The 57671-nt window shown below is 67.9% G+C and carries 54 protein-coding genes and 1 pseudogene (1 of these 55 running past the window's edge); 24 read left to right on the top strand and 31 right to left on the bottom strand.

Annotated elements, in window-relative coordinates:
• The 3 genes from NX1_RS24810 to NX1_RS24800 form a co-directional block, all read left to right on the top strand.
• Positions 1–128, top strand: partial view of a DUF2505 domain-containing protein gene (locus NX1_RS24810; RefSeq protein WP_068063923.1) — the 3' portion only. 358 nt of this gene lie to the left of the window's left edge; only the last 128 of its 486 coding nucleotides appear in the window; the start codon falls outside the window, past its left edge; the stop codon is at positions 126–128.
• Between the two features lie 385 nt (positions 129–513).
• Entirely contained in the window at positions 514–1035 is a 522-nt protein-coding gene (locus tag NX1_RS24805; protein ID WP_068063922.1) for a DUF2505 domain-containing protein, read from the top strand.
• A complete protein-coding gene (locus NX1_RS24800) occupies positions 1005–1805 on the top strand; it encodes a methylase (RefSeq protein ID WP_068063920.1) in 801 nt (266 codons plus the stop codon). The genes NX1_RS24805 and NX1_RS24800 overlap by 31 nt, the downstream gene beginning before the upstream one ends.
• Here the strand turns inward: NX1_RS24800 and NX1_RS24795 are convergent.
• Positions 1799–3289, bottom strand: coding sequence for a hypothetical protein (locus NX1_RS24795; RefSeq protein ID WP_068063918.1), 1491 nt, complete (start codon positions 3287–3289; stop codon positions 1799–1801). The two genes, NX1_RS24800 and NX1_RS24795, sit on opposite strands and share 7 nt — an antisense overlap.
• Before the next feature lie 85 nt (positions 3290–3374).
• The gene (locus NX1_RS24790; protein WP_068063916.1) at positions 3375–3983 is read right to left on the bottom strand and encodes a hypothetical protein; all 609 of its coding nucleotides are present in this window, start codon (positions 3981–3983) and stop codon (positions 3375–3377) included.
• A gap of 99 nt (positions 3984–4082) precedes the next feature.
• Here NX1_RS24790 and NX1_RS24785 point away from each other — a divergent pair, with 99 nt between their 5' ends.
• A complete protein-coding gene (locus tag NX1_RS24785; RefSeq protein ID WP_068063914.1) occupies positions 4083–4811 on the top strand; it encodes an LmeA family phospholipid-binding protein in 729 nt (242 codons plus the stop codon).
• A gap of 64 nt (positions 4812–4875) precedes the next feature.
• Here the strand turns inward: NX1_RS24785 and deoC are convergent, their stop codons facing one another.
• Complete coding sequence (gene deoC, locus NX1_RS24780) at positions 4876–5544, bottom strand: deoxyribose-phosphate aldolase (protein ID WP_068063913.1); 669 nt, start codon at positions 5542–5544, stop codon at positions 4876–4878.
• A 158-nt stretch (positions 5545–5702) separates the two neighbouring features.
• Here deoC and NX1_RS24775 point away from each other — a divergent pair, with 158 nt between their 5' ends.
• A complete protein-coding gene (locus NX1_RS24775) occupies positions 5703–6299 on the top strand; it encodes a GNAT family N-acetyltransferase (RefSeq protein WP_068063911.1) in 597 nt (198 codons plus the stop codon).
• Between the two features lie 122 nt (positions 6300–6421).
• Positions 6422–7312 carry a formyltetrahydrofolate deformylase gene (purU, locus tag NX1_RS24770; protein ID WP_068063909.1) on the top strand — a complete coding sequence of 297 codons (891 nt, stop codon included), beginning with the start codon at positions 6422–6424 and terminating at the stop codon, positions 7310–7312.
• A 79-nt stretch (positions 7313–7391) separates the two neighbouring features.
• Here the strand turns inward: purU and NX1_RS24765 are convergent, their stop codons facing one another.
• The 5 genes from NX1_RS24765 to NX1_RS24745 all read right to left on the bottom strand — a co-directional run bounded on the left by NX1_RS24765 (position 7392) and on the right by NX1_RS24745 (position 11613).
• The gene (locus tag NX1_RS24765) at positions 7392–8435 is read right to left on the bottom strand and encodes an alpha/beta fold hydrolase (RefSeq protein WP_068063907.1); all 1044 of its coding nucleotides are present in this window, start codon (positions 8433–8435) and stop codon (positions 7392–7394) included.
• Between the two features lie 213 nt (positions 8436–8648).
• Entirely contained in the window at positions 8649–8954 is a 306-nt protein-coding gene (locus tag NX1_RS24760) for a DUF2516 family protein (protein WP_068063905.1), read from the bottom strand.
• Between the two features lie 64 nt (positions 8955–9018).
• Positions 9019–9684, bottom strand: a complete 666-nt coding sequence (locus tag NX1_RS24755; RefSeq protein WP_068063903.1) for a heparin-binding hemagglutinin — start codon at positions 9682–9684, stop codon at positions 9019–9021.
• Positions 9681–10184 carry a helix-turn-helix domain-containing protein gene (locus tag NX1_RS24750; protein WP_068063902.1) on the bottom strand — a complete coding sequence of 168 codons (504 nt, stop codon included), beginning with the start codon at positions 10182–10184 and terminating at the stop codon, positions 9681–9683. Before NX1_RS24750 ends, NX1_RS24755 begins: the two co-directional genes overlap by 4 nt.
• A 106-nt stretch (positions 10185–10290) precedes the next feature.
• On the bottom strand, positions 10291–11613 hold the full coding sequence (locus NX1_RS24745) for a DUF445 domain-containing protein (RefSeq protein ID WP_373864910.1): 1323 nt from the start codon (positions 11611–11613) through the stop codon (positions 10291–10293).
• Between the two features lie 208 nt (positions 11614–11821).
• Here NX1_RS24745 and NX1_RS24740 point away from each other — a divergent pair, with 208 nt between their 5' ends.
• From NX1_RS24740 to NX1_RS24725, 4 genes are all read left to right on the top strand, one after another.
• A complete protein-coding gene (locus tag NX1_RS24740) occupies positions 11822–12502 on the top strand; it encodes a TetR/AcrR family transcriptional regulator (protein ID WP_084501731.1) in 681 nt (226 codons plus the stop codon).
• A gap of 241 nt (positions 12503–12743) precedes the next feature.
• Entirely contained in the window at positions 12744–14207 is a 1464-nt protein-coding gene (locus tag NX1_RS24735; protein WP_068063900.1) for an ABC1 kinase family protein, read from the top strand.
• A gap of 36 nt (positions 14208–14243) precedes the next feature.
• Positions 14244–15494 carry a saccharopine dehydrogenase family protein gene (locus NX1_RS24730; RefSeq protein ID WP_068063899.1) on the top strand — a complete coding sequence of 417 codons (1251 nt, stop codon included), beginning with the start codon at positions 14244–14246 and terminating at the stop codon, positions 15492–15494.
• A 72-nt stretch (positions 15495–15566) separates the two neighbouring features.
• Complete coding sequence (locus NX1_RS24725) at positions 15567–16199, top strand: class I SAM-dependent methyltransferase (RefSeq protein ID WP_068063898.1); 633 nt, start codon at positions 15567–15569, stop codon at positions 16197–16199.
• Positions 16200–16297: 98 nt separating this feature from the next.
• On the opposite strand, the gene NX1_RS24720 is transcribed toward NX1_RS24725, so the two are convergent.
• Both NX1_RS24720 and NX1_RS24715 read right to left on the bottom strand, forming a co-directional pair.
• On the bottom strand, positions 16298–16504 hold the full coding sequence (locus tag NX1_RS24720; protein WP_068063896.1) for a hypothetical protein: 207 nt from the start codon (positions 16502–16504) through the stop codon (positions 16298–16300).
• A 103-nt stretch (positions 16505–16607) separates the two neighbouring features.
• Positions 16608–17354, bottom strand: a complete 747-nt coding sequence (locus tag NX1_RS24715; RefSeq protein WP_068063895.1) for a GntR family transcriptional regulator — start codon at positions 17352–17354, stop codon at positions 16608–16610.
• A gap of 165 nt (positions 17355–17519) precedes the next feature.
• Here NX1_RS24715 and NX1_RS24710 point away from each other — a divergent pair, with 165 nt between their 5' ends.
• The 4 genes from NX1_RS24710 to NX1_RS24695 are packed head-to-tail and all read left to right on the top strand — an operon-like array spanning position 17520 to position 20241.
• Positions 17520–17942, top strand: coding sequence for a hypothetical protein (locus tag NX1_RS24710; RefSeq protein ID WP_245668665.1), 423 nt, complete (start codon positions 17520–17522; stop codon positions 17940–17942).
• A gap of 34 nt (positions 17943–17976) precedes the next feature.
• Positions 17977–18624, top strand: coding sequence for a hypothetical protein (locus NX1_RS24705; RefSeq protein WP_084501734.1), 648 nt, complete (start codon positions 17977–17979; stop codon positions 18622–18624).
• Complete coding sequence (locus NX1_RS24700; RefSeq protein WP_068063893.1) at positions 18621–19349, top strand: ESX secretion-associated protein EspG; 729 nt, start codon at positions 18621–18623, stop codon at positions 19347–19349. The genes NX1_RS24705 and NX1_RS24700 overlap by 4 nt, the downstream gene beginning before the upstream one ends.
• 46 nt (positions 19350–19395) lie before the next feature.
• Entirely contained in the window at positions 19396–20241 is an 846-nt protein-coding gene (locus NX1_RS24695) for a polyphosphate kinase 2 family protein (RefSeq protein WP_068063959.1), read from the top strand.
• Between the two features lie 150 nt (positions 20242–20391).
• Here NX1_RS24695 and lexA read toward each other — a convergent pair whose 3' ends face one another.
• Both lexA and NX1_RS24685 read right to left on the bottom strand, forming a co-directional pair.
• On the bottom strand, positions 20392–21042 hold the full coding sequence (lexA, locus tag NX1_RS24690) for a transcriptional repressor LexA (RefSeq protein WP_068063891.1): 651 nt from the start codon (positions 21040–21042) through the stop codon (positions 20392–20394).
• A 146-nt stretch (positions 21043–21188) separates the two neighbouring features.
• Positions 21189–21968, bottom strand: a complete 780-nt coding sequence (locus NX1_RS24685) for a class I SAM-dependent methyltransferase (RefSeq protein WP_068063889.1) — start codon at positions 21966–21968, stop codon at positions 21189–21191.
• Between the two features lie 140 nt (positions 21969–22108).
• Here NX1_RS24685 and NX1_RS24680 point away from each other — a divergent pair, with 140 nt between their 5' ends.
• The 4 genes from NX1_RS24680 to NX1_RS24665 all read left to right on the top strand — a co-directional run bounded on the left by NX1_RS24680 (position 22109) and on the right by NX1_RS24665 (position 24308).
• On the top strand, positions 22109–22339 hold the full coding sequence (locus tag NX1_RS24680; RefSeq protein WP_068063887.1) for a ribbon-helix-helix domain-containing protein: 231 nt from the start codon (positions 22109–22111) through the stop codon (positions 22337–22339).
• Positions 22336–22779: a PIN domain-containing protein gene (locus tag NX1_RS24675; protein WP_068063885.1), complete on the top strand. Its 444-nt coding sequence runs from the start codon at positions 22336–22338 to the stop codon at positions 22777–22779. The genes NX1_RS24680 and NX1_RS24675 overlap by 4 nt, the downstream gene beginning before the upstream one ends.
• Positions 22780–22995: 216 nt before the next feature.
• The gene (locus NX1_RS24670; protein WP_068063883.1) at positions 22996–23745 is read left to right on the top strand and encodes a thioredoxin domain-containing protein; all 750 of its coding nucleotides are present in this window, start codon (positions 22996–22998) and stop codon (positions 23743–23745) included.
• Positions 23742–24308 (top strand): vitamin K epoxide reductase family protein, encoded by a 567-nt coding sequence (locus NX1_RS24665; RefSeq protein ID WP_068063881.1) that lies wholly within the window; start codon positions 23742–23744, stop codon positions 24306–24308. The genes NX1_RS24670 and NX1_RS24665 overlap by 4 nt, the downstream gene beginning before the upstream one ends.
• Before the next feature lie 6 nt (positions 24309–24314).
• On the opposite strand, the gene NX1_RS24660 is transcribed toward NX1_RS24665, so the two are convergent.
• The gene (locus tag NX1_RS24660; protein WP_068063879.1) at positions 24315–25415 is read right to left on the bottom strand and encodes a S1C family serine protease; all 1101 of its coding nucleotides are present in this window, start codon (positions 25413–25415) and stop codon (positions 24315–24317) included.
• 216 nt (positions 25416–25631) lie between these two features.
• Between NX1_RS24660 and NX1_RS24655 the strand changes: the two genes are divergently transcribed.
• Both NX1_RS24655 and NX1_RS24650 read left to right on the top strand, forming a co-directional pair.
• Positions 25632–26687 carry an NAD(P)-dependent alcohol dehydrogenase gene (locus NX1_RS24655; RefSeq protein ID WP_068063877.1) on the top strand — a complete coding sequence of 352 codons (1056 nt, stop codon included), beginning with the start codon at positions 25632–25634 and terminating at the stop codon, positions 26685–26687.
• 186 nt (positions 26688–26873) lie between these two features.
• A complete protein-coding gene (locus tag NX1_RS24650) occupies positions 26874–28112 on the top strand; it encodes an AI-2E family transporter (protein ID WP_245668664.1) in 1239 nt (412 codons plus the stop codon).
• Between the two features lie 273 nt (positions 28113–28385).
• Here NX1_RS24650 and metE read toward each other — a convergent pair whose 3' ends face one another.
• From metE to aceA, 3 genes are all read right to left on the bottom strand, one after another.
• Complete coding sequence (gene metE / locus NX1_RS24645; RefSeq protein ID WP_068063875.1) at positions 28386–30689, bottom strand: 5-methyltetrahydropteroyltriglutamate--homocysteine S-methyltransferase; 2304 nt, start codon at positions 30687–30689, stop codon at positions 28386–28388.
• Between the two features lie 418 nt (positions 30690–31107).
• Positions 31108–31995: a 3-hydroxybutyryl-CoA dehydrogenase gene (locus NX1_RS24640; RefSeq protein WP_068063873.1), complete on the bottom strand. Its 888-nt coding sequence runs from the start codon at positions 31993–31995 to the stop codon at positions 31108–31110.
• A 170-nt stretch (positions 31996–32165) separates the two neighbouring features.
• The gene (gene aceA, locus NX1_RS24635; RefSeq protein WP_068063871.1) at positions 32166–33455 is read right to left on the bottom strand and encodes an isocitrate lyase; all 1290 of its coding nucleotides are present in this window, start codon (positions 33453–33455) and stop codon (positions 32166–32168) included.
• Between the two features lie 487 nt (positions 33456–33942).
• Here aceA and NX1_RS24630 point away from each other — a divergent pair, with 487 nt between their 5' ends.
• Positions 33943–35076 (top strand): alpha/beta hydrolase, encoded by a 1134-nt coding sequence (locus tag NX1_RS24630; protein WP_068063869.1) that lies wholly within the window; start codon positions 33943–33945, stop codon positions 35074–35076.
• A 357-nt stretch (positions 35077–35433) separates the two neighbouring features.
• Here the strand turns inward: NX1_RS24630 and NX1_RS24625 are convergent, their stop codons facing one another.
• The 11 genes from NX1_RS24625 to NX1_RS24580 form a co-directional block, all read right to left on the bottom strand.
• Entirely contained in the window at positions 35434–35748 is a 315-nt protein-coding gene (locus tag NX1_RS24625; RefSeq protein WP_218024178.1) for a type II toxin-antitoxin system Phd/YefM family antitoxin, read from the bottom strand.
• Positions 35745–36131, bottom strand: a complete 387-nt coding sequence (locus NX1_RS24620; RefSeq protein ID WP_068063867.1) for an ADP-ribosylation/crystallin J1 — start codon at positions 36129–36131, stop codon at positions 35745–35747. The genes NX1_RS24625 and NX1_RS24620 overlap by 4 nt, the downstream gene beginning before the upstream one ends.
• Positions 36132–36269: 138 nt before the next feature.
• Positions 36270–37712 (bottom strand): AAA family ATPase, encoded by a 1443-nt coding sequence (locus NX1_RS24615; protein WP_157120030.1) that lies wholly within the window; start codon positions 37710–37712, stop codon positions 36270–36272.
• 410 nt (positions 37713–38122) lie between these two features.
• Entirely contained in the window at positions 38123–38617 is a 495-nt protein-coding gene (locus NX1_RS36520; protein WP_169812278.1) for a HEAT repeat domain-containing protein, read from the bottom strand.
• A gap of 16 nt (positions 38618–38633) precedes the next feature.
• A complete protein-coding gene (locus tag NX1_RS24610; RefSeq protein WP_068063863.1) occupies positions 38634–43259 on the bottom strand; it encodes a DUF6531 domain-containing protein in 4626 nt (1541 codons plus the stop codon).
• A complete protein-coding gene (locus NX1_RS24605) occupies positions 43256–43582 on the bottom strand; it encodes a type VII secretion target (protein ID WP_068063861.1) in 327 nt (108 codons plus the stop codon). Before NX1_RS24605 ends, NX1_RS24610 begins: the two co-directional genes overlap by 4 nt.
• A gap of 265 nt (positions 43583–43847) precedes the next feature.
• Entirely contained in the window at positions 43848–44762 is a 915-nt protein-coding gene (gene puuE, locus NX1_RS24600; protein WP_068063859.1) for an allantoinase PuuE, read from the bottom strand.
• Positions 44759–45730, bottom strand: a complete 972-nt coding sequence (gene alc / locus NX1_RS24595) for an allantoicase (RefSeq protein ID WP_068063857.1) — start codon at positions 45728–45730, stop codon at positions 44759–44761. Before alc ends, puuE begins: the two co-directional genes overlap by 4 nt.
• Entirely contained in the window at positions 45727–46968 is a 1242-nt protein-coding gene (locus NX1_RS24590) for a DUF6986 family protein (protein ID WP_068063855.1), read from the bottom strand. Before NX1_RS24590 ends, alc begins: the two co-directional genes overlap by 4 nt.
• Before the next feature lie 2 nt (positions 46969–46970).
• Positions 46971–49772, bottom strand: a complete 2802-nt coding sequence (locus tag NX1_RS24585) for a molybdopterin-dependent oxidoreductase (RefSeq protein WP_068063853.1) — start codon at positions 49770–49772, stop codon at positions 46971–46973.
• Positions 49769–50626 (bottom strand): FAD binding domain-containing protein, encoded by an 858-nt coding sequence (locus NX1_RS24580; protein ID WP_068063851.1) that lies wholly within the window; start codon positions 50624–50626, stop codon positions 49769–49771. Before NX1_RS24580 ends, NX1_RS24585 begins: the two co-directional genes overlap by 4 nt.
• Before the next feature lie 274 nt (positions 50627–50900).
• Here NX1_RS24580 and NX1_RS24575 point away from each other — a divergent pair, with 274 nt between their 5' ends.
• Together NX1_RS24575 and NX1_RS24570 are read left to right on the top strand one after the other, a co-directional pair.
• Positions 50901–53537: a tetratricopeptide repeat protein gene (locus NX1_RS24575; RefSeq protein WP_157120026.1), complete on the top strand. Its 2637-nt coding sequence runs from the start codon at positions 50901–50903 to the stop codon at positions 53535–53537.
• A gap of 253 nt (positions 53538–53790) precedes the next feature.
• A complete protein-coding gene (locus NX1_RS24570; protein WP_068063846.1) occupies positions 53791–54168 on the top strand; it encodes a hypothetical protein in 378 nt (125 codons plus the stop codon).
• Positions 54169–54195: 27 nt separating this feature from the next.
• Here the strand turns inward: NX1_RS24570 and NX1_RS24565 are convergent, their stop codons facing one another.
• From NX1_RS24565 to uraD, 4 genes are read right to left on the bottom strand one after another with little or no spacing between them, the layout of a single operon-like run.
• A complete protein-coding gene (locus NX1_RS24565) occupies positions 54196–55557 on the bottom strand; it encodes an 8-oxoguanine deaminase (RefSeq protein WP_068063844.1) in 1362 nt (453 codons plus the stop codon).
• Positions 55554–56459 carry a factor-independent urate hydroxylase gene (gene pucL, locus NX1_RS24560; RefSeq protein ID WP_068063841.1) on the bottom strand — a complete coding sequence of 302 codons (906 nt, stop codon included), beginning with the start codon at positions 56457–56459 and terminating at the stop codon, positions 55554–55556. Before pucL ends, NX1_RS24565 begins: the two co-directional genes overlap by 4 nt.
• Positions 56460–56461: 2 nt before the next feature.
• Positions 56462–56779, bottom strand: coding sequence for a hydroxyisourate hydrolase (gene uraH / locus NX1_RS24555; RefSeq protein WP_068063838.1), 318 nt, complete (start codon positions 56777–56779; stop codon positions 56462–56464).
• 37 nt (positions 56780–56816) lie between these two features.
• Complete coding sequence (uraD, locus tag NX1_RS24550) at positions 56817–57320, bottom strand: 2-oxo-4-hydroxy-4-carboxy-5-ureidoimidazoline decarboxylase (protein WP_068063836.1); 504 nt, start codon at positions 57318–57320, stop codon at positions 56817–56819.
• Between the two features lie 201 nt (positions 57321–57521).
• Between uraD and NX1_RS38135 the strand changes: the two are divergent.
• Positions 57522–57671, top strand: a pseudogene (locus NX1_RS38135) (nucleotidyltransferase family protein); the annotation flags it as partial.

Below are 57671 nucleotides of genomic sequence, written 5' to 3'. Positions count from 1 at the left end.
TCGAAGGCACCATCGAGGTGAAGGTCCCCCTCTTCGGCGGCAAGATCGAATCGGCTATCAAAGAGCGCCTCACCGAACTCCTCCAGTCGGAAGAAGAGTTCACCAACACCTGGCTGAACCAGCACTGAGGTCCCCTGCCGAACGCCTCGATCGGCCCTGTCGACGCTCGGGGCGTCGCGCTGCCAGCCGATCGATCAGAACTGCCGCGGCGGGTGCCGGTCGCTCCCGCCCTCGACCTGGCCACCCGCCAAGCTGACGCATGGCGGTGGCGGCAGCCGAAATACCACTGGTGAGCAGGCGAGATGCCATGGAACACGTCGAACCGGGACGTAGCATCCTCGCACTGTCGACCACCCGGGCGCGAGCTTTACGAGCCCGTTCGCGGCCGTTTCGCTTCCGAGCGGTCGAAGCGCATGCGACGCAGTCGCATGTCTCGACCCCTCGGAAGCGAGACGGAAGGGCCGCGAACCCCGGGCGCGCCGGCGCGCGGATGAGCCCAGTAACCTTTGCCGAATGGCACGTCGACTGGACTACTCCGCCCGTTACCCGCTGCACACCACCAAGGAGCTGTACGAGGCGCTGTCGACCCCCGCGTACTGGGAGGCTCGGGTCGCCGAGATGCGGAAGTACACGCCGGGCAACGAGGTGAGCAGTCTCGAGGTAAGCGATTCGGGGATCGAAGTGGTCCTGCACCACACCTTGCCGCGCGAGATGCTGCCGGAGATCGCGCAGACGGTCATGCGCAAGGACATGCTCATCACCCGCAAGGAGAGCTGGGGCCCGTACGACGGCGAGGAGACCGTCGGCAAGTTCTCGGCGTCCATTCCGGCCGGGCCGGGCAGCCTGGGCGGCACCATCAAGCTGTTCCCCACCGAGACGGGGTGCACCATGCGCTTCTCTTCGGAGGCGAAGGTGTTCATTCCGATGGTGGGTCCGCGCCTCGAGCAGTTGATGCTGGTGAACCTCGTCGATCTGTTCCGCGGCGAGGCCGAGGAAACGGTGAAGTGGCTGGAAGAGCGAAACCCGACCAGCTGAGCAAACCGATAGGCACGATCACCAGGGGGACCACCGGCGTCAACCGGCTGCGGCGCAGCGACCGCTGGCTGATGAACGACGAGCTGGTCACCGCGCGCCTGTCGGCGGCGCCCGATCCCTTGGTGGTGGATCTCGGGTACGGCGCGAGCCCGTGGACCACTTTCGAGCTGGCGGCCAGGCTGCGCACGGTGCGCCCGGACGTGCGGATGGTGGGTCTGGAGATCGATCCGGACCGGGTGGTTCCCGGCCGTGACGGCGTGAGGTTCGCCAGGGGCGGTTTCGAGCTGGCCGGTCTGCGTCCCGTGCTGGTGCGCGCGTTCAACGTGCTGCGCCAGTATCCGGAGTCGGCGGTGCCGGACGCTTGGTCCACCATCCTGTCGGCGATGGCACCCGACGGACTGCTCGTCGACGGCACGTGTGACGAACTGGGCCGCCGCTGCGCCTGGGTGCTGCTCGACCGCACCGGCCCGCTGTCACTGACGCTGGCTTGGGATCCGTTCACCGTGGAGCGCCCCTCCGATATCGCCGAGCGCCTGCCGAAGGCGCTCATTCACCGCAACGTGCCCGGCGAGCCGATCCACGCCCTGCTCCACGCCGCCGACCGCGCGTACTCGCACGCCGCGCCGCTCGCGCCGTTCGGCCCACGCGTTCGCTGGCGGGCCGCCGCGGAACACCTACGCGCGCAGGGCTTTCCAGTGCGCGAGTACCGCCGCCGGATGCGCGACTGCGTGCTGTCGGTTCCGTGGTCGGTCGTCGCGCCTCGTCAGTGATCGCGTTCGTCCGGGTGCAACAGCCCGCGTAGGTGTCCGGTGACGATCGCGACGGGCAGGAGCGAACGCGGCTCGAACGGCAACCGCCAGAGCCCGCCGTGCGCCGCGCCCGCCGCGAAGAGGGATTCCGGGTTCGGATCGGCCGGGGTCGGGTCGTTGAGATCGGCGACCAGCTTGGCGGCGAGCAGCGTGCGGGCGGTCTCGGGTTCGAAGATCTCGACGCCGAAGCGGTGCGCGCCCCGGTAGGCGGCGGCCAGCTGGGCCGGCACGCCCCGGGACCACGTCGGCGGCGAGACGGTGTAGGAGACGGGGTGGCCCGCAGCGCGTGCGGAGAGCGCGCGCCAGCGCAGGATCCGCTGGGCGAGAGCGTGATTCGGCCCTTGGAAGGGCAACAGCGCGTCGGCGACCGACCAGCTCGTACCCTTGGCGTCAGCGACAACGTTCCGATAGTTCGGCTGGTAGAGGGCGGATCGGGTCAGCACACGCAGTACATCTCGGCCGAGGCCGCGCACGCCCCGCTCACGCAGGCACGAATGCGCTTGCGCAAAGACGGATTCCGGCACGGCGTAGCAGTCCGTCGGCGATCCCGTCCCGGCCAGCGCGGTGTCGGGCCGCGCGGCGAGCAGGTCGGCGGTCAGCAGGTCGAGCGCGGCGGCGAGCCGGACACCACCGGGGCCGCGCCGCGCGACGTACCGGCCGAACACCGGAAAGACCTCGCTGCCCAGCTGTTCTCGGATCCAGTGCACCAGGGCGGGGAACTGAGTGGTGATGTCGGCGCCGGGCTCCCCCTCGATCAACGGATAGCGCAGCACGCCCGCGCCTGTCTCGGCCTCAGCCGCCAGTTCGCGCCAGCGCGCGGGTCCCGGCCGCGCCACAGCGAGCACGTCCGCGCCCCAGCGCAGCAGCGGGCGCACCGGCGTGAGCTCACCCGCGCCCGCGATCACGACCCGAAATCCCGGCAGCGCCAGCCACTCCGGATGGTCGATCACCCGGTCCACCGCCGCCGCGAAGCCGGGCTCGACGATGCCGCGCTGGCGCCAGTCGGTGAGCTTGCGTTGCAGCGACCCCTCGGCCAGCACGGCGCCGCGGAACGGAACCTCCAGGCGGCGAGCGGTTTTCCCCTTGCCACGGGCGGTCCCGGTGTCGAGCCCGTCAGCCGCGGCCAGCGATCCGATGTCCACGCCGCACAGCGGTTCCACGGTGTATCCGGTGACGAATCTCAGCAGACCCCTTGTGGCGCACAGTCCTTCATTCGCGATGCCCACCGATGCCTCGGGCGCGCTGGCCGCCAGCGCGGTCATTCCGCGAAACACCGAGCGGTACTGGCGAGACCAGTCGCGGCAGGTCTCCACCCATTGCGCTAGATCGGCGTCGTAGCGGCGCACGGCGTCGGCGATCACGGCGGTGGCGAACATGTCGCCGACCCGGTCGGGCGCTCCGGACGGAAAGACCAGATCCCACCTGCCCGCACCTACCGACCCCATGATCAGTCACCCTGCCACGATCGCGCGCCCGGCAAAACCGGACGAACCCGAAATTCATAGCAGGACCGGATCACGGCCGCGCGTCTCACAACCCCGTCAGCGCGCGGTGCACCCTGGCCGCGGCCCTCGGTGGCAGACGCCCACTGGCCGAACGAATTTCCGAGCCCGCGCACCGGCGGATGGCGACCGCGTCGCCCACCACCTCGTCCAGCGCCGCCTGCCCGATATCGGCCTCGGCGAGATCCAGCACGGTGCGCACCGGCGTCGTCACCAGGAACGCGCCCGCCGACTCGAGATCCGAGCCGATCAGCGGACGGCGCAGCACCACGAGTCTCGGGGTCACCGGCGGGCGGCCCGCACCCACCGACAGGTGCAAGAAGCGCGGGCGCAACCGCCCGATACCGTGCAATTCGGCGGCGCTCTGGTGTGAAACGGCGGCGGCTCCGTCGAACCAGGCCGCCCACATCGCGTATTCGTCCAGCGGTCCTTCCGGCCATTCGGTCAGCCGCAGCATCCCGACACCGGCCCTGGTCACCGAACCGTCCCCCAGTCCCGCCCGCACCCTGGCCTCACATCCAGTGCGCAATACCTGGCGAGTGGTGAAGAATCCGGCGTGCCGACCGGCCAACCTGCGCAGCACACGCCACCCTTGGTCCACTGATTCGGGTGCGCGGCCCGCCGCATCGCCAGCCATGCAAACCAGGCTACGCCCGAATTCTGTGTCACATGTCACATTCGAGACCCTCAACGCGTCCACAGAGCGCACACAGAAACGTCGTGAAGAATCGTCCGCATGAGTACGAAGCCGTCCACCGCGCTGAACGTCAGCAGGCGCACGCTGGTGATCGCCCTGGTCGTGGTCGCCACGTTGCTCGTCACGATCCTGGTCGGCGGCGAGGCGTACGCGCGCCACGCCGTCTCACGTTGCATCAGTAGCCAGTTCGAGAAAGAGATGGGCTCACAGATCGATGTGGGCTTCGGCGCCAAGCCGATGCTGATCACCTGGTTCGACGGAAAGGTCTCGTCGGTCACCGTCGACAGCAAGGACAACAAGTTCGGTCCGGCCGTCGGCATGGTGGTGCACGCCAAGTTCAACGACCTCGAGGGCGTGAACAACGCCCAAGGCGGCGGCAGCGTCGGCAGCTCCTCGGCCAACGTCACCTGGAGCAACGAGGGCATCGAGGAGACGCTGGGCGGCATGGTCAGCGGAGTTCGCTCGTCCTCGTCCACCGGCATGATCACGCTGGACGTGCTCGGCGGACTCGCCCAGCTCCAGGTGCATCCCGAGGTGCGTAACGGTGTCGTCGAGGTGCAGACCACGTCGGCCGAGCTGCTCGGTATCGGTCTGCCGACCGATCTGGTCGAGGGCATCGTCGACCTGATGACCCAGAGCCTGCAGAGCTACCCGATGGGCTTGAAGGCCACCGAGATCGAGGTGACCGACAACGGCGTCGCGGTGCAGCTCGCGGGCGGCCACACCCAGCTACCCGCCGCGGACAACAACGCCGATATGCGCTGCTGACCTCCGCCGACCGAACCGCCTCTGCCCCGGCCGTTTCCGCGCACCAGAGGGTGGCGGCCGGGGTTCAGGCTGGGAAACCCTCCAGCACCGCACGGGATTTCGACAGACCGAGCCGGGTCGCGCCCGCGGCGATCAGCTCGGCCGCCGCCTCGGCCGTGCGGATACCGCCGCTGGCCTTGATCCCGAGCCTGCCGCCGACCGTCTCGGCCATCAGGCGCACCGCGTGCGCGCTGGCGCCGCCCGCGGGATGGAACCCGGTGGAGGTCTTCACGAAATCGGCGCCCGCGCGCTCGGCGACGCGGCACACCTCGACGATCGCGTCGTCCGGGAGTGCGGCCGATTCGATGATGACCTTGAGCACCGCGCGATCGGCGATGGCCTCGCGCACCGTGACGATGTCGGCGAGCACGGCGTTGTACTCGCCTGCCAGCGCCGCACCGACGTCGATGACCATGTCGACCTCGGCCGCGCCCTGATCCACCGCGAGCCTGGCTTCGGCGCCTTTCACCAGCGAATGATGTTTGCCCGAGGGAAAACCGGCGACGGTGGCGAGCACCAGTCCCGGCGCGCGCACCGGAAGCATGGACGGCGACACGCAGATCGCGTAGACCCCCAGTGCGCGCGCCTCCTCCACCAGCGCAGCGACATCGGCGAGCGTCGCCTCCGGCGCCAGTAAGGTGTGATCGATGACGGCGGCCACTTCGGCCCTGCTCAGCGACGCGGAATCAGCCATGTTTCGAGAGTCTGGCACACGCGAGGCGAATTCCGTTGCGGGCCTGGCTCGCCGTAACGCACACTCGTATGTGTCGGTGGATCCGCGGGCTTCGGGAAGCTCGCCCACGTGACGAGCGTTGTGCGGAAAGCCCAACTCGTTCGGGAGGAGACGACACCGTGCTGATCCGACGCGAACGCGCCGAGGACGCCCCCGCCGTCGCGTCGGTGCACCGCAGCGCCTTCGCTGCGCTGTACGCACGCGAGAACGCGGAACGCGCCGCCGGGGAGTCGCCCGCAGAAACCACCGGGCGGTCGCCCGCCGATGACACAGCGCCGCCACCCACCGAACCGCCCGAGGTCGATCTCGTCGCGCGGTTACGCAGCGACGCGGGCTGGATCCCGACCCTGTCGCTGGTCGCGGTCGAGTTCGACACGGTGATCGGGCACGTCTGCCTGACCCGCGCCGCCGTCGGCCCGTTCCCCGCGCTCGGTCTCGGCCCGTTGGGTGTGCATCCGGAGCATCAGGGCGTCGGCGTCGGCTCGGCGCTCATGCACGCGGCCCTCGGCGCCGCCGACGCGCTCGACGAGCCGCTGATCGGCCTGCTCGGCAGCCTCGACTACTACCCGCGGTTCGGGTTCGTGCCCGCCGCCCGCCTCGGCATCGCCCCGGACGAGCCCGACTGGGTCTCGCACTTCCAGGTCCGCCCGCTCACCACCTACGAGGCCCAGATCACCGGCGAATTCCATTACGCCGAACCGTTTTACGAGCTGTGACCGAATAGCTCGGCATCCGGCGACCGCAGGCCTTCCGGCGAACGCCGGGCATCCGGCGGCAGGCCGCGTGGAACAACCGGTCCTGGTGCGCCGGGCGAAGCGTCACCTGCGAGGATGGGCCGATGAGTTCCGCTCCATCCGCCCCGGACGATCGCCGTTTCGTGCTGACGCTGGGCTGCCCGGACCGACCCGGCATCATCGCAGAGATCACCTCGTTCATCGCCGAGTTCGGCGGGTCGATCGTGGAGGCCGGTTACCACTCGGACACCGAAACGGGCTGGTTCTTCACCCGGCAGGCGATCAAGGCCGCGACGGTGCCCTTCGGCATCGCGGAACTGCGCGACCGATTCACCGCGGTCGCCGACCGGCTCGGCCCCGACACGGAGTGGCAGCTGCACGACGCAGGTGAACGCCGCCGCGCGGTACTGCTGGTCAGCAAGGAGGGCCACTGCCTGCACGACCTGCTCGGCCGCGCCGCCGCGGGCGAACTACCCGCCACCATCGAGGCCGTCATCGGCAACCATCCGGATCTGGCCGCGATGACCGAGGCGCACGGCGTGAAATTCCATTACGTGCCGTTCCCGAAAGACCCGGCCGAGCGCGGCCCCGCCTTCGAGCAGGTTCGCGAACTGGTCGACTCGCACGATCCGCACGCGGTGGTGCTGGCCCGCTTCATGCAGGTTCTGCCCGCCGAACTGTGCGAGCACTGGGCGGGCAAGGCGATCAACATCCACCACAGCTTCCTGCCCTCGTTCGTCGGCGCCCGCCCGTACCACCAGGCGTTCGCCCGCGGCGTCAAGCTGATCGGCGCCACCTGCCACTACGTGACCGCCGAACTCGACGCGGGCCCGATCATCGAACAGGACGTGATCCGCATCGATCACGCCGACGAGGTGCGCGACATGGTGCGCCAGGGCCGCGATATCGAACGCGTGGTGCTGGCCCGTGGCCTGCGCTGGCACCTGGAGGGCCGGGTGCTGGTGCACGGCCGCCGCACCGTCGTGTTCAACTGAACCGTCTCCCCCGAAGCGCCGCGACGCCCCCGATCGGAGACGGCATCGGCTCCGGTCGGGGACAGCGCGCGATCGGTGATCAGCCGACCGCTTCGGTGCGCACGGGTGCGTACACCGAGTCGAGCACTCGGGCGAGTTCCTCGTTGAACCGCTCGTACAGCTCGACATTGCCGAGGTGGCCGGTCCTCAGCACCTCGTAGCGAACCAAGCTGCCCACCGAATCGAGCATCTCGGCGATGATCTCGGAGTGCAGCGGCGGCGTCATGTCGTCGGCCGACCCGGCCAGGATCGTGGTCGGCACCACCAGGTTCTTGGCCGATTCGCCGAGATCCATGATCGCGAGCAGCTTCCCGAATTCGGCGCGCACCACCGCTGGACACGAACGCACCACGGCCATGCTGAAGTCCACCAGATCACCGGTGGACTCCAGGCTCATGATCTGGCGGGCGAACGCCCATTTGACCGGATCGAGCGGCGGGAAGACGATCGGCGTCCCGAGCCCGAGCTTGCCGACGGCGTGCGGCAGCGAGACGCCGGTGCGGTTCCACGGCAGCGGCCGGTTGAAGAACGGCACCACGGTGGTGGTGGCGACCAGGCCGTGCGGCGCGGTGTTGGTCAGCAGCACCGCCTCCGCGCGCCGGGTGACCTCGTCGGGATAGCGCCCGGCCCAGGCCTGCAACGTCATGCCGCCGAGGCTGTGCCCGACCAGCACGGCCTTGCGGCCCGCGGGAAGGGCGGCCCTGAGCACCGCGGCGAGGTCGGCGGCCAGCAGATCCATGGTCAGCGGAGACGAGCCGCGCTCACTTTCACCGTGTCCGCGCTGGTCGTAGGCGATCACACGGTATTCGCCCGCGAAGGCGTTGATCTGCGCGTTCCAGTATTCGATGGCGCAGGTCCAGCCGTGAACCAGCACGATGGCGGGAGCGTCGACCGGACCGTACGCGTGGGCCCGCAGCTTCGTGCCGTCCGGCGCCGTCACCGGGATGACGTCACGGGAGACGGTGGGCGGGTTCAGCGCGGCGATCGAGTAGGTCCGCGCCCTGAGGTTGGCGCGATGTACGTCGAGCAGGCTCCGGACCTTCTCCGGAAGCTCCGCCAACGCGGTCGGCAACTGTGCACGCATTCGGACACTCCTTTGTGTTACTGATAATTACAGTAACCCGAAGTAGCGCCTGCTAGCTAGTGCAAGCACACGAAAAATCGCCACCGCCCAGTCGGGGCAGCGGCGATCGGAGCGTCTACCAGCGGAGACGTGGAGTCCGCTTGCTGATGCAAGCATGAGAATTCGACTATCGGCGCGGCGGACGCACCGGGCGCGGGCGCACCGACGAGCGAGTTACCAGCGCGGTCCGCGCTGGATCTCGTCCACCTTCGGCCGCACGTCGGCCAGGTAGATGCCCGTGGCGATGATCGCGACGAAGGCCAGCAGACCGAGCCCCGCGGGCGAGAGCAGCAGAAGCAGCAGCGACACGCCGAGAATCGCCAGCCAGATCGGCTTGCTCTGCTTGTCCACCGCGGTGAAGGCGTCCGGACGCTGCCGAATGGCGTGAATCAGCGCGAAGATCGTCGCGCCGAGCGCGACGAGCCACAGCGCGAGCATGATCAGCGTGGTCAACCCATGCACGGTATTCACCTGACCCATGATACGAGCGACGCCCCCGCACAGCAGGCTGCGCGGGGGCGTCGAGGCGTGTTCAATCGGCGCGTTACGCCTTCTTCGGCGCGGCCTTCTTGGCCGGAGCCTTCTTCGCGGCGGCGGGCGCCTTCTTGGCCGGAGCCTTCTTCGGCGCGCCGTTGGCGTCGGCCGGAGCGGTCTCGGTGGTGACCTCGACGACCTCGGCCTCGACGACCGGTTCGGCGGCCTCGACCTCGGCCTCGACCTCGGCGGCCTTGCGCCCGATCAGGCCGTTGACCCGGTCGAGCACCTCTTCGGCGCGGCCTGCCGCGTCCTTGTAGAGGGTCTCGACGCGGTCGATCTGGTCCTCGACCCGCTGGTTGGCGCGCAGCCGCTCGACGGTCTCCTCGCCGCGCACGGCCAGGTCGGCGTACAGGTCGAGCGCCTTGTTGTAGTACTCCTCGGCAAGCCTGCGCAGCTCCTCGGAGGTGAACTTCTCGCGCAGCTCGGCAAGGTCGTCCGGCAGCTCGGAAGGCAGGCCTGCGAGCCGCTCGCGCAGCGTCTCGAACTGCGCCTGCACGTCGGCGGGCACGTTCGCGAAGCGCTCACGCGCCTCTTCCACCCGGCCGGGCACATCGGCGGAGGCCGCGCGCTCACGCACCTGGGTGACGACATCCAGGGCGGCAGTGTAGACGGCATCCCCGGCGCCGACGGCGGCGAGCAGAGGCTTGGTGACGGTTACGGTCTTGTCGGTCATGGTGTTTCGTTCTCCTGGCGTGGCGGAGTGTCGGTTGTCGTGCGCGGAACGTCGCTGTCCCATTCCCCCCCTGGCTCGTTCCCTCCGTTTTCCCGGCGAAACGATTCATAGATCTCCAGGAGCACTTGCTTCTGCCGTTCACTGATCTCCGTGTCGGCAAGCAGAGCGTCCCGGACCGGACTGTGCGGCCGCTGCTCGAGATAGCCAGCCCGTACGTACAGCACCTCCGAGGAAACCCGCAGCGCCTTCGCGATCTGCGCGAGTACCTCGGCGGAGGGATTGCGCAATCCGCGCTCGATTTGACTGAGGTACGGATTGCTCACCCCCGCCAGCGCGGCGAGCTGACGCAGCGAGACTTGCGCCGCCTCGCGCTGCGCCCTGATGAAACCTCCGATGTCGTGCGCCGCGTTCGCGACGCGACCCCCTCGTTCCCCGACGCCGGCCGATCGCTCGGCCGAACTGTCGGTGTACTCGGCGGAAACCTCGGGATGGTCTGCCATCACTCACCTTCTGGCGGTTGTACGGGTTCGATTCTAGGGCAGGGTGCTAACTCTTGCAAGCACACTGTTAGCACGCCTTCGGCACGCCGCAGGCGTGCCGCTGTTCTCAGCCGTGGAACAACAGCTGGGAAACGGTGTAGATCACCAGCCCGGCCAGCGAACCGACGACCGTTCCGTTGATCCTGATGAATTGCAGGTCACGCCCGACTTGCAATTCGATCTTCTTGCTCGCCTCTTCGGCATCCCATCGGGCGACCGTGTCGGTGACCAATGTGGTGATTTCGCTGGCGTAATTGGATACGAGGTAGCGCGCTCCCCGGTCGATCCAGCCGTCCACTTTCGCTCGCATCTCGGCGTCGTCGCGCAGCCGCTCACCGAGTTGCTGCACATTCTCCCCCACCTTGCGCCGCAGCGTGCTGTTCGGATCGTCGGCCGACTCGAGGATGAGCCGCTTGGCCGCGCGCCAGGTCGCCTCGGCCATGCCGGTGATTTCCTCGCGGCCCATGATCTGCGATTTGATCCGCTCGGCCTTCTTGATCATCGCGTCGTCGTACTGGAGATCGTGCGCGAATTCCTCGAGGAAGCGATTGGCGGCCAATCGCACCTCGTGCTCGGGATTCGAGCGTACCTTCCAGGTGAATTCGACCAGCTCACGGTAGATCTTTTCGGAAAGCAGAATGTTGACGAATTTGGGAGCCCACTGCGGCGCATCGCGAAGAACGATCCGGTCGATGGTCTCCTGGCTGCCGAGCGCCCACTGGTGCGCGCGCTCGGCGAGCATGTCGAGCAGCGGCAACTGCCTGTTGTCGGCCAGCAACTCCGCGAGCACCCGGCCGATCGGCGGCCCCCACAGCGGTTCGGCGATGCGCTTGACGATGGTGTTGTCGATGACCTGCTCGACGTCCTCGTCGCGCAGCACGCCGACCACCGCGCGCAGGATCGTCGAACTCTCCTCCGCCACCCGGGCGGCGTGCTGCGGGTCGGCCATCCAGCGGCCGACCCGCAGCGAGATCTGCGCCGAATTCACCTTGGCCGAGACCACTTCGGGCGCGAGGAAATTGGTGCCGACGAAACTGCCGAGGCTGGCGCCGAGCTGGTCCTTCTTCTTGCGGATGATCGCCGTGTGCGGAATCGGCAGGCCGAGAGGGTGCCGGAACAGCGCCGTCACCGCGAACCAGTCGGCGAGCGCGCCGACCATGCCCGCCTCCGACGCGGCGCGCACATACCCGACCCACTCGCCGCCCGCGCCGCGCGATTCCAGCCAGCGGCAGAACAGATAGATCGCCGTCGCGAATGCCAGCAGACCGGTGGCGACCGCCTTCATCTTCCACAGGTCGCGCCGCTTGGCGGCCTCGTCGACGAAGAACCCGGTCGGCGCCGCCGGAGTCGGCGCGTCGATGACCGCGATAGTGCCGGGGGCTTTCTCCATGTCTCCATTCTGCTGTGCGCCGGACGGGAGCCAGGACGGCGCGTGCCGCGTCGATTCTGTGGTTCCTGCCGCATCCGGCCCCCATTTGCGCCTCTTGCGGCTGGCCTGGACTTAAGCTGGTGGTCCACGACCATTACGAACGAGGGAGCCAACGCTGTCCACCGAAGACCTTGTCGACATCGGTGAGCGCGCCGAGCGACCGGCTGCGGTGCGCACCGGCCGGATGGACGGCCGCAAGCGCCGGTGGCGTCAGCACAAGATCGACCGCCGCGAAGAGCTCGTCGACGGCACCCTCGCCGCTGTCCGCGCCAGGGGCAGCAATGCGGGCATGGACGAGATCGCCGCGGAGATCGGCGTCTCCAAGACCGTCCTCTACCGGTACTTCTCCGACAAGAACGACCTGGTCCACGCGACCATGCAGCGGTTCATCGAGACCACGCTGATGCCGCGGGTGTACGGCGCGATCAGCCTGGACGCCGACGAGTTCGAGCTGGTGCGCTCCGCCCTCGCGGCCTACGTCGGCACGGTCGACGAGGATCCCGAGGTATACCGCTTCATCATGGGCAGCGGCTCGGACGCGTCCTCGCTCGCCGAGTTCGAGAAGCTCTTCGCCGAGGTGGTCTCCACGGTCATCATCGACAAGGCGGGCGCGCTCGGCCTCGACACCACGGGCTCCATGCTCTGGTCCTACGTGCTGGTCGGCGGCATACAGCTGGCAACCCACTGGTGGACCACCGACAAGTCGATGTCCCGCGAGGAAGTCATCGACTACCTGACGATGATGGCCTGGAGCGCCATCGAGGGCATGGCGCGCGCGGGCGGCTCCCGCGAGACCTTCAACAAGCAGCCGCATGTGCTGCCGATCCGGGAGAACGACGCCTCCGAGTAGGAGACGTGCCGCACGACCGGGGCTGAGGTATGCCCGGTCGGCGCGCCGGACGACGTCCATCCGCGGCCTCGCACGGCCCGAGGTACACCTGTCTGTGACGGCCGGTTCGACAATGCCGCGCGGTTGGTTAGTCTGAACGCGAGCGGTGCCACAGTGGGGTTGGTCACCGCCCCACGTGGTCCCGCGGGCTCGCGCCTGCGCGTCCCGTCGGCCCGACCGCGGCACCAATGGAGGTACCTCGATGGCGAAGCAAGTGCCGACTTCCCGGCTTGCTCGTGGCACCAAGCTGGGTGCGGTGGCCGCCAGTTCAGTGTTGCGGACGCAGCGCACGCGGCTTTCCATGCGAGGCAGATCCGAGGCCGTGCGCGCCAAGATGGCCGAGGAATCGATGATCCGCACCACCGAGCAGGTGGTCATGGTGCTCGGCACCATGAAGGGCGTCGCCATGAAACTGGGACAGATGATGTCGGTGCTCGATCTGGACCTGGTGCCCGAGAATCATCGCGAACGTTTTCAGAAGCGACTTGCCGTGCTGCGCAACGCCGCGCCGACCGTCTCCTTCGACGCCATGCGCCAGGTGATCGAGGAAGACTGCGGGCAGCCGCTCATGGCGATCTTCGCCGAGTTCGAACCGGAGCCGATCGCGGCCGCCTCGATCGGCCAGGTGTACCGGGCCACGCTGCACGACGGCCGCGCGGTGGCGGTGAAGGTGCAGTACCCCGGCATCGACGCCGCGGTGCGCGCGGATCTGAAGAATCTCAACATGTTTCGCAAGGTGCTCACCTCGGCCATGCCGTGGGTCACCCCCGCCGTCCTCGACGAGCTGCGGCTGAACATGGAGGGTGAGCTCGACTACCGGACCGAGGCCGTCACCCAGTCGCAGATCGCCGAGCTCTACGCGGGGCACCCGTTCATCGCGGTGCCGCGTTCGCTGCCCGAGCTCAGCACCACGCGGGTGCTGGTCAGCGAGTACCTGCCAGGCAAGGGCTTCGAGGAGCTACGCCAGTTCCCCGAGGCCGAGCGCAACAGGATCGGGGAGATCATCTACCGGTTCTATGTCGGTTCGCTGTTCAGCTTCAACGAGTTCTGCGGCGACCCGCATCCGGGCAATGTGCTGCTCGCCGAGGACGGCCGCGTCGGCTTTCTCGACTTCGGCCTGTTCAACCGGATGGACCCAGAGCATGTGCGCTTCGAGACCATCTGTTTGCGCGCGGCCGCCGAGGATCGCGCGGAAGACCTGCGCGACTTGATGATTCAGCGCGGCGTGATCGACTCGCCGGAGGAGATCGGCGCCGAGGAATGCCTCGAATACGTGCTGGCGGCGTCGGAGTGGTGCCTGGTCGACGAGGACCTCACCATCACGCCGGAACTGGCCAGCGGCGCGTTCCTGCTCGCCGTCGACCCGCGCGCCAGCGAGTTCGCCGGGATGAAGCAGCAGAACCTGCCGCCGGAGCACCTGTTCTCCCGGCGCGCCGACTTCCTCACCTTCGGCATGCTCGGCCAGCTCAACGCCACCGCGAACTGGCATCGGATCGCACGCGAGTGGCTCTACGACGAACCCCCCGTCACCGAACTGGGCAAGGCGCATCAGCAGTGGCTGGCCGAGAACCCTCCGCCCGCCCCGACCAAGACAGCACGGCCGCGCGCCGCGGCCGCATCCAAGAAGGCCGCGGCGAAGAAGCCGCGGGCCGCGCGCAAGGCGTGAGCCGCAGCGCATGCGATCTACCAGGAGTGAATACCTATGGCAGACAACCGCGAATTCGACATCGCCCTCTTCGGTGCGACAGGTTTCGTCGGCAAGCTCACCGCGGAGTACCTGCTCGACGCGGCGCCGTCCGGCGCGCACATCGCGCTGGCGGGCCGCTCGCTGGACAAGCTGACCAAGGTCCGCGCGGAACTCGGCCCGAAGGCCGCGTCGTGGGATCTCGTCGTGGCCGATTCGACCGATCAGGCCGCGCTCGACGCGCTGGCCGCGCGCACCAAGGTCGTGGTGACCACGGTCGGCCCGTACCTGCGCTACGGCCTGCCGCTGGTCGCCGCCTGCGCGAAGGCGGGCACCCACTACGCCGATCTCACCGGCGAGCCGCTGTTCATCCGTGAGGCCATCGACATCTACCACGAGGAGGCAGGCCGCACCGGCGCCAAGATCGTCAACTCCTGTGGTTTCGACTCGGTTCCGTCCGATCTGAGCGTGTACCAGCTGTACCGCGCCTCCGTCTCGGACAACGCCGGCGAGCTCACCGACACCACGCTGATCGCCTCGCTCAAGGGCGGCGTCAGCGGCGGCACCATCGATTCCGGCCGGGCCATGATGGAGGCCATCGCGGCCGATTCCAGCAAGGCCTCGGTGCTTTCGCACCCTTACTCGCTGAGCCCGGACAAGTCGATGGAACCCGACGTCGGCCGCCAGTCCGATCAGGCGCTGCAGCGCGCGAGCAGCATCGACCCGAGCCTGGACGGCTGGGTGAGTACCTTCGTGATGGCCGCGCACAACACCAAGATCGTGCGGCGCAGCAACGGTCTGCTCGGCTGGGTGTACGGCAAGAACTTCCGCTACCGCGAAGTGATGAGCGCGGGCAAGTCGGCGGCCGCGCCGCTGGTTGCCGCGGGCATGGCGGGCGGCATCGTGGCGACCATGGCCACCGGCGCGCTGCTCTCGCGGGTGTCGGCGGGCCGCAAGCTGCTCGATCGGGTGCTGCCGAAGCCGGGCACCGGACCGAGTGAAGAGGCAAGGCGCAGTGGCTGGTTCTCCATGAAGACCTACGCGCACACCACCTCCGGCGCGAAGTACGTGGCGACGTTCCAGGCCAAGGGCGACCCCGGCTACCAGGCCACCGCGGTCATGCTCGGCGAATCCGGGCTGTGCCTTGCTTTCGACACCGATAAGCAGCCGGAGCTGGCGGGCATCCTCACCCCGGCCGCGGCCATGGGTGACGCGCTGACCGACCGGTTGCGCGCGGCGGGCATGACCATCGAGGTGCGGCGGGCCTGAAACAGGCTGCCGCATCACGCTTCCCACCGTCGAGGAGCTTGCTGTGCAGAACGAGTCCGCGAGGGCGGCGCGGTGAACCTGGCGCGCCGCACCATGAATCATCCTGCGCTGGCCGCCGTCTACGAACGCGCCTGGCGGCCGGCGCTGTTCTACCTGGCCAGCGGTCGCAGCACCGCGTCGGATCGCCGCGACGCGGTGCGCGCGTTGCGCTTGTCCGGCGACAAGAAGGTGCTCGACATCGCTTGCGGTCCGGGGAATTTCACCAGATACCTGAGTGAATCGCTGTCCGAGGGCGGCTTTGCCGTCGGCGTGGACTACTCGGAACCGATGCTGGCGCGGGCGGTAGTCGACAACGCCGGTCCGCGCGTCGGCTATCTGCGGGGGGACGCTCGCGCATTGCCTTTCGCGGACGGCGTCTTCGACGCGGTGTGCTGTTTCGGGGCGCTCTATCTGATCCCCGATCCGCTGGCCGCCACCCGGGAGATGGTGCGCGTGCTCGCCCCCGGCGGCCGCATCGCCATCACAACCAGTCACCGCGCCGACAACCCGTTCGGGCACGCGAGCCGAATCGTCGGCGGCTTGAGCGGTTTGCGGGTGTTCGATCACGAGACCTTCCCGAACCTGTTTCGCGAACTCGGGCTGGTCGAGATCGATCAGAGCGTGCACCGGCTGCTGCAATACGTCAGCGCGACCCGCCCGGCCTGAGCGAAAAGCATTGAAGGATCGAACTTTCGGTTCCCGCGCCCCGGAGCCGTCACACGGAGTGTCTCGGACGGGTCCTGCGGCGCGAACCGAAGACTCGGTCAGTCGGACTGCTCGCCCACGGGCACCTGGATTCCGCTGAGCTCGACCATCCGTCGCAGCACGGCGGGCGCGACCGCGAAATCGAGTTCGGTGCCACCGTTCTCGAAGACGTAAGTCAGGTAGTCGTCGCAGTGCAACGCGGCGCGCCGGACCGAGCAGTGCTCGCCGACGACTACCCAGCCACCGATGGTCAACTGATCGAGCATCGCACCTCCCACCCTCCGGCCTAGGCCATACCTCAGCAAAGCGGACTATTCCAGGCGTCATCCGGCCTTGTCAACGACCACACGGCGCGTCATCGGCCGCGTGTCACGCGCCGCGAACGGAATATTCCTGGCGGAATACCCAGGATTCGGGCGGGTAGATCCCCTCGTCGAATTGCAGTGCGGCGCCGTCGGAATCGAGTGCGGTGAGCCGGTACACCAGCACCGCGGAGGTGCGGGCCAGCCGCAACCGCTTGCGCTCCTCCGAGGTCGCCAGGCGGGCGCTGACCTCGTCGAAAACAGAAGCCACCCGGCGACCGGTCACCGCCTCCAGGTACATGGCGGTGCCACCGGGCAGCCGCTTGGTGTCGAGCAGACGGTCCGCGACGCTCGCCAGATCACCGGGAAACCAGGACGTCGATAGCTCGGCGTCGCCGTTGTCTCCGGTGACCAATCGCCTGCGGGCGATCACCTCGCTACCGGCCACCAGACCGAGCGCGTCGGTCACGTAGTCCGGGCCGTCGACGAGTTCGGCGGCGAGGATGTCGACCGGCTCCCGTTCGGCGTACATCGCGCCGTATTGCCGTGCCCGCCCGGCGGATTCGCGTACCAGCGGCACCGCGTCCGGACCGCGAACGAAGGTGCCCGAACCGCGGCGGGATTCCACCAATCCTTGCTGGCGCAACGTATTCAACGCCTTGGCAGCCGTCGGGCGCGCGACCTTCCACGCGACGGCGAGCTCGCGTTCGGAGGGCACTTCGGCGCCGGGAGCGAGTTCGCCGCGCTCGATCTGGTCACGGATGTACCCCGAAATCTGCTGATACTTCGGGAGTACTTCTTCGATGTCTGGCACCGAACGCCTTCCGCTCCTCGATCCACCAATACTTCCGGTCAGTGTAATCAGCCCGCGAATCACGCCCGGCCGCCGACCGTGCGCCACATCACAGCAGGTGCGCGCGGGAAAGCCGGCAACGGGGGTGGTTACCGAGCGGTAGAGTTCCGACCAGTATGGCCGTGGGTGTGGACCGAGCAGAAGGGGGCGACCCAGATGGCGGTGCCGGATACCGGACAGGGGCTGGCCAGGGGGTTGTACGCGGCGGCCGTCGGGGCGGACGGAGCCGAGCGTTTCGAGCTCGCCGAGGACGTGGCAGAAAATCTCGCGGCGGCCTGCGACCGGCTGGTCGATGACCTGCGAAAGGCCATGGCCGTAGGACATTCGGTCACCGAGGTCGGCGGGTTTCCCGACCTGCCGAGCGGTCGCGGCCTCGCCGCCGGATTCGGCGACAAAGGCAGGCAGTTCCTCGACACCGTGGCCGCCTTCCAGGAGACCGCGCTGCTCTTCAAGGCGGCGTATCTGGCGGCGGGCCGTAAACTCGCGGACGCGGAGGCGGCGAATCGAGCCGCGCTCGAACTGGTCACCGAGTACCTGGATCCGCGATGACCGCGCGCGAGTCCGGAATGCGGAGGTGGTGACCGTGGTGGACGCCGCAGCCAGAGCCGCCGCCGACGAGATCAGGGTGCAGCAACGCGCACTCGCCGCGTCCACCGGAACATCCAGCGGTGGAACGGATCCCGCCTACGCGCCGGAACGGGAGCGGTTCGGCGCCTACACCCACGTGGAGATATGGGACCGGGTGCACGAAGCGCTCGATCCCGGCGCGCTCGGCGAGACCGCCGCGGCGTGGCAGGCCGGCGCCGACGCGATCGCGGACGCCTTCCAGAGCTTCGCCGATATCGCCAATCGCGAATTCGCCCGCTGGTCAGGGCGATCCGCCGAGGCGGCGCAGCGTGCGACGCGCGAGTTCATCAGGGCGGGCGCCGAAGCGCACGACGTGTGCCGGGCGGTGCAGCGCCTCATGGAGCTGAATCGCGATGCGGCGCAGACTATCCGAGCCGCGATCCCGCAACCGCGGCGCTACACGCCGCGGGACGACGCGGCCGCGGAGGCCGTGTTCGGCGGGCGCCGGAGGATGGAGCACGACTTGGCCGCCGCGACGGCCGAGGCTGATGTCCAGGACACCATGACCTACCTCTACACCCCGACCATGCCCGCCTCCGGCGACAGCGTGCCCCGGTTCACCCCGCCGCGCGCCCCCTCCGACGGCGGGGGCGGCGCACGGTGAGATGGGTCCTCACCCCGGACGAATTCACGCATGTCTGGGAAAGCGAAACGAATCTGGACAGGCGACCGTATCCGATCAACATGGTGCCGTCGTCCACCGTGCGCACCGAAACCGAGTACGCAGCATTGCGTTTGCCACAGCGGTTCGCCAAGCAGGCAGATCCCGACCTGGCCGCCGCGCTGATGCTGTGCGCCCGCACCGACGCCACCACCATCACCATCTCCGGCGAGCGCAGCGCGCCGGGGCGCAACGGCAGCGCGTCCGATGGCGATCGCATCCTTGCGTTCGCATCGATAGTGCACAATCACGCGGGCGTGCTCGTCGCTTCGCCGGACAAGGTGACCGTGCAGATGTGTCACGCGCGCAACCTCGGTCAGCGCCTGGTACAGGTGATCGGCTCGGCGCACGCGGGACGGCTCGGCGCGATGCGCGAGCCGCAGGACGCGGTGCTCACCACCGAGCCGGTCGACGCGCCGGCGGCCAACGGCCAGCGCGGCGCGGCCCGCTTCCGGCAGACGTTGCGCAAGCCGGTGGACTGCCGGGGCTTCATCACCGTGACCGTGGACCCGGACAATCCGATGTCACCTCCGACGCGCCACCGCACCTGGCTCGATTTCACCGGCGACGGCCGTTACCTGCTGACCACGTCGCACGATCTGATCCTCACCCCGGTCACCGACGACGACTTCGCCGTGCAGTTGCTGCGGCTCGCGCAGATCCGCTGACGCCGAACGCCGCCCCGGGCGCGGACGGACGTGGTAAGTGTGGTCGATGGTGGAGTACTGGTCTGTCCCGGTCACCGAGGCACTGAAAGCCCACGGCTTGCGTATCGCGGATCTGGCGACCTCGTCGACACCCGGATTCACCGGAGACAAGCAAAAAGCCCAGGAGTTGCTGGTTCAGCGCGGCGAGGCGCTGTCCGGCCTTCAGGAGAAGCTTTTCGCCAATGGGCGCTCCGGCGACAGACGCAGCGTGCTGCTGGTGTTGCAGGGCATGGACACCGCGGGCAAGGGCGGCATCGTCCGGCACGTCATCGGCTCGGTGGATCCGCAAGGCGTCGACCGCGCGGCGTTCGGCGTCCCGACCGACGAGGAGCGGCGGCACCACTACCTGTGGCGCGTCAACAAGGCGCTGCCGCGCGGCGGCCAGCTCGGCGTCTTCGACCGCTCGCACTACGAGGACGTGCTGGTGGTGCGGGTGCACGAGCTGGTGCCGCGCGAGGAGTGGGAGCCGCGTTACGACGAGATCAACCAGTTCGAGCGAGAGCTGATCGGCGAGGGCATCACGCTGGTGAAGGTCGCCATGTTCGTCTCGCTGGACGAGCAGAAGAAACGGCTGCGCCAGCGGCTGGAGCGCCCGGACAAGTACTGGAAGTTCAACCCCTCCGACATCGACGAGCGCGCCTACTGGCCCGCCTACCAGGAGGCGTACCAGGCCATGCTCGACCGCACCTCCACCGCCGACGCGCCCTGGTACGTGCTGCCCGCCGACCACAAGTGGTACGCCCGCCTCGCGGTCACCGAGCTGCTCATCGATGCGCTGGAGAAGCTGGACCTCCATTGGCCTCCGGCGAATTTCGACATCGCCGAACAACTCCGCCGCTTGGAGCGTGCCTAGCCGCTGCTCGCGCAACCGGGTGCTGCGAAATGGGCGTCCGCGGAGATAACAGAACACACCGAGGCGGTCGGTCGAGCCGAACAGCTCCTCCTCGGTATCCCCGCGGCCCCCGCCGTTCCCCTCCCGGCGGGGGCCGCCCGCCGCGCGCCGTCAGATCCGGCGCATCACCGAGACGACCTTGCCGAGGATCACGGCCTCGTCGCCGTCGATGACGTCGTAGGCGGGGTTGCGCGGTTCCAGGTAGACGTGGCCGTTGCGGCGGCGATACACCTTGACGGTGGCTTCCTCGCCGATCATGGCGGCGACGATGTCGCCGGACTGCGCCTCGCTCTGCTGGCGCACCACCACCGTGTCGCCGTCGCAGATGGCGGCGTCGATCATCGAGTCTCCACGCACGCGGAGCGCGAAAACCGTTCCCCTACCGACCAATTCGCGGGGCAGCGTCAAGGTGTCGTCGGTGTGCTGCTCGGCAAGGATCGGGGCGCCGGCGGCGATGTCGCCGACCACGGGAACGGTGACCGCGGCGTCGGATCGCTCCGCCAGAGTCGTGCCATGGAGGAACAACCGCACGTCGATCGGGCGCGTCACCGCGTCGCCTCGGCGCAGAAAACCGCGCTCCTCCAAGCTTTTCAGATGTTTGGAGACCGAGGACGCCGACCGCAGGCCGACCGCGTCGCCGATCTGTCTGGTATTCGGCGGATACCCGTATTCGACTACCCAGTCCCGAATCACGGCGAGGATGCGCTGCTGGCGCGGCGGCAGCGTCGAAGTGTCGAGATGCTCGAAGTCGTATGCGGTCACCCGGGAAATGCTAGAGGCGAGGGCGGACAAACTCCGTCCGCGGCGCCGGAGCGGCCGTGCCCCGTGTTGCAGCGACGCCGCGCGGCCGGTCGGCCCGACACGCAGCGTCCTGCGTTACGGCCTAGCGCGGCGAGATCCGTTGCGACTCAGGCCGGGCCGGACCGATGCGCGGTGAGCACCGGCTGGAAGAACCCGGTTTCCTCCGGCGAGTGCCAGGCCGGTTGGGTGAAACCAGCCTCGATCACGAACTCGGTCAGCTGCGCCCTGGTCAATGCCCAGTATCGCGCGGCCCCGACCCGAACGGCCCAGCCGTCGCCGCCCTCGGTGAGCCGGAACATCTCGAAGTCGTAGCGTTCACCGTCGTCGTCCCAGTGCCAGAGCTGGAAGGTGATCGCGCGTCCCATCGCCGAATCGACCGATTTCGGCGGCTGCCCAGCCGGTTTGGCGGCGCGCAACGCGTCGTAGTCACGGGTCGTCAGCACCAGCAGACCGCCGGGCCGCAGCACCCGCCACATCTCCCCGAGCGCCGTATCCACCTCGACGGCGGTGAGCAGGTGCGGCAACGCGTTGTCGGCGCACACCACGGCATCCGCCCACCCGCCGTCGAACGGCAGCGCCCGCATGTCGCCCGCCAGCGTCGGCAGCCGCAACCCCCGCGTCCGCGCCTCCTCGGCCGCCCGCACCGCAGCCACCGGACTCGAATCCATCCCCACCACGGAGTGCCCGCACGCCGCCAATCCGATCGCCTGCGTCCCGATCCCGCATGCCGCGTCCAAAACAGTCGACGGCCCCGCCCCCAAAGACCCCCGCAATACCCGATCCAACGCGCGCCCCTGCCCCGCGACCGCCGCGGGCCAGTCTTGGTAGAGCAGGTGGTAGTCCCCGGCCAAATGGTCGTAGAAGTCGCGCACGGTATCCCCGGACATGCATCAACGGTAGACGGCGAGCGTCCGCGTCCGGCGCTGCCGCTCGCTCTATTCGCGCTGCGCGAGCCGACTGCCAATGGACCGCACACAGCCGGCCGATCCATGGCCGAACCGGTACCCTACGTAGTACCCTACATCCTGTGAAGACCAAGACGAGCGTGTACCTCGAGTCCCAGCAGGCGGCCCGTCTCAAGCAGGCCGCAGAGGAGTCCGGGCGGTCGGAAGCCGATCTCATCAGAGAAGGGATCGACCTCGTACTACTCCGCACACAGAAGGTGAGCCGGAGCAGGCCATGGCCGTCGTTCGATTCCGGGGATCCGAACTTCGCCGCCAGCAGTGAGGACTTGCTCGGCGAGGCATACGGGCGGTGAGCTTCTTCATCGCCGACACCTCGGCCATCATTGCGGCCTACGATCGGGCCGCGGAGCTGCACGATCGGGCGCGCGACCTCTTGGCCACGTCGGTGGCCGTCGTCTCGCCTCTGGTGCTCGATGAAATCGATCATCTGCTGATCGCCCGATTCGGCAAAGACCGTCGCATCGCCGATCTCGTCCTCGACGATCTGCTCACCTCCGCCGAGGAGGGCGCGGTACTCGTGCCACCGATCGACCGTGTCGATCTTCGAGCGTCGCAGCAGATCATGGGACAGTATCGCGGTCTCCGACTCGACCTCGCCGACGCGGTCAACGTCGTACTCGCCGAACGCTATCTGACCAACGATATTCTGACGTTGGATGAGCAGGACTTTCGCGCTATCAGGCCACTGACTCCTGCCCACTCCTCATTCCGGTTGCTGCTCCAGGACGCTTGAGCCGGCGGCGCGATCCCGCATTCGTGGGCGCGCGACGCCGTCTACCTCGTGGTGAGCGGAGCCGAGGCGCGCTGAGCCGGATGCGCACGACATTTCGGAATCTCTCAGGTTGACCCGCGAAGATGTGGACCGTGCCCGCTCGTCGAGGAGTTGCGGAACTACCATCGTGGCGGCAGGCGAAACCGGCAGGCGAGCGAAAGGCGTGGTGAACGCACGGTGAGCAACAATCCGGGACGGACTAATCCGCTGCTGAAGGCGGAGCGCGCCGACCGCAACCGCAAGATCCTCATCCAGGTCGGGGTGGCCGCCGTGCTGATCGGCCTGGTCGCCGCGATCGGCATCGGAATCGCGATCAAGAAGGCGGAGAAGGACGATCCCGGTCCGAGCCCGACCATCGCCGCCGCGCAGGCGCCGGGCGCCGTCACCGGCTCGATCACCGACAACGGCTCGATCCGGATCGGCAAGCCCGACGCGAAGGTCACCGTCCGGGTGGTCGCCGACCTTCAGTGCCCGGCGTGCAAGGCCTTCGAGGCCACCTACGGCAAGGTGCTGGAGGACGCGGTGAACAGCGGAACCGCCGCGGTCGAATACAACATCATCTCGTTCCTGGACAAGGCGTCCACCACCCAGTACTCGACCCGCGCGGCCAACGCCTCCTACTGTGTCGCCGAACAGGATCCGACCAAGTACCAGGCGTGGCTGTCGACGATGTTCGCCCAGCAGCCGCCGGAGGGCGGTAACGGCCTGCCCGACGAGAAGCTGGTCGAGATCGCGAAGTCGGTCGGCTACACCGACGCCGTCGCGAGCTGCATCACCGACCACACCTACGAGAAGTTCGTCGCGTCCACCACCAACAAGGCCTTCGACAGCGGCATCAAGTCGACGCCCACGGTGTTCGTGAACGGTCAGCAGGTCAACCCGAGCACGCTCGAGCAGGCCATCGCCGCGGCGGCCGCGGGCCAGTGATCGCCGCGCCACCCCGGTCCGCTTGGCTGCTGCTGATCTGCGGCCTCGCGGGCTGGCTCGCCTCGATGGCGCTGACCATCGAGCGATTCAAGCTCTTCACCGATCCCGGCTACCGTCCCACGTGCAGCATCAATCCGATCCTGTCCTGCGGCTCGGTCATGGTGACCGAACAGGCCGCCGTCTTCGGGTTCCCCAATCCGCTGATGGGCATCGTCGCCTTCTCCGTGGTGGTCACGCTCGGCGTCCTCGCGGTCGCCGGACTCGGATTCCCGAGGTGGATCTGGGGCGGCCTGTGGGTGGGCACGGTGCTGGGCACCGGCTTCGTCTGCTGGCTCATCTTCCAGAGCCTGTACCGGATCAACGCGCTGTGCCCCTACTGCATGGTGGTCTGGGCGATCGTCACCCCGCTGTTCGCGGTGGCCACCGACCAGCTGTGGGGTGCGTCGCGCGGCCCGCTGCGCGTGCTCGCCGAATGGCGCTGGACCATCGTCGCGCTGTTCTACGCGGTGGTGCTGCTGCTGGTCTTCCTGCGGTTCCAGGATTACTGGCTGAGCCTGTTCTGACCCACGTCAGTTCGGCGCGCCCTTGCCGAGCACCACGGTCACCGTCCGCTCGACGCCGCCCGGTCCGATCACGCCCAGGCGCACCGTGTCGTCGGGCTTACGGACGTTGATCGCGGCGCGCAGGGCGCGTGCGGTGGTGACCGCCTTGCCGTCGATGGAGGTGATCACCTCACCGTCGTTGAGTCCCGCCGCAGCGGCGGGACTGCCGTAGATCGCGACGTCGATGCGCGCGCCGCTCGGCTTCGCGTCGGAGATCAGCACGCCGAGCGTGGCGGTCGGGCCGATGTGCACCGTCTCGGTCGGCGTACCGGAGCGGATCTGGCGCACCACGCGCATGGCGGTGTCGATCGGCACCGCGTAACCGTTGGGCTGCCGATCGACCGCCCGGTCGCGATCGCCCGACGCGGCGGTGATCACGCCGACGATCGCGCCGCGCCGATCGGCCAGCGCTCCCCCGGACTGTCCCGAACTCACCGCGGCCGCGATCTCCAGCATCCCGGACAGCGCCTTGCGGGACAGATCCGCCGCGTTCAGCGCGACGATCGTGGTGTCGAGATCGGTGATCTTCCCGGCGATCGCGGTCGGCGGACCACCCGTGCCACCCGCATTGCCGATCGCGAGCACCTCGTCCTCCAGATGCAGATCGGCGGACCTGCCGAGCTGCGCGATCGTGAGCCCGGCGGCGTCGGGCAGCTCGAGCAGGGCGATGTCGGCGCTCGAGTCGTAGCCGAGCACGGTCGCCGAGTAGACCTGCCCGGTGCCGACCGAGGTCACGGTGACCGATTCGGCGCCTTTGACCACGTGATGACTGGTCAGCACCTGGCCATCGGCGGTGAGCACGATGCCCGATCCCGCGGCGCCTTGACCGAACAGCTGGGCCGCGGTGCTGATGTGCACCAGAGCCGGGTCTACGGCGGCCGCGACGGCGACCGGGTCCAGGGGCGGGGCTGCTTCGGGCTCCCGCTGCGCGACGACCGAACCCGGGCCCGCCAGCAGCGGCCAGCCCGGCAATTCACCGCGATAACCGAGGAAGCCGGCCAGCCCGAGCACGGCGACGACGATCAGCGCGAGCGCTCGCCCGCTCCTACCGCGCCGTCCGTCGCCCATGGCACTCCCGCCTCTGTTACGCCTGACGAATTCCATTGTGGCCGGAGATCTTCACCGTAGATCAGGATTCGCGGCCCTCGCACCCGTCGAGAGGCGGAATTCCGGACAGCATGGGCATCCCCGACGCTTCGCGAAGCAAACCCGTCCCGGCAAACACGCGGCATCTGAAACCGTTGGGGTTGGCAATCCCGTGCATGCGACGGTAGGCATGTATCCATGAGCACTGTTGCCGCCGCCTACGCCCTGCCCGCTCCCGACGGAGCCTTCGAGAAACTCACCATCGAGCGCAGGGAACTCGGCCCGCACGACGTGCTGATCGACGTCAAGTACGCGGGCATCTGCCATTCGGACATCCACACCGCCCGCGATGAATGGGGCGGCACTCGCTACCCGTGCGTGCCAGGCCACGAGATCGCGGGCCTGGTCGCCGCGGTGGGTTCTGCGGTGACCAAGTACAAGGTCGGCGACCGGGTCGGCGTCGGCTGCATGGTCGATTCCTGCGGCAAGTGCGGGCCGTGCCTGGCCGACGAGGAGCAGTACTGCGAGGTCGGCGCCACCATGACCTACAACTCCCCCGTCGCGCCCGAGGTGCAGCCCGGCGGCTACACGATGGGCGGCTACGCCACCCAGGTCGTGGTGACCGAGAACTTCGTGGTGTCGATCCCGGAAGGCATCGGGCTCGACGTCGCCGCGCCGCTGCTCTGCGCGGGCGTCACCCTGTTCTCGCCGCTGCGGCACTGGGAGGCCGGGCCGGGCAAACGCGTCGCGATCATCGGCATGGGCGGGCTCGGGCACATCGGCGTGAAGATCGCCGCGGCGATGGGCGCTGAGGTCACCGTGCTGAGCCACTCGCTGAGCAAGCAGGAGGACGGCAAGCGGTTCGGCGCGCATCACTACTACGCCACCGGCGATCGCCAGACCTTCCGCGAACTGCGCGGCCGCTACGACCTCATCCTCAACACGGTCTCGGCCGACCTGCCGCTGGACGACTACATGAGGCTGCTGAACCTGGACGGCACCCTGGTGATCCTCGGCCTGCCCGAGAACCCGTTGAGCGTCAAGCCGTTCACCCTCGCCGGATACCGCAGGTCGCTGTCGGGCTCGATGATCGGCGGCATCGCGCAGACCCAGGAGATGCTCGACTTCTGCGCCCAGCACGGCATCGGCGCCGAGATCGAACTGATCTCCGCCGACGAGATCGACAACGCCTACGACCGCGTCGTGGCCAGCGACGTGCGATACCGGTTCGTCATCGACGCCGCGACCATCTAGGGCGTACCTCCGCCTGCGCTCCGGCCGTGCGCGGGGCTGTCGACGGACTCCGTCCGACTGCGCAGATCGGGCGTAGCCGCGCGTCCGATCCGGCCGTGCGCGGCGCCGTCGAGGGCTTGCGTATGTGTTCGTGCCCACGCAGGCATGTTGCGAGCGTCCGGACGTGCGGCTCAGTACCGTGGTTTTGTGTCCGCGGATGACCAAGACTCGACCACCCCGAAGTCCGGTGCGGATTCCCACCCGCCCGAGCCCGAGAAGCCGAAAGCCGAGGCGTCGACATCCGGCGTCTCGAACGCGCCGCCGCCGTGGCTGTTGCGCGCCTTCCTGCTCGCCGCCGCCACGGTCGCCGCACTGATCTTCGGGTTCTGGGTGCTCCAGCGACTCCAGGGTCTGCTGACCGTGCTGATGGTCTCGCTGTTCCTCGCCTTCGCCATCGAGCCCGCGGTCAACTGGTTGGCCGCGCGCGGTGTGCGGCGCGGCATCGCGACGGGCGTGGTGTTCATCGGGCTGCTGCTGATCGTCGTCGGTTTCTTGTGGACGCTGGGCGCGCTGCTCGTCAACCAGGTGACCACGCTGGTGCAAAACGCGCCCGAATACGCCGACCGGATCGTCGACTGGGTCAATCACACATTCCACACGGAACTGTCCGGCACCGACATTCAGAAATACGCGACTCAGTGGAGCGACCAGATCGAGGGTTATCTGGTCGGTCTGGCCGAAAACGCCTGGGGCATCGGCACGGCCGCGATCGGCGCACTCTTCCAGGGGCTCGGCGTATTGCTGTTCACCTTCTATTTCGCCGCCGACGGACCGCGCTTCCGCAACGCGATGTCCTCGCTGCTACCACCGCATCGTCAACGGCATGTGCTGCGCGCCTGGGACATCGCGGTCGAGAAGACCGGCGGCTATATCTATTCGCGCGGCCTGCTCGCCGTCTGCTCGACGATCGCGCACTACGTAATGCTGCGAATACTGGACGTACCATCGGCTTTCGCGCTCGCGCTGTGGGTCGGCGTGGTCTCGCAATTCATTCCGACCGTCGGCACCTACCTGGCGGGCGCGCTTCCGGTGATCGTCGCGATGGTGAACGGCGGCCCCGGCGACGCGCTGTGGATCCTCGGATTCATCGTCCTCTACCAGCAGTTCGAGAACTACGTGCTGCAACCACGCATCACGGCCACCACACTCGACATGCACCCCGCGGTCGCGTTCGGCGCGGTGATAGCGGGCGCCGCCCTACTCGGCGCCACCGGCGCCCTGCTCGCCATCCCCGTCACCGCCACCGTGCAAGCCTTCGCGGGCGCCTACATCCGGCGCTACGAGGTGGAGACCGAGGTCGAACCCGCATCTCCCGAACCGCCGAAAGGCAACGGCCGAAACCGGCTGCGCGATTTCGTCGTCCGGCTCACCGGCAACCAGCACTGAAGGGCGGTCCGCGCCCGGTGCCGCGGCCGAGCGCATGACCGCGTCCACCGATGCTTCGGCGAGTTCGTCGTCCAGCGGCAGATGGCCGAACAGGCGCGCGAAAGTAGATCGGAGCGGCGACGGCGTCGACGACGAAATCCATGTCGATGTCGGGGCGGATTTCACCGCGCGTAGTGCCGAACACGCGACGTAGCGAGTCGGGGTCCCCGCCGTAGAGGCGCGAACGGGCCGCCTTTCCGTTTCGCGGCGGAAAGGCGGCCCGTGTCGGCTTGCTTATTCGGCCGTCGGCATGCGCCGCCGGATGCGACGGGCGGCGGCGACCATATTGCGCAACGAGGGCTCGAGCTGCCAGTAGTGGCGAGTCTTGAGCCCGCCGTCGGGATTGGCCCACAGTCGTTCCGGGGTGACGGCTTCGGCTGCGGCCGTGAGCAGTTCGTCGAGCTCGTCGATGTCCGGGATGCGGGCCGAACGGCTTTCGTACACGCCGGGACCGACACCGTGGCTCAGGCCGTGGCCCGAGGCGCAGTCCTCCTTGAGCGCCTTGAGCACCCACTCGATGGAGCGCGTGGCGACGATCGCGGTGACGTCGGCGTCGAGCTGCTCGATCGCCTCCACCACCTCGGCGCGACCGGAATAGCCGATGTGCGTGTGGATTTGGGTTTCCGGCCGCACGCCGGAGGTGGCCAACCGGAACGCGCCGACGGCCCACCGCAGGTACTCCGCGCGGCCGACGTCGCGCAGCGGCAGCATCTCCCTGATCGCGGGCTCGTCGACCTGGATGATGGCGATGCCCGCCCGCTCCAGATCCACCACCTCGTCACGGATCGCCAGCGCCACCTGGTCGGCGGTCTCGTGCAGCGGCTGGTCCTGCCGCACGAACGAACGCGCGAGCATGGTGACCGGGCCGGTCACCATGCCCTTGACCGGGCGGTCGGTGAGCGACTGGGCGTAGGTGATCCACTCCACCGACATCGGCGCCGGGCGCGCGACATCGCCGTAGATGATCGGCGGTCGCACACAACGGGATCCGTACACCTGCACCCAGCCGAAGTGGGTGGTCGCGAAGCCGTCGAGCAGCTCGGCGAAGTACTGGATCATGTCGTTGCGCTCGTGCTCGCCGTGCACCAGCACGTCGAGACCGATGTCCTCCTGCAGACGGATCGTCGCCTCGATCTCGGCCTCGATCCGCTTGCGATACTCGTCGTAGGAAAGGCGTCCCTCGCCGAGTTCGTACCTGGCCTGGCGAATTCGGTCGGTCTGCGGGAACGAGCCGAGCGTGGTGGCGGGCACCGGCGGCAGATTCAGCTTGGCCTGCTGGGCGATTCGCCGCTGCTCGTAGGGTTCGCGCTCGCGCATCTGCGGCGTGATCGCGTAAACCCGTTGGCGCACCGCGTGCTTCTGCTTGAAGTGCACTTCCGTCGGCCGCTTGCGCCACTTGTCCGACGGACCCTCGGTGAGCGCCTTGGCCAGCGAAACCACCTCGCCCACCTTCTGTTTCGCGAAGGCGAGGCGATCGGCGACGTTGCCCTCGATGTCGTATTCGACGAGCAGGTCGTAGGGCACGTGCAGCAGCGTGCTTCCGGTGGAGACCACCAGATCCGGGCACACCTTGGCCAGTTCGTTGAGGTATTCCAGCGTCACGTAACGGTCCGCGCGCCACACGTTGCGGCCGCTGATCACGCCCGCGTACAGCCGCTTGCGGCGGATGCCTGGCACCTCGGCGAGGTCCTCCGGGCGGATACGGTGGCTGGCCAGGTCGAGACCGATCGCCTCGACATTGGAGGCGGCGAGGATGGCAAGCGCCGGTCCGAAATCGCCGTACTGACCGGTGACCAGCATGCGTGGCCGCAGCGGCGCCTTGGACAGCCGCTGGTAGGCCCGCTCGAACGCGGCCAGCTCCGCCTCGCTGCGCTCGCTGGTGAACGCGGGCTCGTCCAGCTGGACGCAGGTGGCGCCGCGCTTGGCGAGGATGTCGAACAGCTCCTCGTAGACCGGGAGCAACTTGTCCAGCAGGGTCAGCGTGTCGAACTCGGCCTCGCCGGGCACCTGGCCCGCCTTGGAGAGCAGCAGGAGCGAGAGCGGACCCAGCATGACCGGGCGTAGCTCGATACCGCGCTCCTTGGCGCGGTCGAACTCGTCGAGCAGGGCCTCGGGATGCAGCGAGAAGTCGGTCTCGGCGTCGAGTTCGGGCTGGCGGTAGTGGTAGTTGGTGTCGATGTAGCGCACCAGCTCCAGCGGAGGCAGGTCGGGCCGTCCGCGCGCCATCAGGAAGTAGAAGTCCAGCGGCTCCATCACGTCCTGATAGGGCTGGAACCGCTTCGGCACCGCGCCGAACATCAGCGCGTTGTCCAGCACGTGGTCGTAGAAGGAGAAGGTGTTGCCTGGCACCTGGGTGAGACCCGTCGCGGCCAGTTCGCTGAACTGCTGCTCCTGGATGTCGCGACCGACCTCGAGCAGCTCCTCACGCGAGAGCGAGCCGTGCCAGTAGGACTCCAGCGCCCGCTTGAGTTCCCGATGCGGTCCGATCCTGGGATATCCCAGAATGCTCGACCCGTAGCCATCCGTGACGTTGACCATTGCGCGGGAGTTCCCTTCCGATCACCTGCGCGATATCCGCTCGTACGGCGGACGACGCGCAGCGCTGCGCTTTTCGGTGTCCTGCCGAGCCGCGCCAACGACCCAGCGTCCTTGCAGCTTATGCCGATTACTACTGGTATCACTGCGAGCGAGGAGCGGCGGCCCCCAGCTCAGCCGACCCGCCTCGACCGATCGCAGCTTATGCCCGGTGATGGTGGACGCCGCCACCTGCGGGGCGACGTGCACCTGAGGAAACGGATCGACGCTGCTGAGCGCCAAGGCCGAGGCCCGGCGAACTCCTTCGCCCAAGCGACAACTGATCTCGCAAGGGCCGGGTAACTCGCCGGGTACGACCGGAATCGGTTCGGCGCCCAACCGCCGGCACGGATGCCCGACGCCGACGGCTCCGCGCCGCCCGTTAAGTACGCGGAGAGGCGGGGGAGTTGTACTGGTAGAAGCCAGCGCCGGTCTTCTTGCCGAGCAGCCCCGCCTCGACCATCCGCATCAGCAGCGGCGGCGCGGAGTACAGCGGCTCCTTGAACTCGGCGTACATCGAGTCGGCGATGGACTTGACGGTGTCGAGGCCGACCAGGTCGGTCAGCGCCAGCGGGCCCATCGGGTGGGCGCAGCCGAGCACCATGGCCTTGTCGACGTCTTCCTTGGTCGCGAAACCGGATTCGACCATGCGGATGGAGGACAGCAGGTACGGCACCAGCAGCGCGTTGACGACGAAGCCGGAGCGGTCGGCCGAGCGGACGACCTGCTTGCCGAGCACGTCGCCCGCGAAAGCCTCGGCGCGCTCGGAGACCGCGGCGCTGGTCTTCAGCGTGGTGACCAGTTCCACGAGCGGCAGCACCGGCACCGGGTTGAAGAAGTGCATACCGACGACGCGCTCGGGATTGGCGGTCGCGACGGCGATCTTCATGATCGGGATGGAAGAGGTGTTGGAGGCGAGCACCGCGCCGGGGTCGGTGACGACCTTGTCGAGTTCGGCGAAGATCGAGGTCTTGACCTCTTCGTTCTCCAGCACGGCCTCGACGACCAGCTGACGGTCGGCGAAGTCGCCGAGATCGGAGGTGAAGCGCAGCCGCCACGCGGCCTGCTCACGCTCACGCTCGGTGATCTTGCCGCTGCTCACGCCACGGTCCAGCGAGCGCAGGATGCGAGCGCGACCGGCAGCGGCTAGTTCCCGGGTCTGTTCGTAGACGAGCACGTCGACATGCGCCCGGGCGCACACCTCCGCGATTCCGGCACCCATCTGTCCGGCGCCGATGACGCCGACACGCTGAATCTTCTCGCTGCTCACGTCCCGCTCCTGCTGGTCTGGTGTGGCTGGGATGGCTTGGGTCTGGGATGGCTTGGGTTTTGGTCCAAGGTATAGGGATGCCCTCCCCGCCGGGGCTGTTCGGCGGGGAGGGCGGTACACCCCTACTGGAGTAGAGGGTTGTCGGCCTGCATCACTGCTGGCTGGTCAACTCAGTGGAACTGACCCTCTTCGGTGGAGCCCTTGAGCGCCGCGGTGGAGGTGTTCGGGTCCACGGTGGTGGCGATGGTGTCGAAGTAACCGGCGCCGACCTCACGCTGGTGCTTGACGGCGGTGAAGCCACGCTCCTTGGCGGCCTTGAACTCGCGCTCCTGCAGGTCGACGAACGCGGTCATGCCTTCGCGGGCGTAACCGTGCGCCAGGTCGAACATGCCGTAGTTCAGCGAGTGGAAGCCGGCCAGGGTGATGAACTGGAACTTGAAGCCCATCGCGCCGAGCTCACGCTGGAACTTCGCGATGGTCGCGTCGTCCAGGTGCGCCTTCCAGTTGAAGGACGGCGAGCAGTTGTAGGCCAGCAGCTGGTCCGGGAACTCGCCACGGACGGCCTCGGCGAACTTGCGCGCGACCTCGAGGTCCGGCACACCGGTCTCCATCCAGATGAGGTCGGAGTACGGGGCGTAGGCCTTGGCGCGGGCGATGCAGGGCTCGATGCCGTTCTTCACACCGAAGAAGCCCTCGGAGGTGCGGGTGCCGTCCAGGAACTCACGGTCGCGCTCGTCCACATCGGAGGTGATGAGGGTGGCGGCCTCGGCGTCGGTGCGGGCGATGACCACGGTCGGCACGCCGGCGACGTCGGCGGCCAGGCGCGCGGAGGTCAGGGTGCGGATGTGCTGCTGGGTGGGGATCAGCACCTTGCCGCCCAGGTGGCCACACTTCTTCTCGGAGGCCAGCTGGTCCTCCCAGTGCGAACCGGCGACACCGGCCGCGATCATGGCCTTCTGCAGCTCGTAGACGTTGAGCGCGCCACCGAAGCCGGCCTCGCCGTCGGCGACGATCGGAGCCAGCCAGTTGGCGACCGAGGTGTCACCCTCGACCTTGGCGATCTCGTCGGCGCGCAGCAGCGCGTTGTTGATGCGGCGCACGACCTGCGGCACCGAGTTGGCCGGGTACAGCGACTGGTCCGGGTAGGTGTGGCCGGACAGGTTCGCGTCACCGGCGACCTGCCAACCCGACAGGTAGATGGCCTTCAGGCCGGCACGGACCTGCTGGACCGCCTGGTTACCGGTGAGGGCGCCGAGGGAGTTGATGTAGTCCTCGTTGTTCACGAGATCCCACAGGATCTCCGAGCCGCGGCGAGCGAGCGTGTGCTCCTCGACGACGGTGCCCTGGAGCTTCACCACCTGGTCCGCGGTGTAGTTACGGGTGATGCCCTTCCAGCGGGGGTTGGTGTCCCAATCCTGCTGGATTTCCGCAGCGGTCTTCGGGGTGCCGGTGGTCGACATCTCTGACTCCACTTCTCTGATCGTTCTGGGTGCCGCGCTCACCGAGATTCCACTCGGACTGCTGAAGCGGCAATTTGCAGGCTTGCTAGGCCCATGGGGTGTACTTCCACACGATGGCACACCGAGAAATAGGCGTCTACCTGTTGCTAATGTGAATCTCAGCTAGGTTTCGCCTGATGAAAGCTAACTTTGCAAAGTTTGCGGGCGAATTGCAAGCGTGCAACCTACCCGCAGGTAGCTCTGACGTGGGGTTTTAGCGTAACGCTCGTACTGTTTGCGATCTCCGCCCACCCCCGTCGCAACACGCCGGGACACGGCCCCCTGTGAGTGGATTCACAGGGTGGGGCGGCCGCCCTCGGTGTGGGCCGGGACACCCTTCGCCGCGAACCGTGCGCGCGGATGCGGCAGACTTGAACCGAGAATCAATCTCGATCAAGCGTCCAACTCCATTCGGAGCATCACGTCGACGCCATCGAACAGGAGCCCCATGCGGAAACTGTGCCTCGCCGCGGCCGTCACGGCCTGCGCGACCGCCCTGCTGTACCCCTCCACCGCGAACGCCGAGCCCGCCGCGGGCACGGTCGAGTCGGTCGCCCCGCTCGCCGCGATCGCGACGCCGCCAGGCGCGGCGGACGCGGCCCGCCTGCTCTACCGCTCCACGACCGTGGGCGACGCGCCGACCACCGCGAGCGCGGCCGTCTACTTCCCGGCCGGAACGCCTCCCGAGGGCGGCTGGCCGGTGATCGCCTGGGCGCACGGCACGGTCGGCCTAGGCGACGACTGCGCGTACAGCATCGCCGGCCCCGGCGCCCGCGAACGCGACTGGGCCTACCTCGGCACCTGGCTCCAGCAGGGCTATGCCGTGGTCGCCGCCGACTACGCCGGACTCGGCACCCCGGGCGAGCACCCCTACCTCAACGGCACCGTCGAAGCGCACAACGTGGTGGACGCGGTGAAGGCCGCGACGCGGCAGTACCCCTCGCTGGCCAAGAAGTGGGTCGTGGTCGGGCAGTCGCAGGGCGGCGGCGCGGCCGTCTTCACCGCCCGCTACGCCACCGAGTTCGGCGGACCCGAGCTCGACTACCGCGGCGCCGTCGGCACCGGCGTGCCCGCCTACATCGAGGACATCCTGCTGCCACTCGGCCCCGGCATACCGCCGATGGAACTGAGCCCGCACACCACCGCCTACGTGCTGTACATCCTCAACGGGCTGCGCACCACCTACCCCGAACTCGACATCGACTCCTACTTGACCGACGCAGGCCGGGAATGGCTCTCGCGTGCCCGCGCCGCCTGCATCAACCCGTTCGGTGAAGAACTCGCCGCCGCCGATGTTGTCCTCGGCAACCTGTTCGCCCGCCCGCTCGCCCAGATCCCCGACCTCCGCGGCGTCCTCACCAGGACCATGGGCCTCCCCCAATCCGGCTACGACCGCCCCCTCTTCCTCGGCCAGGGCCTGCGCGACACCGACGTCATCACCCCCGCCACCCTCGCCTTCGCCGCCACCCTCCAAGCCGGCGGCCAGCCCATCACCCTGCACACCTACCAGCAGGACCACAGCGGAGCGGTGAACGCCTCCCTCCCCGACTCCCTTCCGTTCGTGCGAAACCTGTTCTCCTGAAATAGGTTTCACACTTCGTCGAGCGACCCCGTGCCGCACCGTGCGGGGTCGCTTCTTTTCTTCTCGCGCGGTTCCACGCGGCACCAACCCGAACCTGCACGTCAGCTGAGGCTGCCTCGAGTCGACCACGGCTACATCCCCCGCCGCGATCGCGTGGATCAGCGTGGGCGTGAAAGCCACACCGCTGTAGCGAGCCAGTCGCGATCAGCGGAAAGAGCGCCGACTTTGAGGAAGTACAGTTCCACTAACTACACATCCTCGAAATCTCTGCCGTCCGCTCGAGCTAGTGGGCCGTACGAACCCGACCACCGCGCCAGATACACCTCCACAACCATCGGCCGTCGACAAGCTTCCGGCTCACACCTCCGCACTTCGGCCATCGGTCGGCGGGCGCGGTGCGACCAGACCCAGCTCGACATTGTCGAGGGACTCCATCAGACGGCGAGCATTCGCCCGGCTGCCCAGCAGGTAGGCCGTCTCCCTCAGCGCCTCGTATTCGCGCACGCCGATGACGACGGCGGGCTCTTCGCCACCATTGCGGTCAATGACAACTTCGTCGCTGTCCTCTGTCGCCGCATCGAGAACTGCCCTGAAGTCAGCCTCCGCCTCGCCTCCCCAGTCGCCCGCCACGACCCCGAGCGGCCGGCATTCCTGCCCCTTCACCGAATTCACCCTTCTCCCTGAACTCGGGCGTCAGCCGGAAACCTCTGAACCACCTCGATCTCACCGACGATGTGCCGATTGAATTCTTCGAGGTCTTCGGCAGGAATCCAGTATTCGAGAATCTCCCGACCACCGACTTGCTGCACCTCGTAACGAGCCAAGAACGCGGACTCGACCGAAAATCTCGTCACGAAACCCGACCCGCAGGCCGGAACATTCCAGTCGCGCGCAATCATCACCGCGTATTCCTCAGTCAGTACCGGATAGAATATCGGCTGATCCGGCAGCCGAGGCGGCCATGCCCGCCATCCGGAATTCGCAACCAACTGCAGCTCCTCCGGCCCAGTCGGACGCCACAGCGTCGTAGTCTCCACTTTCCGGCTTCCGTTCATTTCCCCTCCACTCCAACAGCATTTATTTCGCGCTCGTAACGCCTTTGCCGTGCTAGATTGCGCACCATTCCCTGCTTCAGAACGGACCCTGGTCTCACTACCGGGACGCACGATCGAAGTCGACAGGCAGGTGAAAGGCTAAGCGGTGTAAAGCATGTCCGAGTCGACCAGGACCACATCCTCCGCCCCGGCCGCCTCGATCAGCGCAGGCATGAAACCCACGCCGCTGTAGCAAGCCAATCGCGTTCCGCTCGTATCGAACTTGTCCGAGAGCAGGTCCCGGATCCGCCGCAACCGATCGAGATGACCGAGGCCCATCCTGTCGTTCCATTTGGCTTCACCGATGGACAGCAGCGTTTCGCGACCGTCGGAACGTTCACCGAAAACTGCGATATCGATCTCGTGCGTGGTCTTTTGCGCGGGATCGTTGACCATCCCGCTCGCCACCCGCGTGACATGCCCACCGAAGAAGTCATCCGGTGCATAGCCGACAACCCAGGCGCGGCAGATCTCCTCGAAGTGAGGCCCCAGCACATTACTTTCGAAGCGGTGGCGGCGACGCTCCCACAGCCGCTCCGACCGGCGCCCGTGTTCCCATTCCGTCCAGTCAGGGCGCTGGATCGCGTGATAGAAGGCCACCAGCGGTTCATTGATCTGGTAGATCATGCGGTTCCCACGGAACGCGTCGCGCTCTCGGCGCAACAGGCCGCAGTCTTCCAGCACCGTCAGTGGATGAGTGATGTCGCTGGCTTTGCGTCCTACGTATGAAGCGATCCCGCCGCTGGTCGCGTTGCCTTGTACGACGGCGGCCAATACCGAGTGATAGAGCCCGGGGTCGCGCAATCCGGGTTCCTCGCTCAGGAGATACCGCGCTTCGCGAAAGAGCGGACTCGACGGATTGAGCACCGTTCGCAGCACCCAGTCGTCGAAGTCATCGAGGTCCGCGGGCGCGTCACCTTCGACGAACTCGCGCCGATATGCCGGTGTTCCGCCGACGATCGCATGAACCTGCATCGCCAGCTGCGGGTCGCTGATCCCCCAGAAGTCGGCGGCGAGCCGATAGTCCAGGGTCGGGACGATCAACTCGAGTCCCGCTCGACCTCGCAGCGGCGCGCCACCCGCCAGTAGCGAACCCATGAACGACATCGCCGACCCGCACAGCAGCAGGCGGGCACGCGACCGCAATCGCTCCGGCCTCCGCGGCGCCAACGCCGATTGAATGATCGACGGCAACCCGGGACTGGCCTTCACAAGGTAGGGGAACTCATCGATGACAACCGGAACCTCGCGGTCTGCCGTCACGGTCAGGAGCGCGTCGACAGCCTGGCGCCAGTCATCGAACCGAACGGGCAGACCCGAACCACTGAACTCCGCGACCGCCGAGCCGAAGTAGCGCAGTGACTCCGCCTCGGTCGCCTGGTCTGCGGCGAAATAAAACCCGCCTGTTGCCTCGCAAATCGCCTCGAGCAGGAACGTCTTGCCCTGCCTGCGCCGACCTGACACCACGCCCAGCGTGGCATGCGGCTGCCCGCTCGTGACGAACCGCGCCAGAGCCTGCCACTCGCGCTCGCGGTCGAACATGTCGGCTGGCTTCTCGATCAGCGGAACCTCCGCTCAATTTGAGGAAGTATATTTCCACTAACTATACATCCTCATTTCGAGAACACCCTCCGCGGCGAGCTCGTCCACCTCGAACACAGGCTCAGGATGAGCCCGTCCCGCTGAAGGCATGCAGTCCTTCGCGCAACAGTGCGGCGGTGGCCAGTAGGTCGACCGCCTACATCCGACGTCGAGCGGCGCCATAGACCAGCTGCTGTGCTGATCACATTGTCGCTACCGCCGCCAGCGCCAACCGGTTCCAGGACGGCAACTTGCGGTTGATGCCTTCGATTAAGTCGTCCCAATCGGACGCCACAGCGTCGTAGTCTCCACTTTGCCGACTTGTGTCTATTTCTACTCCAACAGCAATTATTGCGCGCATCGTAGCTGCATCACACAGACCTCCGTCGGGCAAGCTGCTTTCTCGCAGCCGACCGAACTATCTGATTCTCCGAATCCTGCAGTTGCAGTAACGCTCGTTCGGCTTCCGGCCCAGGTATGCCGCCCAGCGCCCAAATCGCCTTCGACGCCAGGGCTCGATTATCGTCCCACGCAAGATAGTCAGGAACCCATCGGGCGAGATGAAACAAAGCCTCGATTGCACGTGGCGACCGCATCTTTCCGAGTTCAAATGCGATGTCTTCATGCGCCTGATGCCAATCCGCCTGCGCCAGTTGAAGAAATGACGGCAGGTAGTCGGAATCGATGCCGAACGCGTAAGCTACGACGAGGGCCGGTCTCACGTCACGGCGGTCACATCTCTCAATCGCATCCTGAATCAGGTCCAGCCCAAGCTTTTTCCCATCGGATACCCCGAAGTGTTCGAGAATGTCACGCGGCGTACCCCTGGTCGGCCGTCCAGGAATTGCCACCAGAGAGTTGATCAACTCCCTATCTCCATCATTAAGCGCCACGAATCACCTCGAAACCAAGAATGTTATCGTTGAATATATCCAGTCCAGGCCCGCGGCCCAATCCAATATTTTGCTGCCCACCCTCCCATTTGAACAAAGCCGATGTCCCGTTCCAGCCCGACGGTGCTAACCGCATCTCAGGATGTGCCGCCGCCATTTCATCCGTCGGATCTCGTACTCCAATTCTTTCGAGCGCCTCTATGGTTCCTGGCTTCAATCTGAATTTAACAAGCACCCCTTCGTATCCCTCGGAAAAGGCTTGGGTTGGAGATGTAAATGTCTCACCGGTCGCGGGAACATCCCCGGTCCGCATGAACCTCGCAAAATGCCTTTCACTCATCGTGCGGTACAGCGTTTCGCATGGAATTAGTCCTAGTGGGTCTATCCATGTCGTCGGGTTATGCGGATAGACAGCGGGATTGGGAGCCGGAGCCAGACCGAGGGGATCCGGCGTCAGGTACCTTCCAGCTACCGGACTGTACGTGCGAAAGAGATTGTAATGTAAGCCGGTCTCGGCGTCATACTGTTGACCTGGGAACCGTAGCGGCGTGCTTGCGGCACCCTGCCAGGTCGTAGTACCCCACAAATCAGTTGTTGCATTACCAACCGAGTCGGCGGCATAGGGATCGAAGAGTTCGGTCGGGGTACCGACCAAATCAGTGATGATGGCGAAAAATTCGCGGTCGGTGCTTGCTTGGTCGGTAGCTTGGGTGATGGGGGTGTGGGCGTTGGGCTGGTAGTTCCAGCGCATAACGCCCTGTCGGGTGGCTTGTTCGACGAGGTGGGCGGTGTCCCAGGCATAGTGGGTGGTTTCGAGGAGGTCGCCTTGATTGGTGAGGTGTTGTTTAGAGGTGCGACGGCCGAAGGCGTCGTAGGTGTAGTGCCACCACTGCCGGTCCGGCGTATAAACGTCGGTGAGCTGGTCGAATGCGTTGTAGCGGTAGTGCCAGATGTCGGGTTTGCGGGATAGGCGGGTGGTTTCCTTGCGGATCAGGCGGCCGGCTTCGTCGTAGTGGTAGCGGGTGCGGCCGTCTCGGATGAGCAGGTTGTTGCGGTATTCGCGGCGGTTGTCGGTGGTGGAATCGGCTCTGGTGGTGACGGCGGCCGCATCCGGTGTGGGCGCGATCGTCTCGGGCAGCTCGCTGCTGGTGATGTTGCTGAGAGCGTCGTAGGTATAGCGCTCGGTGGTCAGCCCATTGGCGGTGATCGTCGTGACACGCCCGATCGCGTCGAGGGTGTAATCGCGGACGACCGGTCCGGTATCGGGGCGGGTGGTGGTGTGCGTGGCGATGTATCCGTCTGGGCGCCAGGTGTAGTCGTCGCGGCGGAGCAGGCTCGGACCGGGCGGGATCGATGGATCGTGGGAGGGCGCGGGGTCGGCGTGCACTTGCTGCTGGGTGACGAAGCCGTGCGAGGAGAGTGACTGGTCGACGGTGATGGCGCCGAGGCGCCACCCGGTGCTGCGGCCGACCGCGTCGTGGGCGAAGGCGATCGAGTGGCCGTCGGTGGTGAGCCCGGTGATCCGCCCGCTGATGTCGTGTTGCCAGGTGGTTGTCGAGCCGGACGGGTTCGTTCGGGCGACGCGGCGACCGAAGTCGTCGTACTGGAAGTGCATGGCCGGGCGGTCGTCGACGCGTTGGGCAGCGAGACGACCTTGGGCGGTGTAAGTGGATTCGACGGTGTGCGTGCGGTCGTTGCCTACGCCGGATATCGCGGTGAGTGGCCGCCCGACCACGTCATGGGAGTAGCGAACCCACTCGCCGGTATCGGCGCGCACTTCGAGAAGCCGCCCGAGAATGTCGTAGCGGTTACGCCTGATGACGCCCGTAGCGGCCGTGACTGCCGCGACTCGCCCGGCGGTGTCGAAGTCGTATCGGGTCTGCGCGCCGGTGTAGTCGACCTCGCTGACGATCCGACCGGCCGGGTCGTAGTTGTAGCGCCACGTATGACCGAGCGGGTTGACCACCGCGACCATTCGACGCTCGGTGTCCCACGCGTACCGGGTGACCGTCTGATCGGGCTCGGTACGCGAGGCCAGCAGGTCGAACGCGCCGTAGGTGAAGCTGGTCTCCCCGCCTGCGCGGTCGATGTGGGTGCGGAGATTACCTTCCCCGTCCCATTCCCAGGTCGCGGTGTGGCCGTCGGAGTCGGTGCGGCACAGGAGCTTTCCCTCCGGTGACCATTGATAGCGCGTGATCGCGTTCAGTGGGTCGATGACGGTGACGGGACGACCGAAATGGTCACGAGTGATCCGCGAGATTCCGCCGTGGGCGTCCACGATGGTGATCGGCAGCCCAGCCGCGTCGACTTCGATTTCCGTTCGCGCGCCGGTCGATTCGACAATCGACGCGACCGCACCTGATCCGTGGTGGGTGTGCACAGTGCGCACGCCCGCGCTGTCGACGATCGCGGTGAGGTTTCCGTGCTCGTCGTATTCGAAGCGCCTGACCGAACCATCCGCATCGCTGATCGCGGCGGGCCGGTTGCGGGCCTGGTATTCGACATGAATCGTCGCCTCGTCCGGTCGAGTAACCGCAGCCAGGTCGCCGTCGTCGTTGTACTCGTATCGCGTGATCGCCCCGTCTGCGGCGATAACCCGGACGGGTTTGCGGTCATCGTTGTAGTCCGTGCGGGTACGCGCACCGGTCGGATCGATCATGTTCCGCAATCGCAGGTCGGAGTCGAACTCGAATACCGTCGCCGCACCCTGCGAATTGGTGAAAGTGGTGCGGGTACCCGATCCGTCGGGAAGGGCGGCGTAGTCGAACTCGGCCGACATGATGCCATTGGTGCCGTGCTGGCGGATAACACGCCCCGCCCCGTCGTAGACGTTGTGCATCTGGTTGCCGTTGGAGTCTGTCCACGAGAGCATCCGATGTTCGTCGTCATAGGTGTAGCCGGTGGTGGCGCCAACGCCGTTCGTAACCGACGCCAATTGACCCGCCTCATAACGGAATTCGCGAACGCGAGTGACGATCTGTGTCCCGTAGGCGTCGCGACCGAGTACCGAAAGCGCCGTGACTCGCCCGCCTGAGGTCTCGACTCCTACCCGGTAACCACCGGAATGGGTGACTTCGGTCGGCGTGCCGTCGGTGTCGTAGTGAAAGCGAACCTCGTTGTGGTGGCGGTCGGTGATCGCGGTGATCGGATAGTCGCCGAGCAGCGTGGGCAGGGCGCTGCGCGTGGGCTCAGGCGTGAAGTGCCAAGTGATTTCACGATCGGGGTCGGATACCCGATATCCACCCGATTCCGTGCGCGTCATCGGCCAGCGCGGCGAACGACCTGAGGGAAGCACGGCGACGTCGGGTGCTGTGTGCGGGTAGGCGAGCAGCATTCCGTCTTCGCCGACGAAGGTCACGCCCTGCTGATCGACGACAACGCGCATGTCCAGGGTCGCCGACCACGATGGCCCGAACCAGCGTCCGAAGCGGTAGCTCGACCGGTGCCTGCGCCGCAACTCCAGGCGGAGCACACCGGCCAGCTCCACATCGGTTTCAGGAAGCAGGAATTCACCGGTCGCGGCGTCGACGGGGTCACCACAGCTGTTGACATCCTCCGGCTTCTGCGTGTCCTTCGGATTGTTGGTCCGTGCTTCATCGCCCACGCCCTCGTTCGACTTCTTGAGGCTACTGGGGTTCGGCTTGTCGGTGTTGCTCGGCGAGTTCGTGCCAGCGGGATTCGTCCCGTCAGGGGAATTGTTCGGCGAGTCAGGTTGTTTCGACGGAGTATCGGTGCGCTTCGTCTCGGTGCCCGCTGGCTTGGTGTCGGTGCTGGCCGGTTTCGTATCCGTGTTGGCCGGTGTGGTGTCGTTGGTGGTCTTCTTCGACGGACGAGCGCCCGACGGGGTGCCGCCGCGCTTCCCGGTGAGCTTCTTGATGATCGACGCGAACGCGTCTTTCAGCTTGCGCAGCAGCGGGGTCAGCTTCGACATGGTGCTGGCGAGCTTGCGGAACAGCTTGGAGATCGTGGTCAGCGTCTTGGCGACATAGACGGTCGCTTGGGTGGCCACCACCGGGGTGCCGACGCCGAGGGTGAAGATCGCCTCCGCGGCCCACACCGCCAACCGTCCGACGGCCTGAGCGACGATGTCGCGCACCATCATCCGCACCGCGGCCACCACGCCGCCCGCCATCTGAATGGCCTGCGACGCGGCCTCGGCCGCCTTCGTCGCGGCCGCCAGCGCGTCGGCGGTTTCGGCCGCCCGCCCTCGATAGGCGGTCGCCGTCGCGCCCTGCCACTCGGAAATGTCCTGCTCGACCGCTCGCTTGTGCGCCTCGGCCGCCTCGTTGATCTTCTCCGAAACATTGCTCCAGGTCTTGGCATACGCCTCGATCTGATCCGGATCACCGGCGACCCAGTTCAATGCCTCCTGCAACGGCTCGACATGCTCGATCAACCATCCGACACCGAACCCGGCCAGCGTGCCGAGCGGATCGACCACCACAGCGGCGACCTCGAGCCCGACACCCACGACACCCAGGCCCGCCTCGACCCACGAGCCCGACGAAATCGCCTCGTAGGTATCCGAAACCGACTCGAAAAGCGTGACGCCGGAATACCACTCGGTAGAGTCCTCGGCCTGCGCGATCAGCGGATTCGACTGGCCGTCACTCACTGAGTGGACCCGTTCGGCTCGACCGCCTTCAGCTTGCTCGCATTCGAGCTGTCGGTGCTCTCGTAACCGTCGGCCACCGTCCGCAACTTCCCCGCGTCCTCACCGACAGCCGTCACAGCGGCCTCCAGCGCTGCGATCCCGTCGGTCTCGACCGAATCCACGAACAGCGGCGGCAGGAACGCACAGATTTTGCCGAACGCATCGGTGGGAGCCGACACCGCCTTCGCCGCCTCCAACGCCTGCCCCAGCGGCGCGGCCAGCTTCTCGACATTCGACGCGTGCGTACGGATCCGCTCCGGATCGACGTTCAAGCTTTCGGCCATGAAGGACCACCTCCCCGCCCCGGGCAGACACCCAGGTCCAAACACTTTGTGGCACCGCAGAAATGCCCCCATGAGCATAGCCAGACGCCGATGTCGGTCATAGCGGCCGACAATCGCTGTGCCGCAGTGCCTGTGAGGATCGCGACCAGCACGTGTTCCGGGTTGCGACGCGCTCGGCACCGCACCGAGACCTCGTCGTCGCCCCGGACGAGCCGGACGACGACGATCTGTACTTCCGGGACAGGCAGCAGCGCGGCTGGCTCGCCTAGCTCCGGTCGCCTGCGTTCTCCTCCGGCGGATGCACAGCCTTCCAGTGCTCGGCGATGTCGATGCGCCGCGTGATCCACACGCGGTCGTTGGACTGCACGTGGTCGAGGAAGCGCTCCAGGGCGGCGGTGCGGGCGGGGCGGCCGACGAGGCGGCAGTGCAGGCCGATGGAGAGCATTTTCGGGTTTCCTTCGGCCCCTTCGCGATAGAGGACGTCGAAGGCGTCGCGCAGGTGGGCGAAGAACTGTTCGCCGCTGGGGAAGCCTGCCGGGGAGGCGAAGCGCATGTCGTTGGTGTCCAGGGTGTACGGCACCACCAGGTGGTCGCGGCCGCGCACGGTGACCCAGTACGGCAGGTCGTCGGCGTAGGAATCGGAGTCGTAGACGAAACCGCCGTGCTCGACGACCAATTCGCGGGTGTTGGGCGAATCGCGGCCGGTGTACCATCCGTGCGGCGCTGCGCCGGTCAGCTCGGTGTGGATGCGCACCGCCTCGGCGAGGTGGGCGCGTTCGGTCTCGATGTCGGTGAGCTGGTAGGACTTCCAGCGCAGGCCGTGGCAGGCGATCTCGTGGCCGAGTTCGGTGAACGCGGCCACCGCCTCCGGATTACGCCGCATCGCACTGGCCACCGCGAATACCGTCAGCGGAAGCCCGCGGCGCTCGAACACCCGGAGCACCCGCCACAGTCCGGCGCGAGAGCCGTACTCGTACAGCGACTCCATGCTCATGTGGCGGTTCGGAAATGCCTCGGCCGGAGTGATTTCCGAGAGGAAGGTCTCCGAATGCGGGTCGCCGTCGAGCACATTGTTCTCCCCGCCCTCCTCGTAGTTGAGCACGAACTGCACGGCGATGCGCGCCGCGCCGGGCCAGTGCGGGTCGGGCGGGTTCGGTCCGTATCCGACGAAGTCCCTCATGCGCCGAGCTCCCCGTACAGCCGCAGCCGCGCGAGTCCGCCGTCGGGATAGATGTCCAGGCGTACCTCCTCGACCGAGGCCGCCATCGGCGTGATCGGGAACCGGTGCCTGGTATCGGGCAGCAGTTCGGTGCGAGGCAGCAATTCGACCTCGGTGCCGTCGTTGGTGCGGCCGGTGAGCCGCGCGGCGCCGGGGCTGTTGCCGAGGAAATGGGAGGTGTCGATCTCGGCGAGCCGGATCAGGCCCGGCCCCGCCAGACGGATACGCACCCAGTCGTTTCCATCGTCGCGGCGGCGCGCGGTCTCCCACCCGTCGCCCATGGATCGCGCCGAGCCCGGGTAGAGCAGCTGGTTGGGTGAGCTGTAGAAGCGGTTGGAGCAGTCGAGCACCAGCGCGCCGTTCTCCAGCGCCGCCAGGTCGAGCGGGCCCAGTCCGAACAGAGCGGGATCGGGCCGTCCTTCGCCGTGCACGCGCAGCCGCGCCACGCCGCCGTCCGGATGCACGGTGAGTCGCACGTGGGTCCACCGCTTGTCGCTGTCCACGGCGAATGGATTGCGGGTGTCGCCGGCGATGGGAGCCCGGTCGACCAACGTCACCCAATCCGTACGGCAGGCCAGGGTTTCGGCGGGCGGATAGCCTTGAACCTCGAGGGCCGACAGCGAGACCGCGGGCGGATAGTTGCCGCGAAACCACGCGGTGTCGACCACGACGCCGCGGATCACCCCCGGCACACCGAGCCGCACGATGGCCGAGTCGTCGCCGGGTGCGCCACGGCGCCTTCGGGTCTCCCACCCGTCGTAGATCTGGCCCTTGTGCCCGAAGGTGGACGGTCGATACTCCGGGACACCGGGACTGATCAAGTTCTCCTTCTCCGCGAAGAACTCGTCGTTGGCCCAGATCACCGCGCCGCCGAGCGGGCGGACCGCCAGATCGGGCAGCAGCGTGAAGTGCCCGTCCGCCTCGTTCATCGCTTCTCCCGAACGCCGAGATCACCGATCGGCTCGCGGGCCGCCAACGCACGCAGCACTTCGGGCGTCAATTCCGGTGCCGCCACGGACAATTCCTCCTCGGATCGCGCGCCGCAACGCAGGCCGCGCAGCACGGTGGCGGCCAGCGCCTCGGCGGTGGCCGGTTCGTCCACCACCCCGGCGTCTTGCCGCGCCAGGTAGGCCCGCAGCCGCGGCACCGCGACGTCGATCGCGCCGCGGAAGAACGCGTAGGTCGCCATCCACCGCGTGATCAGGTGTCCCGGGTGCATGTCCCAGCCCTGGTAGTAGCCGCGACGCAAGGCCCGGGTGACGAGCCGATGGTGTTCGCGCAGCGCTGCTTCCGGTTCGATCTCGGGCACGATCTGGGTGGATCCGTCGCACACCCAGACGCCGGTCTGCGCCGCGGCCGCCTGCATGACGGCCTTGGCGTGGTCCGCCGCGGGATGATCGAGCGCCTGATAGGTGGCGGCCACCCCGCAAGCGGCGGTGTAGTCATACGTCCCGAAATGCATTCCGGCGCAGCGTTTCCCGGCCAGCTTGATCATCTTGGCGACCGGCACGCTGCCGTCGGAGCCGACGATCGCCTGCGGGCTCTCGATCTGCAATTCGAAGCGCAGCGTCGCGTCGGCGAGCCCCGCGCCGCGCTCCAGCCCCTCGCACAGTGCGACGACCGCCGAAACTTGCTCGGCGGCACGGATCTTCGGCACCGTGAAGACGAAACCCGGCGGCACTCCGCCCGCGGCGTCCAGCACGAGTTCGAGAGTGCGCAGCGCCCTGCGGCGTTCGAGACCGGCCAGTCCTTTGACCCGGATGCCGAACCCCGCCGGACCGTCGCCGCCCGCGGCCCAACCCGCCAGGATCTCGCCCGCCACGGTGGCCGCGGCGTCCTCCTCTTCGTCCGAGCGGAAACCGTAGCCGTCCTCGAAATCGATCCGCAGATCCTGGATCGGTTCGCGCAGCAGCCGCTCCCGCACCGCCGGGAGCGTCGACGCGGTGTCGAGCTCGGCGAGCGGTTCGCGGTGCGCGTCGAGCAACTCGACTGCCGCGGCACCCCATTTCGCAGGTGTGTCGGCGCTCGCCCGGTCGGCGGGCACGTAGACGGTGTGGATCGGTTGTGCCCTGTCTGCCTGCCCCGGGTAGCGCACCCGCAGATCGGCATCGACGGCTTCGAGCATGGCCTCGATCCTGGCCCGGACGTTCTCCGGCAGGCGTGTCATGGTCACCGCTCCTCTCCCTCCTGCATGGCGCGCCAAACCCGGTCGGCCGTCATCGGCAGTCGATGCATGCGCACCCCCACGGCGTCGCGAATGGCGTTGGCCATTGCCGGGGCGACCGGGTTGTACGGTGACTCGCTCATCGATTTCGCGCCGAGCGGTCCGAGTTCGTCGGCGGTGTCGGCGAAGTAGACCTCGGTCGAGGGTAGATCGGCGAGCTGCGGAATGTGGTAATGCCGCAACGTCCGGGTGGTCACCACGCCGTGTTCGGAGCGCATGTCCTCGTAGAGCGCTGTGCCGATGGCCTGGGCCACCCCGCCCTCCACTTGGCCGCGGCACTGCACCGGGTTGAGCACGGTGCCCGCGTCGGCGGCCTGGACCGATTGCAGAACGCGGACCCGGCCGGTCGCCCGCTCGACGGCGACGCGGAAGGCGTGCACGTTGAAGCTGACCGAGCGCGGAATGCCGGTGTGCTCGCCGTGCGCCAACAGCTCGCCCCCTGCCGCGAGTTTCGTCAAGGGAATCAGCCGATCACCGCACCGCACACCGTCCGGACCGAGCACGCAGTCGCCCGCCGCCGTCCCCGCGAGTTCGGCGGCCCGTGCCAGCAGCAGATCCTTCAGCGCCAGCGCGGCGGCATAGGCGGCCTTACCCGCGACGACGATGCCGGTGGAACCGAACGTGCCGGTGTCGTATTCGACGAGGTCGGTGTCCGACTGCCGGATCGCGATGCGCGCCGCATCGGTGTGCAGAGCGGCGGCAGCCAGCTGCGCCAGAACGGTGGTCGTTCCGCTACCGAATTCCGCTGTGCCCACTCTGATTTCGTAACCACCATCGGTGTCGAGCAGCGCGACGGCCGAGGAACGGTGGCCGCGCGGCGGTATGGTCGCGATCATCGCCAACGCCATCCCCTCGCCCACCGACCACCCCGGACCCGGCGACGCTATCCCGTTGCCGCGCATCATGGCTCGTTGCGCGAGGTCGAGGCACTGGTCGAGACCGTAGCTGCCGAACACCAGATCCCCCGGCTCCGGCGCTGCGCCGACGAACGGGTCACCGGGCACGGCCACGTTGCGCCTGCGGAGATCGAACGGGTCGATGCCGAGTTCTCGGGCCAGTTCGTCCAGCGCCGATTCGACGGCGTAGATGATTTGGCCGAGGCCATAGCCGCGGAAGGCGCCGGAGGGAATGTTGTTGGTATAGACCGCCACCGCGTCCACACGCTTGTTCGCGCACCGGTACACCTCGATCGACTCGCTCACCCCGTGATACATGACGCCGGGGCTGTGATTGCCGTAGGCGCCCGCGTCGGCGAGCACATCGACGGCCAGTGCGGTCAGCACGCCGTCCACGTCCGCGCCCGCAGTGACGGCGACCCGCATCGGGTGCCTGGCGGTGGCACCGGTGAATTCGGCGGAGCGGGTGTACTCGTACTGCACCGGCTGTCCCGTGCGCAGCACCGCGAGCGCGATGAGGTCCTCGACCAGCATCTCCTGTTTGGCGCCGAACCCGCCGCCGACCCGGGCCGCGAAGATCCGCACACGGTCGCGTTCCAGCCCGAACACGTGGCACAGTTCGTCGCGGACCAGGAACGGCACCTGCGTGCTGCATCGGATGACGAGCCTGCCTTCGGCGTCCAGCCAGCCTATGCCGCAGTGCGTTTCGAGGTGCACGTGCTGAGCGCGCGGGGAGTGCCACGTGCCGCGCACCACACGTGCGGCGGCGGCCAGTCCAGCCTCGATATCTCCCACCCCGCCGTGCAATTCGGCGACCACGTTGCGCGCACGATCGGCGATACGGGACGAATCCGGTTTGTCAGCATGCAGTTTCGGCGCGTCCTCGGCAAGCGCATCCGCCGGATCGAACACCGAGGGCAGCAGCTTGTAGGTGACCCGCAGGGCTCGGCAGCCAGCCGAAGCGATCTCCATACTGTCCGCGACCACGGCGGCGACACGCTGTCCGACGAAACGCACGGTGCGGTCGAGGACGAACGTGTCGTCCGGGTCGTCCGTGCGCCACTCGTGCCTGGCCGTGGAGAACGGCACCGAGGGCGAGTCGGCGTAGGTCAGCACCGCTCGCACGCCAGGTAGCGCCTCGGCGGCAGCGGTATCGATGGAGAGGATGCGCGCGTGCGGGTGCGGGCTCGGGAGAACCGCGATGTGCAGTGGGGCGGACGGAGGCGCGGCGGGGTTGTCGGCCTCGGGCAGCACGTCGAGGGTGAACGGCTCACGGCCGGTGACGATCCTGGGCCCTGCCGGTGCACCGACGCGGCCACCCGCTGGATGCTGCTCGGCCACAGCAGCTCCCGCTCGCGCGCCTTCGCCGCTCGGCTGTTCGGGCACAACCGTTCCGATCGGTGTGGCTGAGCTACCCTCTGTCAGCGCCGCGCGAATCGGCCGATACCCCGTGCAGCGGCAGAGATTCCCCTTCAACAGTTCCGGAAGGTCGGCGGGGTCCGGCCCCGATTCGGTTCCGCACCCCAATCCCGCTGCGGTGACCACCATTCCGGCCGTGCAGAACCCGCACTGGAACGCCGCCTCGTCGAGGAATCGCCGCTGGACCGGATGCGGCCGCTCCTGATCACCGAGCCCCGCCGCGGTAGTGACGGACCGGTCCGCCGCGCGATAGGCCGGGATGACGCACGAGTGCACCGTCACGCCGTCCAGCCGTACCGAACAAGCGCCGCAGTCACCCGCGTCGCAGCCCTTCTTCACGGCGAAGCAGCCTTGCTCGCACAGCAGGGTGCGCAGACACTGGCCGGGACGGGGTTCGGCGTCGACGATGCGTCCGTCCAGCTCGAATTTCATGGCTGCCCAACGGGTTCGGCGCGTAGCTCCGCGGCCACCTCGGCGGCCAGCAGGCCCGCGACGTGCCTGCGCCAATCCGGCGCGCCGTGCGGATCGTCGAACCAGAGCGCCGGATCCACCTCGGCCAGCGCCGCCGCCACCGCCCGGTCGTCCGGCACGAGCTGGAAGTCGAGCACGACCGGCCGGGTCGTCGCCGCCGTGAGCGTCAGCACGCACCGGTCGCCGGACTCCCGTCGACCCATCACCACCGCGCCCGAGCGTCCGAGCGGCGCGAGCGCGATCTTCCGAAACGCGGTGCGCGCGAGTAGCGCCCGCTCCGGGATGGCGATCGAGCGCAGCACCTCGCCATGGCGCAGCACCGTCAGCCCCGGTCCGATCACGAACTCCCGCAGCGGAATCCGGCGATCACCGCCCCCTGCCGCCCACACCAGTGCGACACCGTCCAGCGCGACCAGCGCGCCGAGCACCGCACCGGCGGGCAGCGCGAGACACACGTTCCCGCCGACCGTCGCGCTGTGCCAGATCTTGTGCGATGCCACCAGCGCCCGGCAAGCCTGCGCGAACAGCGCGGTCCCCGGCCACCGCCGCCACCGCGCGCCCCCACCCAGCTCACGCCCGGGAGCGGCGTCGGCGAACTGCGCCAAGGTGCACGTCGCCGCGACCTCGAGCCCCTCGGTGGTGATCGTGCACGCGGGCCAGCCCAGCGCGGTGATATCGATGAGCCGCACCAGCTGCGGCTGCGGCTCCGAGAACAGGAAGGTGCCCCCAGCCAGCACCCCGGTCGCCCCGCCGACACCGGCCAGGTCGGCCCGCCCCCTCGCCACCGTCACCTCCCGGATCGTGTCCAGGTCCACGTCTCTCACCTCGCTTCACAGCGCCCTGCCGCCACAGTAGGGGCTGCTGGTTGCCGCGACGTTGCGCGACACCCGCCCCTGATTGCGCGTCGGTTACCTCGATCGTCCTCCGAGCCACCGTCGGAGGCACGCGCGGCGTGGAAATCGGCCGCCGAGCGGCGGCACCGTACTTGACCTGGTCAAAAAGCCGCTGCTACCAAGGAGTTGTCCGGAGCGGCGGTGCGCGCCGAAGCCCCCGGTCCGGAGGACACCTACAGCAGCGGGGAGGTGCTCGGTGGACCGAGCCGTCCGACCGGAACAGCGACCAGTGGACAAGTACGGCATCGCCGAGCGTCGCAGGATCCGTGCCTTTCTGACCGGTCTCGGGCTGACCGAACACCAGCTGCTCGAACCGCTGGCCGACGAGCTGCGCCAGCGTGGGTGCAGGCCGCGCCAGGCATGGCGGCTGGCGAACGAGCTGACCCAGAGTGCGGTCGCCGAGCGGTACAACCAGATCACCGGCAACCCGCAGGCCACCATGCGGGCCAGCCGGATCTCGGAGTACGAGGCATGGCCGACGGCGGGCGCCTCGGCCAGACCGACCATCCGCGTGCTGAAGATTCTGTCGACCATCTACGGAACCAGCTGGGAGCAGCTGGTCGATCTCGCCGACCTGGAGCTGATGCCTGCCGCCGAGCGCCTCGAGTTCCAGGAGGCGATCGCCCGGCGCTCCGACGACCGGAACCGGACACCGGTGAGCGCGGGACTGCCACCCGAGGTTCCGTATTTCACCGGCCGCGTTCTGCCCAAGAAGGAGCTGCACGACCGGGTACACCGGCACCTGAACGGCGACGGACCCGCCGTGCACGTCATCGACGGGCTGACCGGAATCGGCAAGTCGGCGCTCGCGAGATACGCCGTGGCGGCGTTCGCCAAGCATTATCCGGACGGAACGATCTGGGCCGACCTGCACGGCCATACCGTCGGGCGAGACCCGCGCCTGCCCACCGACGTGCTGGAACAGCTGTTGCTCCAGGTCGAAGTGCCGCGCGAGCGCATCATCGACGATCTGACCGGCCGCGCCGCGCAGTGGCGCGCCGTCATGCGTCAGCGCCGCATGCTCATCGTCTTCGACAACGTGCTCGACACCGCCCACGTCCGATTGCTGCTGCCGCAGGCTGCCGGAAGCCTGGTCCTGATCACCAGCCGCGGCAAACTCACCGGTCTGGCCGAGGCAGCGCCGCTGCACTTGGACGTGATGGGCTGGCGCGAAGCCGAGGAATTGCTGGTGAAGCTGGGCAACCTGCCCTGCGGGTACGACCGCGGCGCGGTGCGCCAGATCCTGGAGACCTCGGGGCGGCTGCCGCTGGCGATCCGGCTGATCGGCGGCCAGATCGCTCATCACGGCGTCGATCTGCTCGCCGAGAGCGCCGCCGAGTTCGCCACCAGGGCCGAAGAGCTCAGGGGTACGCCCGGCGAGGACGTCTTCGGCGAATCGGTCGCCGCCTACATCCTCGATCGGTTCGCCGCCGAGGACGAGTCGCTGCGCGCGGCCTTCGAGACTTCGTACCAGCGATTGCAGACACCCACGCAGCGGCGGGCGGTGCGGATGCTCGGCTGGTTCCCCGGTCCGGAGATCACCGCGGAATCGCTGGCCACGATGGCGAAGACCAAGCTCGGCGAAGCCAAGACGCTGATTCGGCAAATGTTCGAAGCGGGCTTTCTCGACCCGGCCGAGGGTGGTCCGGGCGGCTCGCGCTACCGGATGCACGATCTGACCCGGCTGCTGGCGCGGCTACAAGCCGAACGCGACGGCGTGCCGGGTGAGCACGCGCTGACCCTGGAACGCCTGGTCGCGGCGGGCCTCGCGGTGGCCCGTCGCGCAGGACCGCAGCGCACGGCCGTCACGGCGCGCGGCGCCAAGTATCCCGTAGTCGAGACGCCAGGCAGCGAAGTGGCGCAGGCCGTGGCCTGGCTGACCAGGGAACGGGAGATGCTGCTCGGCTGCATCGCCGCCACCGGATCCACGCCCGCGGCCGCCGAACTCGCGATCCTGCTCGGCACCGATCTGTTCGGCGAGGGACTCTGGTCGGACGCGCACTGGCTCTACCTGCGCGCACTCGAGATGGCCGCCGCCATCGCGGACCCCGCCATCGAATGCGACGCGCTGATCGGCCTCGGTCTCGTGGAGCGGATGGCCTGCGGATACCGCACCGCGCGTGAGCATTTCGAGCGCGCCTTGGCGATCGCCCGCGACCTAGGAGACCCGCAGCGCCTCGCTGCCACGCTCTGGGGCTATGCCGAGGTGATCCGCCTCACCGGAGATTTCAAGAAGGCCATGCAGAACTACGCCGACGCGGCCGACATCGCGCAACGCACCGCGAACGCGAAGCTGCGCGCCGACGTGCTGCGCGGCCAAGCCCATATCGAACGGATGACCGGCGAGCATGCCACGGCACAGCGGCACTATCAGGACGCGTTGCGCATCGCGCGCCGGATCGGTGATCGTACCGGCGAGTGCTGGTCGCTCTGGGGTCTCGGCAACATCGCACGTAAGTCCGGCGACTTCGCGGGCGCGCGCCGCCGTTTCAGCGATGCGTATCGCATCGCCACCGATATCGACGATCGGCAGTGCCAAGTCGATACGCTGCGCGGTCTCGGCCACGTCGAGCGTCGCTTCGGCGAATACACCGTCGCGCGAGACTATTACGCGAAGTCACGCGACCTCGCACAGCGCATCAGAGATCCGCACGGCGAGGCCGACGCGTTGCAGAGCCTCGGAAACGTCTTCGCCGATATGGGCCGCGAGGACGCCGCGCGCGAAAATCTCTGTGCCGCCTTGGCACTGTACGAACATCTCGGCGTACAGCTGACCGAGCGAACCCGCGCCGATATCGGCAGATACGACTGCGGTCGGCAGCTCACCGAATAGGCCGAACGCACAGACCGCACGCCACATTCTCGGATCGGCGGCGAAGGGACGGCTCCCCGCACGACGGGCGGCAGAGTCGTGACGCCGATTGTGATGTTTCCTCCGCATCCGCACCGTTTCAGCAGGTAACAACCCCGTGGTCGGCGAAGAAATCGGCTCCGGCCGTGGGATCGCGAATCGCGGACCGCAGCTGTCACCCTGATATCACCTCCCGAACGCGGCGAGCGCCGCCCGGACGAAAGGGGTTCCTGCGATGGCGATTACGTCCTCGGAGTGGCTGATGACCAGCGATGTGGCACAGGAGGTCGCGTTCCGCGTCGACCTGCCGGAGACCTGGCACGGACGGTGGGTGCTCTCCTACCTGCCGACCCACCGCAGGCTCACCCGTGCGCAAGCTCTCACGGGCCTCGTCCTCGCGGAACAGATTTTGCTGGAGCAAGATTCGGACACTCCGCCGTTCGACACCGAGGTCGCCGAGCTGCACGCCGCCGAGCTGGGCTTGACGCTGCACGACGTGATGTGCCTGCTGGCGCTGCGCGCCGGGCCGCATATCCTCGATCGCCCCGGATCGTCCGCGCGCCACGAGACCGCGAACACTGTCGCAGAGGGGACGACAGTGTTCGCGATCTGAGCGCGAAACACGCTGTCCTCCAGCAGTTCACCGCGCCGCAGCGACGAGCATCGCTTGTGCTCGCGCTACCTCCTGGCCCACCGATTCCTCGTCCACCGTGCGCACCTCCCCGTCGCGGACCACCTCGCGCCCGTTCACGATGAGTGCGGCCAGCGGGGGTGGGGAGCCGAGGATCAGGGCGGTTACGGGGTCGTCGATGCCCGCGTGGGCTGGGGTGTCGAGCCGCCACAGGGCCAGGTCGGCGAGCTTGCCCGGCTCGATGGAGCCGATCTCGGCGGCGCGGCCGAGTACCTTGGCGCCGCCCATGGTGGCCAGCTCGAGTGCGGTGCGTACGGTCATCGCGCGCGGGCCACGGGCGGCCCTGGCGTAGAGCAGCGCGTTGCGGGGTTCCTCGATCATCGACCCCGCTTCGTTGCTCGCGGCGCCGTCGACGCCGAGCCCGACCGTCGCGCCCGCGGCGAGCAGGTCGGGAATGCGGGCGACGCCAGCGCCGAGGCGTCCGTTGGAGGTCGGGCAGTGCGCGATGCCCGAGCCCGCTTTCGCGATGGTGGCGATCGCGGCGGCGTCGAGGTGGACGGCGTGGGCATACCAAACGTCGTGGCCGATCCAGCCGAGCCGCTCCAGATACCGCGCGGGCGTGCAGCCGTAGGTCGCCAGGCAGTAGTCCTGCTCGTCCAGGGTCTCGGCGAGATGGGTGTGCAGCCGCACGCCCTCGGCCCTGGCCAGCGCGGCGGACTCGCGCAACAGGTCCGCGGTCACCGAGAACGGCGAGCAGGGCGCAAGCGCGATGCGGACCATGGCGTCGAAGGACGGGTCGTGCCAGCGGGCGATCGCGTCGGCGCTCGCGGCGAGGACTGCGTCGATGGACTCCACCACGGAGTCGGGCGGCAGACCGCCCGCGCTCGCGCCTAGATCCATCGCGCCGCGGCAGGGATGGAAGCGCAATCCGACCGTCGCGGCCGCGGCGATCTCCGCGCCGAGCAGGTCGCCACCCTCGCTCGGAAACAGGTAGTGGTGGTCGGCGGTCGTGCTGCAACCCGTGCGCGCGAGGGCCGCGAGCGCGCCGGTGGCGGCGATTCTCACCGACTCCTCGTCGATGCCTGCCCAGACCGGATACAGCGTGGTCAGCCAGTCGAACAGGCTCGCGTCGGCGGCGAGGCCCCTGGTGACCCACTGGTAGAGGTGGTGGTGGGTGTTGACCAGTCCCGGGGTGAGGAGGCAGCCGCGCCCGTCGATGCGCGGCACGTCCAGGTCGGGCGCGTCGCCCGGCCCGACCGCGCCGATCCGGTTGCCGTGCAGCACGACGTACCCGCGTGGATACTCGGTGCCCGCCGCGTCGACGGTGACCACCGCGCAACCGTCGATCACCAGCGTCGGCGCCTGGTTCACTGCTCCCACGCCTGTCCCGCGTCCGGTGCGTCCGCGCGCGCCACCGTGGCCTGGATGAGTCCGTACGGCCGGTCGGCCGCGTAGTACACCTCGCCGCGGTTCTCGATGCCGAACCTGCCGAGGTCGTAGTCGAAGTGGTGTTTGTTGGGCGCGGACAGGCGGATCTCGGCGAGCAGCGGAAACGACTCGAGCACCGCCTTCCCCATCTCGAACAGCGTCTGCTGCAAGGCTTTCGAATGGTAGGTCGCGAAGACCGCCGCCAGCCTGGCGCGGATGCCCGCGTACGTCGCGTCCCAGTCCACGCCTTCGGTTACGGCGAAGCGCCACCGCGCGACCAGCGACGTGGCCAGCATCCGGTCGGGGGTTGGCTCGAGCACGGTGAACTCGTCGGTGAGGAAGCCGGCGAACTCCGAACCGGTCGACTTCAGGATGACCAGATCCCGCACGCCGCCGATCACCCAGGCGCGCTGGGCGTCCCCTTTGCCCGCGACCGTCACCCGCGCCGTGCGCACCTCGGGTCCCTGGCGCGTCCAGGTGTGGTCGTGCTCCGCGCCGTCCACCGAAACCCGTTGCCAGGCATACTCGTCCACCTCGACACCGGCGCTGGTGACCGGTTCCACGTCATCCACGAAATGTCGCGCCAGCGCCAGCGCGTAGTCCTCCACCGGCTGCAAGCCCGGCTTCTTCGCGTAGGCGTAGGCGGTCTGCTTCTGGCTGTCGGTCGGCAGCACCTTGGACTGGTCGCCCGCGGTGTATGCGTCGGCGAAATCCCCGCGCAGCACCGTGGAGACGTTCACGTCGCGGATCTCGTGGCGCGGACCGTCGCGGTAGATCCGGACGATCCGGTTCTCCGCCTTGCCGTATCGGTTGTCCGACAGCACGATCGGACCGGACAGGTTCATGCTCAGCTCCCTCGGTAGGTGGAGAAGGCGTACGGCGAGAGCAGCAGCGGGACGTGGTAGTGCCGCTCGCGACCGACCACGAACGCGATGGAGACCTCCGGATAGAACGTCTCGATGCGCTGTCGCCCGAAGTAGACGCCGGTGTCGAAGACGATCCGGTAGACGCCGGGCGCGAGATCGGCTCCCAGGCCGTCGATCCGGCCGTCGTCATCGGTCGCGCCCGCACCGATGATCGCGTCGCCGTCGAACAGGGTGACCGCCATTTCCGCGGCGGGCGCGCCGCGCACGGCGTCGAGCACGTGCGTGCTCAGGGTGCTCATGCCAGACCCTCGCTGACGCTCGGCTTACTGCGTTCACTCATGCCAGACCCTCGAGCATCCGTCGCAAGCGGATTCGGTTGATCCTCGCCAATTCGGTTCGCATCACAGCCCTTTCGGTCGCGGGGTCGTTGTGCAGCCGGGTGGTGAGCAGGTCGAGCAGTTCCGCGCCGGTTCTCCCGGTCGCGCACACCAGGTAGCGGTGGCCGAACCGCTGTTCGTAGGCCCGGTTGCCCTCGGCGAGGGCGGAGCGCACCGCGTCGGTAGCGGCCGCCACCCCGGATTGCTCGCGGGCCGAGGCCACGTTGTCCGTTCGGCCGCCGATGCGCGGATGCCCGGCCACCGCGCGGTCGATGTCTTCCTCGGGGAGTGCGGCGAGCACGGCGTCGGCGGTCGCGTACAGGTCGTCGGCGCTGCGGTACGGCCGCCCTGCGAGCACCTCACGCGCCAAGGCGGGCGACGCGCAACAGGCGAGCAACGCGTCGGTGGCCGCCGCGTTGGACAGCGCGTTGAACCCGGTGATGCCGGCCGCCTGGTCCGTCATCGAACCAGCATCGAATACGGCGGGCCCGCGCGCCACCAGAAGGGCGGAGATCACCTTCGGCGTGTCGGGCGGACGCGCTCGCCGCCGCCCGACGCACGGGAGCGAAGGCGCAGGCTCGCCTCTCGCGGTTAACCGCACACCCCGCTTATCCGGCACTTTCAGGTAACCCACCGGCAACGCGAGCGGTCTAGCGTGGGACGCGTGGCTGTATCGGAACGCACCGGAGAAGCTCCGGCCGCCCGCACGGGTTGCGCGGGCATCGTGCTCGCCGCGGGCGCGGGCACCCGCTACGGCCGCCCCAAGGCGCTGGCCGAGGGCGGCGCCTGGCTGCGCGCCGCGGTGGACGCCCTG

It is taken from the genome of Nocardia xishanensis NBRC 101358 (assembly GCF_001613365.1).
Classification (GTDB): Bacteria; Actinomycetota; Actinomycetes; order Mycobacteriales; family Mycobacteriaceae; genus Nocardia; species Nocardia xishanensis.
This window is presented reverse-complemented; position numbering and strand designations above follow the sequence as displayed.

Excerpts from the sequence above, each read along its gene's own strand:
- NX1_RS24805 (WP_068063922.1), top strand. The coding sequence starts at position 514 with ATGGCACGTCGACTGGACTACTCCGCCCGTTACCCGCTGCACACCACC.
- NX1_RS24795 (WP_068063918.1), bottom strand. The coding sequence starts at position 3,289 with ATGGGGTCGGTAGGTGCGGGCAGGTGGGATCTGGTCTTTCCGTCCGGA.
- NX1_RS24790 (WP_068063916.1), bottom strand. The coding sequence starts at position 3,983 with ATGGCTGGCGATGCGGCGGGCCGCGCACCCGAATCAGTGGACCAAGGG.
- NX1_RS24785 (WP_068063914.1), top strand. The coding sequence starts at position 4,083 with ATGAGTACGAAGCCGTCCACCGCGCTGAACGTCAGCAGGCGCACGCTG.
- deoC (WP_068063913.1), bottom strand. The coding sequence starts at position 5,544 with ATGGCTGATTCCGCGTCGCTGAGCAGGGCCGAAGTGGCCGCCGTCATC.
- purU (WP_068063909.1), top strand. The coding sequence starts at position 6,422 with ATGAGTTCCGCTCCATCCGCCCCGGACGATCGCCGTTTCGTGCTGACG.
- NX1_RS24765 (WP_068063907.1), bottom strand. The coding sequence starts at position 8,435 with ATGCGTGCACAGTTGCCGACCGCGTTGGCGGAGCTTCCGGAGAAGGTC.
- NX1_RS24760 (WP_068063905.1), bottom strand. The coding sequence starts at position 8,954 with ATGGGTCAGGTGAATACCGTGCATGGGTTGACCACGCTGATCATGCTC.
- NX1_RS24755 (WP_068063903.1), bottom strand. The coding sequence starts at position 9,684 with ATGACCGACAAGACCGTAACCGTCACCAAGCCTCTGCTCGCCGCCGTC.
- NX1_RS24750 (WP_068063902.1), bottom strand. The coding sequence starts at position 10,184 with ATGGCAGACCATCCCGAGGTTTCCGCCGAGTACACCGACAGTTCGGCC.
- NX1_RS24745 (WP_373864910.1), bottom strand. The coding sequence starts at position 11,613 with ATGGAGAAAGCCCCCGGCACTATCGCGGTCATCGACGCGCCGACTCCG.
- NX1_RS24735 (WP_068063900.1), top strand. The coding sequence starts at position 12,744 with ATGGCGAAGCAAGTGCCGACTTCCCGGCTTGCTCGTGGCACCAAGCTG.
- NX1_RS24730 (WP_068063899.1), top strand. The coding sequence starts at position 14,244 with ATGGCAGACAACCGCGAATTCGACATCGCCCTCTTCGGTGCGACAGGT.
- NX1_RS24720 (WP_068063896.1), bottom strand. The coding sequence starts at position 16,504 with ATGCTCGATCAGTTGACCATCGGTGGCTGGGTAGTCGTCGGCGAGCAC.
- NX1_RS24695 (WP_068063959.1), top strand. The coding sequence starts at position 19,396 with ATGGTGGAGTACTGGTCTGTCCCGGTCACCGAGGCACTGAAAGCCCAC.
- NX1_RS24685 (WP_068063889.1), bottom strand. The coding sequence starts at position 21,968 with ATGTCCGGGGATACCGTGCGCGACTTCTACGACCATTTGGCCGGGGAC.
- NX1_RS24660 (WP_068063879.1), bottom strand. The coding sequence starts at position 25,415 with ATGGGCGACGGACGGCGCGGTAGGAGCGGGCGAGCGCTCGCGCTGATC.
- NX1_RS24655 (WP_068063877.1), top strand. The coding sequence starts at position 25,632 with ATGAGCACTGTTGCCGCCGCCTACGCCCTGCCCGCTCCCGACGGAGCC.
- metE (WP_068063875.1), bottom strand. The coding sequence starts at position 30,689 with ATGGTCAACGTCACGGATGGCTACGGGTCGAGCATTCTGGGATATCCC.
- aceA (WP_068063871.1), bottom strand. The coding sequence starts at position 33,455 with ATGTCGACCACCGGCACCCCGAAGACCGCTGCGGAAATCCAGCAGGAT.
- NX1_RS24630 (WP_068063869.1), top strand. The coding sequence starts at position 33,943 with ATGCGGAAACTGTGCCTCGCCGCGGCCGTCACGGCCTGCGCGACCGCC.
- NX1_RS24620 (WP_068063867.1), bottom strand. The coding sequence starts at position 36,131 with ATGAACGGAAGCCGGAAAGTGGAGACTACGACGCTGTGGCGTCCGACT.
- NX1_RS24615 (WP_157120030.1), bottom strand. The coding sequence starts at position 37,712 with ATGTTCGACCGCGAGCGCGAGTGGCAGGCTCTGGCGCGGTTCGTCACG.
- NX1_RS24605 (WP_068063861.1), bottom strand. The coding sequence starts at position 43,582 with ATGGCCGAAAGCTTGAACGTCGATCCGGAGCGGATCCGTACGCACGCG.
- puuE (WP_068063859.1), bottom strand. The coding sequence starts at position 44,762 with ATGAGGGACTTCGTCGGATACGGACCGAACCCGCCCGACCCGCACTGG.
- alc (WP_068063857.1), bottom strand. The coding sequence starts at position 45,730 with ATGAACGAGGCGGACGGGCACTTCACGCTGCTGCCCGATCTGGCGGTC.
- NX1_RS24590 (WP_068063855.1), bottom strand. The coding sequence starts at position 46,968 with ATGACACGCCTGCCGGAGAACGTCCGGGCCAGGATCGAGGCCATGCTC.
- NX1_RS24585 (WP_068063853.1), bottom strand. The coding sequence starts at position 49,772 with ATGAAATTCGAGCTGGACGGACGCATCGTCGACGCCGAACCCCGTCCC.
- NX1_RS24570 (WP_068063846.1), top strand. The coding sequence starts at position 53,791 with ATGGCGATTACGTCCTCGGAGTGGCTGATGACCAGCGATGTGGCACAG.
- pucL (WP_068063841.1), bottom strand. The coding sequence starts at position 56,459 with ATGAACCTGTCCGGTCCGATCGTGCTGTCGGACAACCGATACGGCAAG.
- uraH (WP_068063838.1), bottom strand. The coding sequence starts at position 56,779 with ATGAGCACCCTGAGCACGCACGTGCTCGACGCCGTGCGCGGCGCGCCC.
- uraD (WP_068063836.1), bottom strand. The coding sequence starts at position 57,320 with ATGACGGACCAGGCGGCCGGCATCACCGGGTTCAACGCGCTGTCCAAC.